At 52.2% G+C, this 45,745-nt stretch carries 43 protein-coding genes (1 of these 43 only partly in view); 16 read left to right on the forward strand and 27 right to left on the reverse strand.

Translation table 11 applies throughout. The features are described from left to right. Positions 1 to 147, reverse strand: partial view of an H-NS family nucleoid-associated regulatory protein gene (locus tag N1689_RS18725; protein ID WP_098049800.1) — the beginning only. Its footprint begins 255 nt before the window's first position; 147 of the gene's 402 nt are visible here — the first part of the coding sequence; the start codon lies at positions 145 to 147; its stop codon lies beyond the left edge, outside the window. 1,208 nt (positions 148 to 1,355) lie between these two features. Here N1689_RS18725 and N1689_RS18730 point away from each other — a divergent pair. Continuing rightward, positions 1,356 to 1,541 carry a DUF2256 domain-containing protein gene (locus N1689_RS18730; protein WP_135911148.1) on the forward strand — a complete coding sequence of 62 codons (186 nt, stop codon included), beginning with the start codon at positions 1,356 to 1,358 and terminating at the stop codon, positions 1,539 to 1,541. 44 nt (positions 1,542 to 1,585) lie between these two features. Here N1689_RS18730 and N1689_RS18735 read toward each other — a convergent pair whose 3' ends face one another. From N1689_RS18735 to N1689_RS18745, 3 genes are all read right to left on the reverse strand, one after another. Further along, a complete protein-coding gene (locus N1689_RS18735; RefSeq protein WP_371876259.1) occupies positions 1,586 to 1,891 on the reverse strand; it encodes a hypothetical protein in 306 nt (101 codons plus the stop codon). 109 nt (positions 1,892 to 2,000) lie between these two features. Beyond that, positions 2,001 to 2,543 carry a YfaZ family outer membrane protein gene (locus N1689_RS18740; RefSeq protein ID WP_222925698.1) on the reverse strand — a complete coding sequence of 181 codons (543 nt, stop codon included), beginning with the start codon at positions 2,541 to 2,543 and terminating at the stop codon, positions 2,001 to 2,003. A 62-nt stretch (positions 2,544 to 2,605) separates the two neighbouring features. Then, entirely contained in the window at positions 2,606 to 2,842 is a 237-nt protein-coding gene (locus N1689_RS18745; protein ID WP_161736740.1) for a YgdI/YgdR family lipoprotein, read from the reverse strand. A gap of 384 nt (positions 2,843 to 3,226) precedes the next feature. On the opposite strand from N1689_RS18745, the gene N1689_RS18750 reads away from it, so the two are divergent. Beyond that, positions 3,227 to 3,646: a DUF1090 family protein gene (locus tag N1689_RS18750; protein ID WP_253418486.1), complete on the forward strand. Its 420-nt coding sequence runs from the start codon at positions 3,227 to 3,229 to the stop codon at positions 3,644 to 3,646. 657 nt (positions 3,647 to 4,303) lie between these two features. Then, entirely contained in the window at positions 4,304 to 4,684 is a 381-nt protein-coding gene (locus N1689_RS18755; RefSeq protein WP_222925699.1) for a YgiW/YdeI family stress tolerance OB fold protein, read from the forward strand. Positions 4,685 to 5,393: 709 nt separating this feature from the next. Here the strand turns inward: N1689_RS18755 and N1689_RS18760 are convergent. Together N1689_RS18760 and N1689_RS18765 are read right to left on the reverse strand one after the other, a co-directional pair. Further along, positions 5,394 to 5,675 (reverse strand): hypothetical protein, encoded by a 282-nt coding sequence (locus N1689_RS18760; protein ID WP_161736743.1) that lies wholly within the window; start codon positions 5,673 to 5,675, stop codon positions 5,394 to 5,396. 670 nt (positions 5,676 to 6,345) lie between these two features. Continuing rightward, positions 6,346 to 6,819: a WbuC family cupin fold metalloprotein gene (locus N1689_RS18765; protein ID WP_222925700.1), complete on the reverse strand. Its 474-nt coding sequence runs from the start codon at positions 6,817 to 6,819 to the stop codon at positions 6,346 to 6,348. Positions 6,820 to 7,142: 323 nt separating this feature from the next. Between N1689_RS18765 and N1689_RS18770 the strand changes: the two genes are divergently transcribed. Both N1689_RS18770 and feoB read left to right on the forward strand, forming a co-directional pair. Continuing rightward, a complete protein-coding gene (locus tag N1689_RS18770; RefSeq protein WP_222925701.1) occupies positions 7,143 to 7,367 on the forward strand; it encodes a FeoA domain-containing protein in 225 nt (74 codons plus the stop codon). After that, positions 7,367 to 9,694 carry a Fe(2+) transporter permease subunit FeoB gene (feoB, locus tag N1689_RS18775; protein ID WP_260059761.1) on the forward strand — a complete coding sequence of 776 codons (2,328 nt, stop codon included), beginning with the start codon at positions 7,367 to 7,369 and terminating at the stop codon, positions 9,692 to 9,694. The genes N1689_RS18770 and feoB overlap by 1 nt, the downstream gene beginning before the upstream one ends. 114 nt (positions 9,695 to 9,808) lie before the next feature. Here feoB and N1689_RS18780 read toward each other — a convergent pair whose 3' ends face one another. Next, entirely contained in the window at positions 9,809 to 10,840 is a 1,032-nt protein-coding gene (locus N1689_RS18780; RefSeq protein ID WP_405038951.1) for an alpha/beta hydrolase fold domain-containing protein, read from the reverse strand. A gap of 321 nt (positions 10,841 to 11,161) precedes the next feature. Between N1689_RS18780 and N1689_RS18785 the strand changes: the two genes are divergently transcribed. After that, positions 11,162 to 11,542 (forward strand): hypothetical protein, encoded by a 381-nt coding sequence (locus N1689_RS18785; RefSeq protein WP_260059765.1) that lies wholly within the window; start codon positions 11,162 to 11,164, stop codon positions 11,540 to 11,542. A 464-nt stretch (positions 11,543 to 12,006) separates the two neighbouring features. Here the strand turns inward: N1689_RS18785 and N1689_RS18790 are convergent, their stop codons facing one another. After that, positions 12,007 to 13,047, reverse strand: a complete 1,041-nt coding sequence (locus tag N1689_RS18790; protein WP_260059767.1) for a tyrosine-type recombinase/integrase — start codon at positions 13,045 to 13,047, stop codon at positions 12,007 to 12,009. A 936-nt stretch (positions 13,048 to 13,983) separates the two neighbouring features. Between N1689_RS18790 and N1689_RS18795 the strand changes: the two genes are divergently transcribed. Beyond that, positions 13,984 to 14,454 (forward strand): SgcJ/EcaC family oxidoreductase, encoded by a 471-nt coding sequence (locus N1689_RS18795; protein WP_161736457.1) that lies wholly within the window; start codon positions 13,984 to 13,986, stop codon positions 14,452 to 14,454. A gap of 304 nt (positions 14,455 to 14,758) precedes the next feature. On the opposite strand, the gene N1689_RS18800 is transcribed toward N1689_RS18795, so the two are convergent. From N1689_RS18800 to ssuD, 5 genes are all read right to left on the reverse strand, one after another. Continuing rightward, the gene (locus N1689_RS18800; protein ID WP_253418475.1) at positions 14,759 to 15,970 is read right to left on the reverse strand and encodes a monooxygenase; all 1,212 of its coding nucleotides are present in this window, start codon (positions 15,968 to 15,970) and stop codon (positions 14,759 to 14,761) included. Beyond that, positions 15,963 to 17,423 carry an MFS transporter gene (locus N1689_RS18805; RefSeq protein ID WP_161736464.1) on the reverse strand — a complete coding sequence of 487 codons (1,461 nt, stop codon included), beginning with the start codon at positions 17,421 to 17,423 and terminating at the stop codon, positions 15,963 to 15,965. The genes N1689_RS18800 and N1689_RS18805 overlap by 8 nt, the downstream gene beginning before the upstream one ends. 262 nt (positions 17,424 to 17,685) lie before the next feature. Further along, on the reverse strand, positions 17,686 to 19,098 hold the full coding sequence (locus N1689_RS18810; protein ID WP_260059771.1) for an LLM class flavin-dependent oxidoreductase: 1,413 nt from the start codon (positions 19,096 to 19,098) through the stop codon (positions 17,686 to 17,688). A 68-nt stretch (positions 19,099 to 19,166) separates the two neighbouring features. Continuing rightward, complete coding sequence (locus N1689_RS18815) at positions 19,167 to 20,579, reverse strand: FAD/NAD(P)-binding protein (RefSeq protein ID WP_260059774.1); 1,413 nt, start codon at positions 20,577 to 20,579, stop codon at positions 19,167 to 19,169. 26 nt (positions 20,580 to 20,605) lie between these two features. Beyond that, positions 20,606 to 21,778: an FMNH2-dependent alkanesulfonate monooxygenase gene (gene ssuD / locus N1689_RS18820; RefSeq protein ID WP_222925708.1), complete on the reverse strand. Its 1,173-nt coding sequence runs from the start codon at positions 21,776 to 21,778 to the stop codon at positions 20,606 to 20,608. Positions 21,779 to 22,052: 274 nt separating this feature from the next. Here ssuD and N1689_RS18825 point away from each other — a divergent pair, with 274 nt between their 5' ends. The 4 genes from N1689_RS18825 to N1689_RS18840 all read left to right on the forward strand — a co-directional run bounded on the left by N1689_RS18825 (position 22,053) and on the right by N1689_RS18840 (position 27,020). After that, on the forward strand, positions 22,053 to 23,942 hold the full coding sequence (locus tag N1689_RS18825) for a sigma-54-dependent Fis family transcriptional regulator (protein WP_161736452.1): 1,890 nt from the start codon (positions 22,053 to 22,055) through the stop codon (positions 23,940 to 23,942). A 95-nt stretch (positions 23,943 to 24,037) separates the two neighbouring features. Further along, entirely contained in the window at positions 24,038 to 24,985 is a 948-nt protein-coding gene (locus N1689_RS18830) for a sulfonate ABC transporter substrate-binding protein (protein ID WP_161736451.1), read from the forward strand. A 357-nt stretch (positions 24,986 to 25,342) separates the two neighbouring features. Continuing rightward, a complete protein-coding gene (locus N1689_RS18835) occupies positions 25,343 to 26,476 on the forward strand; it encodes a glutathione-independent formaldehyde dehydrogenase (RefSeq protein ID WP_222925709.1) in 1,134 nt (377 codons plus the stop codon). A 337-nt stretch (positions 26,477 to 26,813) separates the two neighbouring features. Next, positions 26,814 to 27,020, forward strand: coding sequence for an antitoxin (locus N1689_RS18840; protein ID WP_260059785.1), 207 nt, complete (start codon positions 26,814 to 26,816; stop codon positions 27,018 to 27,020). Between the two features lie 144 nt (positions 27,021 to 27,164). Here the strand turns inward: N1689_RS18840 and N1689_RS18845 are convergent, their stop codons facing one another. Then, positions 27,165 to 27,359 (reverse strand): HigA family addiction module antitoxin, encoded by a 195-nt coding sequence (locus N1689_RS18845; protein WP_309568533.1) that lies wholly within the window; start codon positions 27,357 to 27,359, stop codon positions 27,165 to 27,167. A 270-nt stretch (positions 27,360 to 27,629) separates the two neighbouring features. Between N1689_RS18845 and N1689_RS18850 the strand changes: the two genes are divergently transcribed. Continuing rightward, a complete protein-coding gene (locus N1689_RS18850; protein WP_260059775.1) occupies positions 27,630 to 28,325 on the forward strand; it encodes a haloacid dehalogenase type II in 696 nt (231 codons plus the stop codon). Between the two features lie 37 nt (positions 28,326 to 28,362). Here N1689_RS18850 and N1689_RS18855 read toward each other — a convergent pair whose 3' ends face one another. The 8 genes from N1689_RS18855 to arnB all read right to left on the reverse strand — a co-directional run bounded on the left by N1689_RS18855 (position 28,363) and on the right by arnB (position 37,387). Next, positions 28,363 to 29,892: a Fic family protein gene (locus N1689_RS18855; protein ID WP_260059776.1), complete on the reverse strand. Its 1,530-nt coding sequence runs from the start codon at positions 29,890 to 29,892 to the stop codon at positions 28,363 to 28,365. A gap of 146 nt (positions 29,893 to 30,038) precedes the next feature. Further along, positions 30,039 to 30,404: a 4-amino-4-deoxy-L-arabinose-phosphoundecaprenol flippase subunit ArnF gene (arnF, locus tag N1689_RS18860; protein ID WP_161736624.1), complete on the reverse strand. Its 366-nt coding sequence runs from the start codon at positions 30,402 to 30,404 to the stop codon at positions 30,039 to 30,041. Beyond that, positions 30,401 to 30,721: a 4-amino-4-deoxy-L-arabinose-phosphoundecaprenol flippase subunit ArnE gene (gene arnE, locus N1689_RS18865; protein ID WP_222925711.1), complete on the reverse strand. Its 321-nt coding sequence runs from the start codon at positions 30,719 to 30,721 to the stop codon at positions 30,401 to 30,403. The genes arnF and arnE overlap by 4 nt, the downstream gene beginning before the upstream one ends. Then, positions 30,721 to 32,388, reverse strand: coding sequence for a lipid IV(A) 4-amino-4-deoxy-L-arabinosyltransferase (gene arnT / locus N1689_RS18870; RefSeq protein ID WP_260059777.1), 1,668 nt, complete (start codon positions 32,386 to 32,388; stop codon positions 30,721 to 30,723). The genes arnE and arnT overlap by 1 nt, the downstream gene beginning before the upstream one ends. Continuing rightward, positions 32,388 to 33,290 (reverse strand): 4-deoxy-4-formamido-L-arabinose-phosphoundecaprenol deformylase, encoded by a 903-nt coding sequence (gene arnD, locus N1689_RS18875; protein ID WP_161736621.1) that lies wholly within the window; start codon positions 33,288 to 33,290, stop codon positions 32,388 to 32,390. The genes arnT and arnD overlap by 1 nt, the downstream gene beginning before the upstream one ends. After that, positions 33,290 to 35,269 carry a bifunctional UDP-4-amino-4-deoxy-L-arabinose formyltransferase/UDP-glucuronic acid oxidase ArnA gene (gene arnA, locus N1689_RS18880; RefSeq protein WP_260059778.1) on the reverse strand — a complete coding sequence of 660 codons (1,980 nt, stop codon included), beginning with the start codon at positions 35,267 to 35,269 and terminating at the stop codon, positions 33,290 to 33,292. The genes arnD and arnA overlap by 1 nt, the downstream gene beginning before the upstream one ends. Beyond that, entirely contained in the window at positions 35,266 to 36,249 is a 984-nt protein-coding gene (gene arnC, locus N1689_RS18885) for an undecaprenyl-phosphate 4-deoxy-4-formamido-L-arabinose transferase (protein WP_253418440.1), read from the reverse strand. Before arnC ends, arnA begins: the two co-directional genes overlap by 4 nt. Position 36,250: 1 nt before the next feature. Continuing rightward, positions 36,251 to 37,387: a UDP-4-amino-4-deoxy-L-arabinose aminotransferase gene (gene arnB / locus N1689_RS18890; RefSeq protein WP_260059779.1), complete on the reverse strand. Its 1,137-nt coding sequence runs from the start codon at positions 37,385 to 37,387 to the stop codon at positions 36,251 to 36,253. A gap of 693 nt (positions 37,388 to 38,080) precedes the next feature. On the opposite strand from arnB, the gene N1689_RS18895 reads away from it, so the two are divergent. Next, a complete protein-coding gene (locus N1689_RS18895) occupies positions 38,081 to 38,659 on the forward strand; it encodes a YceI family protein (protein ID WP_260059786.1) in 579 nt (192 codons plus the stop codon). A gap of 26 nt (positions 38,660 to 38,685) precedes the next feature. On the opposite strand, the gene N1689_RS18900 is transcribed toward N1689_RS18895, so the two are convergent. From N1689_RS18900 to N1689_RS18915, 4 genes are all read right to left on the reverse strand, one after another. Beyond that, the gene (locus N1689_RS18900; protein ID WP_161736617.1) at positions 38,686 to 39,471 is read right to left on the reverse strand and encodes an anti-sigma factor; all 786 of its coding nucleotides are present in this window, start codon (positions 39,469 to 39,471) and stop codon (positions 38,686 to 38,688) included. Continuing rightward, positions 39,468 to 39,944 carry a sigma-70 family RNA polymerase sigma factor gene (locus tag N1689_RS18905; protein ID WP_202605095.1) on the reverse strand — a complete coding sequence of 159 codons (477 nt, stop codon included), beginning with the start codon at positions 39,942 to 39,944 and terminating at the stop codon, positions 39,468 to 39,470. Before N1689_RS18905 ends, N1689_RS18900 begins: the two co-directional genes overlap by 4 nt. 60 nt (positions 39,945 to 40,004) lie before the next feature. Continuing rightward, entirely contained in the window at positions 40,005 to 40,541 is a 537-nt protein-coding gene (locus N1689_RS18910) for a tetratricopeptide repeat protein (protein ID WP_161736616.1), read from the reverse strand. 142 nt (positions 40,542 to 40,683) lie between these two features. Further along, the gene (locus N1689_RS18915) at positions 40,684 to 41,697 is read right to left on the reverse strand and encodes a Gfo/Idh/MocA family oxidoreductase (RefSeq protein ID WP_260059780.1); all 1,014 of its coding nucleotides are present in this window, start codon (positions 41,695 to 41,697) and stop codon (positions 40,684 to 40,686) included. Positions 41,698 to 41,804: 107 nt separating this feature from the next. Between N1689_RS18915 and N1689_RS18920 the strand changes: the two genes are divergently transcribed. The 3 genes from N1689_RS18920 to N1689_RS18930 all read left to right on the forward strand — a co-directional run bounded on the left by N1689_RS18920 (position 41,805) and on the right by N1689_RS18930 (position 44,324). Then, the gene (locus N1689_RS18920; RefSeq protein ID WP_161736614.1) at positions 41,805 to 42,815 is read left to right on the forward strand and encodes a LacI family DNA-binding transcriptional regulator; all 1,011 of its coding nucleotides are present in this window, start codon (positions 41,805 to 41,807) and stop codon (positions 42,813 to 42,815) included. A 628-nt stretch (positions 42,816 to 43,443) separates the two neighbouring features. Continuing rightward, complete coding sequence (locus tag N1689_RS18925; protein ID WP_222925648.1) at positions 43,444 to 43,875, forward strand: PACE efflux transporter; 432 nt, start codon at positions 43,444 to 43,446, stop codon at positions 43,873 to 43,875. 245 nt (positions 43,876 to 44,120) lie between these two features. After that, a complete protein-coding gene (locus N1689_RS18930; RefSeq protein WP_150015823.1) occupies positions 44,121 to 44,324 on the forward strand; it encodes an Hha/YmoA family nucleoid-associated regulatory protein in 204 nt (67 codons plus the stop codon). A gap of 188 nt (positions 44,325 to 44,512) precedes the next feature. On the opposite strand, the gene N1689_RS18935 is transcribed toward N1689_RS18930, so the two are convergent. After that, the coding region (locus N1689_RS18935; RefSeq protein ID WP_260059781.1) for an autotransporter outer membrane beta-barrel domain-containing protein at positions 44,513 to 45,745 on the reverse strand (1,233 nt) is incomplete at its 5' end.

Below are 45,745 nucleotides of genomic sequence, written 5' to 3' on the forward strand. Positions count from 1 at the left end.
CGCTTCAGAAGCCTGAGCTTCTTCACGTCGCTCACTGACCACAACAGACAGTTTTTCCAGCATTTCTTCCAGGGCAGCAAGGTCAAGCTCGCGAGCATTTGCGCGGAGGGTACGGATATTATTCAAGCTGTTGAGAGTGTCACTCATCAAAGTCACCATAGTCATGTTCAGATAATAAAAATACAGAGCGGGTTCACGCTGATGCTTTTCGTCAGACCTGCTTTTTTAAAATGCTTGCCTTCGAAGAATCATAATACAGAACCAATAGTTCAACTTTAACATATTAATCTGTTTCTGAGAGAGTTGAAACTCTATTGAACGCATGCTCGTTAAACAAAAGTAAATTTACGCCATTTTTTTACTTACTTCACTCAAAATGGCTAAAACCCGTATCATCTGAGAAGCAGAGTAATTTAGCGGGGCTATGGATTAATCGTGCTGATTTTTCTGTAGTGGCAGCGGAGTCGCTTCGCTATTCGCATGCTCGTCCTGATAAAGAGGATAACGTTAGCTGCAAAGCTCACACGAAGTTACCGTACAGGGCAATGCTGCTGTGCATAATTTCGCTGTAAAGATCCCGCTATAAATTATTTCGCTCGTTTATTTACTGAAAAGCTGATTCAGCCTCACAGTGGTAAGTTCATGATAATAATTTAATTTTCCTATGAATTTCTCTGTTTTCAGAAACGTAACATAACGCATAACAGCGCTGCAAAATTGTCTGCCGGTTGGTTTAAATATGCGTGAAATGTGCTGTGCACTCAAACTGCTGGGTAGCGGTTGAGCAGAATCATTGCCTGTCCCTTACCATTAAACTGATTATTTACGGTAATAATTACCCTTTGTTCATTCAGAGTCTGCAACTAATAACCTCATGGCATACTGTGGATTCAGGCCTGTGTGCCATTTTATCCAGGATTATTGCTTAAGACGCATTAAACTCAGCGCCTGGTTGAACAACTTCGACCAGGATTGATAAGTGGTTTGACAACGTGTTCTCGTCTCAAGTCCACCACGTAACGTATAGCAGAACAGAGTAATAATCGGCCCGGTGAGTGCGTGTATGAACGACGCTGTACTGTTGCCTGGTGTAATTAACCCTGTGGATTCTCATTTAAGCAGGGTTCATTCTTAGGTTACAGAGAGTAACGCAAGTTTAAATAGTTGCTAATGATAAGTTCGCACTATCAATCCGTTCTGGGGCTGAGCGGGTAAGGTCAGGCATCAGCATCATCTGATCTGAACGCGGTATACATGTTGCTAATGCAAACATGGGGAGGAATAACCTCAGTAAGCTACACTGAACAACACATGCGTTAACGTCAGCGCGATGATTACTTCTGCAGAGGTCTGAAGTGTTTAAGGGCAATAAAAAATCATTACCGGTTCGTTACTGTAAAACGTGTAACAAACCGATGTCATGGCGTAAAAAGTGGGAGAAGTGCTGGAATGAGGTTTTGTATTGCTCAGAGCGTTGCCGGCGTCAGCGTTCTGCGCAGCATAAAGATGATGCAGAAATAAACGCTGAGCGGAACAAGTAAAACTCAAAGGAACAGGCCAGGTTTTGACCTGGCCTCACAGACCTCTATTGCTGAACCTCAATCTGTTGCCAGCCTTTTTTAAACATGCAATCTTTCACCAGTATCTCGCGCTGACTTTCATTGGCGTCACTGGTGGAGTAGTCGGTATCAGTCGTCTTATCTTTACTGTCTTTCGAGGTGTATTTACCACTGACGATATTATCAGGCGGTAAATCCCGCAGCGCCTGAGCCTGACAGGCTGTTTCTGCGATGGTTTCCTGCTGCTCAGATGCATCGGGTTTGACCCATTTATATTGCACACATCCGGTCAGACAAAGAGTGAACAACATCAGCATCAAAGGTTTCATCATCTGTTCCTCAGCGACACCCGCCAGCCTTGAGGCGAGTTATTCAGTAAGGAAGCCAGCCTGGTCAACTGAACGTGCTTCCTCACCTGCAAAAATAAATTTTCAGCCGACATTAAAATGTCAGACCGCCACCAATGTACGGTCCATCGATCAGCGTATGACCTGGACGTCCATCTTTGCCATCGACACCCGCGTAGCGGTAGCCCACTTTTAAGACCAGTGGGCCTAAAGGTGACCAGCTGACGCCAGCGTTTGCTTCCACAAAATTCTTAACGCTGTTGGTCAGCTGTTCCGGCGCGGAATACCCCTCACCATAAATCGCAAAATCGGCAGGCAGATTGATTTTCACACCGCCGCCGACAGGAAATGCGACGCCGTTATCCCCTTTTTTGCCACCGATGTAGGTAGCTTTAACGCCAGCGGTCAGCATCACCGGACCCATTTCCAGGTTATAGCCGGTACCCGCCTGACCAATCTGCACACCATCTGCCGTATTTTTGATCCACTGGCTGTCCAGATAGAGTCCGCCGGAAGAACGGCCAATTTCAGCATCCAGCGCAGAGGTGTTTTTACCTTGTTCAGCATTCAGGCCAATGGCCATTGCAGATGAAGAAACACACAGCAGCAAACCAAGGCTAATTAGGGAAATTTTCATTGCTCATTTTTTCCACATCAGGAGTTTTCAGGGAATCAATCAATATCGTTGTTTAAAGCGATTTACTTTTGCACCATTTCTTTAACGTCATGCTGCTGCAACTGATGCATGTTTCCGTCCGCATCTTTATAGGAGAGCATGCCCGTTTCTTTATCTCTGACGGGTTTACCATGGGTGGTTATCATGTGGCCGTCATTGGTGGAGATGACATAATTGCCTGAGCAGGCGGAAATGGACATAACTGAAACCATCATCACGAAAGCGAAGGCAAATTTTCTGCCATAATTGAAAGATGTCATTTTACTTTCCACTCGTTGTTCTTTAAGAAGATGCGGCATTATTAGCTGTGTTTGTTAAACGACATGATAACAATCAAAGAGTACCGACCCGAATGCTCAAAAAAATGATCTGGATCATTTCCATAGTTTGCTCAGAAGAGGATTAATTATTGCACATTGTTTAAAAACTAAGGTGTTTAAATAAACGCATTGCACTTTTCTGGTTCCCAAAAGTGATATGCATGAAGAATCCTATCAAGTGCTAACCAATAATTTAACAATAGCGACTTAATGACATGATAATTTAATGTTTCAAATTTTATGTTGTGGCTATTTTCCTTTTCGCTATATTGAACCGGCAATATCATTCTGATTAGTGTAATTTAACAAGGATTTAATATAGCTATGAAAAAAACAATTATCGCTTTTGTTCTGGTTGCTTCACCATTAACCGTGTTCGCTGCAACTGATTCCTGCAAAGATCAACTCGCAGATATTTCAGCTAAAAGCGAAATCGCTAAAATACATGGAAATAGTGCAGAAATTGCACGGCTCAATATTGCGCGTAACAAAATTGAAACCTATTGTACTGATGAGCGTCAGGCAACGCGTGCCTCTCATGATGTCAGTAAACGTGAGATGAAAGTCAAAAAAGCGGAACTTGAACTTCAGGAAGCACAGCAGGAACTGGCTGAGGCCAGAGTCGATGGACGTAGTGATAAAATCAGAAAAAAAATGACAAAGGTAGAAGAGAAGAAGCTGAAGCTTGAATCTGCAAAAATGGATTTAAAAGAAGCTGAGGCAGATGCTCAGAGACTGAACTGATATCCCACTATTTTCAGGCTCACTATGTGAGCCTGAAAACGTTTTGATGATCTCTGCCTCTTTCGTTATTAGTCACAACACCGTTTTTATAAGTGTCGCAATGCTATAAAAGACAGTTAGCTGCTTGTTCAGATGAGCAGTCAGTACCTGTCGCCACTCCCTATCTCCGTGGCACCAGAAAATCCCTCCCTGCAATCGGGGCGTGTATAATCAGCGTTACAGGTTTAAGTTAACTAGCTGAAATAAGACATAAAAAAAACCACTCAATCGAGTGGTTATAAACATTACAAAATACTTCATGAGCAAAGCTGCGATACAGAATAATTTAATACCGGGATATATCTATGCCAGAAAATGATAACTATCAACCTGCAGGCGAACTAAGTAATTTGTGCGGAAATAGGTAGATATTAATTATCAGTATTGCCATATTGAAAACAGTGTTAAAGAGGTTATTTCCAACAAGAGGGTTTTAATTTATTGTTATACTTTGTTGATTGTTAACATAGATTCAACTTTGATTATTTTTTTAATGGTTTTATGGTGCGAGCGCCTTACTGATGACATTTTCAAAACACGTGCAGACAATAAAACTTCTTAAGATCCCGTTAAGATCTGGGATGTAAATTACCCTGGAAATTTAACGGAGATAAAAATATGAAAAAGATTATGTTGGCGGTGTTATTAGCAGGAATGAGTCTGGGTGTTTCTGCGCAGGAAGGATTTATTAATCCGGCAGGGCAGGGGTCTTCACAGGGCGGCTTTAAAGGCCCGACTCCGGGTGTCGCTTCAGTGGCACAGGCTAAAACACTACGTGACGACGCATGGGTCGTTCTTGAAGGCAATATCATCCGACAGGTTGGTCATGAACTTTATGAATTTAAAGATGCCACTGGAACGATTTACGTCGATATCGACGACAAGCGCTGGATGGGACAATCATTGTCACCCGCTGACAAAGTCCGCATAGAAGGCGAAGTCGATAAAGACTGGAACAGCGTTGAAATTGATGTGAAAACGGTCCGTGTTCTGAAGTAACCTGTATTTACCACTGATATGGCAGTGACCTGAAGCCGGGCCACTGTCATTTTTATATGCACGTTCCCGGTTGGGTATTCCAGAGTAAGCAATAAATATTCACGAAGCCTGTCCGGCAGGATAGCGATGACAAAAACGTCAAGGTTTAACATCGGATGAGACGGTGCATTCACAACTTATAAAAATGGTACTGAATCCTGAAGCAGATATAGATTAGTTACAACACACTTGTTTGTGGATATGTGAACAGGCGATCTTCCTATGAAATGTGCATGTTTTTGGCCAAATCTAAGCGAGCCGTTCTGAAAGCCCGAGTGCTCATTGACAAGCCGTCGGGCACGGCCCGAAGGGCCGTAATTGTTCTTTATAGTAAACTTGTATGATGTAACTAAAATTTTTCGTTACCTTCTTTTCGGAATTTCAAAATGGAGGACCATAGCGCCTGGATGAAATGAGAGGCAGATACTTTACACCCGGATTCGCTCAGGCAGGTACTATTGTACACAATGTCGTTATGATATGTTTGTCATACCTGAACTCTGAAGCCGCTCTGTAAACTGAGACATGTTTTACATGACAACCAGCTGGTCTGATAGTCCCTCACAGGTGAGTATTAAAGATAAAAAAGGTTTCTGAATCAGGATAGTTTCAGAAACCTTTTATCGATCACCGCTACGTCCGGCGAAGTAACCGTGTTAGCTGCTTCACATCAGCCGATCTGGAAAGCCATAAAGAGACCGTTGTTGAACCATGTTACTTTTTCACCCGCGCCATTAAGCATCCATCCAGCCTCACCAATTGATGAGTTATTCCAGTCTTTATTCTCTGTTGCACTGGCAAACCCCAGAGCATTGATACTTTTAGCGGCACGGTCATAGTTAAAGTAGCCCTGCGAATTCAGACCCGCATCATTCCACAAGCCAAGAAGTTTCGAGTAACCGATGTCAGCGCCACTTACGGTGATCACTTCTGAGATATACAATTCACGCATTTTAACATCCTTTTATGTCTGTATAATTTAACTGGTAACGCAGGGGAATTTTAGCAAGAAAGTACTGAGATTGTAGCTGACCTGAATGTCAATTATCATTATCAAAAGAAATTTAAAATAAATCGTAAATGGATTTTTTTTGATTGATTTGATAAGAGAAAGCATGCCTTTATGCAAGACCCGTCAGAATTGACATGTAATAATTTTATTTTTTCATCTTATGAAAACAAGATTTTTTGCGTACACAATTGCTGATTTAGTAAAATAAACTATATTGCGCGTCGTGATTTTTCCATTATTGCTTTACCTAAGCAACGAAACCAGTGATTATTTTTCCATAAGAATCATAACGTTTAGCGATTCACGTGCCTCCAGACGAGCCTGGAGGCTAATCTTTTTATAATGAATCTATATTTCACTTATTTAATTCGGATGGTTTTGATGTAATAGCAGAATTTTTTCATGTCAGTATTAACAGAACCCCAAAAATATTAATCCTTTTTTACGACAGAAATTCTGCGTATTTAAAAAATTTTTACTGATTAAAACAGTGTATGCCGCCACACGAAAGTTTGAGCAAAAAGACATCATGAAAGATATTCAGTCAGGCCAGGATAAAGGGGCAGAACAGCATCGCTCGCGATACCGTCTACTCCGCGTAAAACAATAATTATCGGATAAAAGAATCCCCTACTTGTGCCTGAGCATACCATTCCATTAACTCCCCAGCACCCGGCTCATTTTCGGCGGGTGCCCATGGTGCTGAGTCTTGTTCAGTCACAGGCTGGTAACCTCCGTGTTTAACCTCAAAAATAACGCCACCTTTATCCATCGATAACACCGCATGCCAGGTGCCGGCTTCCGTTTCCATGACCTTGCCCCCCTCTCCTAACATCACCCGTTGGGTCACATACCCATTTTCATCAAAATGTAATACCTGAAACCGCCCACAGAGCGAGGTCAGCAATTCAAAAGTATGCGGATGTCGGTGAGGGCGGACATAAGTGCCCGGCTCCATCGCGATGGCCAGCCGCTGCACCGGATCGCTCAATTCAGGGTGTAAATTACGATTGGCTCGTAAGCGAGGGGATTTCGCAGCCTCTTCGCTGAGATGCCGGAGGTCAGTAACAGTAATTTGTTTCATATAAGCCTTCTGGATTTTGGACAACTTACGACAATCAGGTTGCCGTAAGGCTTTTGCCATTCTCAACGGATGAATAACCTCTGCATTCGCGGAGCAGATTGTTGTCGGGAGTATAGATGCTGCTCAAAGCTATAAAACTGACGATGAGAGTTCTCACAAACATCGCCTGTATCGCGTGATACCAGGTTACAGAAAGATGTTCTCTGTTTCCTAAACGAAAGCCATTCAGAGCACTTTTCCACTGTCTGCCTGAAGCCAGATCAAAAACCGAAACGCTTATCATTTATAGAATGAGTGTCTCTTACTCAGAGGCAGAGCGTGGTATGGCAATTAACATGGGCAGTACCTACCGAATTCTTGGTTATAAGCCATCAGTAAATTTCGCCTGGCGCCAGAAATTACTGACAATGGGCATGCTTCCAGGTGCTGTTATCGAAATCATTCGAGTAGCGCCAATGGGCGATCCGGTTCATATTCGTACCCGCCGTGTCAGCCTGGCGGTGCGACAGCGTGATCTGGCCGACATCATTCTGGAGGAAATCGCCTGATGGAAAAGATCACCATCGGATTGATAGGCAATCCCAACACCGGCAAAACCACACTGTTTAATCAGCTGACCGGTGCCCGCCAGCGGGTCGGTAACTGGGCGGGTGTCACGGTTGAACGTAAAGAGGGACAGTTCTTTACTGCACAGTCTGACGTCCGGCTCATCGATCTGCCCGGCACTCGCTCGCTGACTACGCTATCCGCTGAAAGCTCGATTGATGAGAGCATCGCCTGTCAGTATCTTTATCAGGATCATGCCGATGTAGTGATCAACGTCGTCGATGCTTCCAGTCTGGAAAGTAACCTGTTCCTGACCTTTCAACTGCTTGAGCTTGGCGTACCCTGTATTGTCGCTCTGAACATGCAGGATATTGCCGCAAGCCAGAACATCACTATTGATGCCGCAGCGTTGTCAGCCCGCCTGGGATGTCCGGTGGTTTCACTGACTTCAACCAAAGGCGACGGTATCGCTCAGCTAAAAACACTGATTGACCAGCCACATATTTATCGCGCTCCAGAGAAGGTGCCATATCCGGCCGCGATTGAAACCGCGATTGAGCAGCTCAGCCTGCAGATGTCCGGCTCTCTGACCCCGCAGAAAAGGTACTGGCTGGCATTGCAGTTGCTTGAAGGCGATATCAACAGCCAGAAACTTTGCCCGGAACTACTTCCAACCTTGCCTGAGATTATGGCGCGAGCGGGTGGCGATACGGGCGTGCAGATAGCCGATTATCGCTATCGTGCCATTAATGCGGTTTGTACGGCCGTCAGTAACATTCATCAGGCTATCCCGGCCAGTCTTACCCGCAGGATTGATAACATTGTGCTGGACCGCTGGCTGGGCATTCCGATATTCCTGGCCGTGATGTATGTGATGTTTGTTCTCTCGATTAATATCGGCGCGGCATTGCAGCCGCTGTTCGACGGCAGTTCGGTGGCGATATTCATTCATGGCGCACAATGGCTGGGATATGTCTGCCACTTCCCGGTTTGGCTGACGGTTTTTCTGGCGCAGGGGCTGGGTGCCGGTATCAATACCGTGCTGCCAATCATTCCACAGATTGGCCTGATGTTTCTGTTCCTCTCTTTCCTTGAGGATTCAGGCTATATGGCGCGCGCCGCCTTTGTGATGGATCGGCTGATGCAGTCACTGGGCCTGCCGGGAAAATCCTTTGTGCCACTGATTGTCGGCTTTGGTTGTAATGTGCCGGCGGTGATGGGTACAAGAACGCTCGACACGCCGCGTGAGCGTCTGCTTACGGTACTGATTGCGCCTTTTATGTCCTGCGGCGCGCGGCTGGCAATCTTTGCGGTGTTCGCCGCAGCATTCTTTGATGCTCACAGTTCCAGCCTGGTATTTTCACTCTATCTGCTGGGCATTGTAGTGGCGATTGCGACCGGACTGGTGCTCAAGCATACCCTGCTGGGTGGCGAAGCTTCACCGTTTATCATGGAATTGCCGGTCTATCACCGGCCTCATCTTAAAAGCCTGCTGCTGCAGACCTGGCAACGGCTGAAAATGTTTGTGGTGCGTGCCGGTCAGGTCATTATCCTGGTGAGTATGCTGATTGGTGTGCTGAGCAGCTTTGCATTCAACGGCCAGCTGGTTGATGACATAAACCACTCTGCGCTGGCGGCGACCAGCAAAGCAATCACGCCCGTGCTTTTGCCAATCGGGGTGACGCAGGATAACTGGCAGGCGACAGTGGGGCTGGTGAGCGGCATTATGGCAAAAGAGGTCGTGGTCGGTACGCTCAACAGTCTTTACACCACGGAGGCGATTCAGCGCAGCGTGTTTGACCCGCAGGCTTTTAACCTGGCAGATGAACTAAAAGCGGCGCTGACGGAAACCTGGGCGGGCCTGACCGCTGCATTCAGAATTGATGCACTGGCGCATCCCCTCGATGCCAGTAAAGGCGATGGTGAGATGGCATCCGGTTCTATGAGTGTGATGGCTACCAAATTTGGCAACGGCTTTGCCGCTTACAGCTACTTAATCTTTGTTCTGCTCTACGTTCCCTGCGTCTCAGTCATGGGCGCGATCGCCCGCGAGGCCGGGAAAAAATGGATGATGTTCTCATTCTGCTGGGGGCTTAACATCGCCTATACCATAGCGACATTCTTTTATCAGACCGTCACGTTTAACGAGCATCCTGTATTCAGTGCAGTCTGCCTGATAAGCGTTCTGTTGCTGAATGGAATCATCCTGCTGACACTGCGTAAAGCGGGAAACAGGGTGCTGGCAATACCGGTTATGCCTGATGAGGAAAAGATGGGGTGTCGCGGCTGCCATGGAAATTGTGATAAACAGAAAAGCTACGCGCAGTGATCGCAAAACCAGACTGGTACGCTGAGGGACCATCAAGACGATTACATACAGGCGCGTGAAAGGACTGTGCTCCTTGCCTGTGCAGGTTGACAGGCAAGGAGACATCACCCTGAGTCAGAGGCTGGCATCAGGATCTGCTGCTGACTGGCTCTTTGATTTGGCTGGCTCACCCAGCACCTGCCGGAACCAGTGAGTCACTCTGGTAATAACCTCAGGCTGATACCAGCGGTAATCACCATGTTCAGCCCCTTCGATCAACACGTAATCAGCACGATTACCCGCTTTTTTAAGGGTGTTATAAAGATTTGCACTTTGTTCAGGAGAGACCAGCGTATCGCTGCTGCCATGCATAATTAAAAATGGCGGTTTAACGCCTTTCAGGTGACCCACTGGACTCGCATAAAGCGCTTTCTCAGGCTCATCGGTCACTGATGCCCCGGCGAATTCGCGGAACGCCGCACCATTAATCAGCAGCGCTTCGGTGACGGCAGGGGATTGATGCACTTTTTGTATCGCATCCGGAAAGCCTTCTCCGATGCTACGCAAATCAGAAATGCCATACAGCGTGGCCACAGCCTGTACATCTGAAGACTGGTCAGTGAAATCGCCTTTATCAAACGATTTATCCCCATTGGTGCTTCCCATCATCTGGGCGAGCCATCCCCCCGCCGAATCACCCAGAACCCCTATACGCGCCGGATCGATACCATACTCAGAGGCATGCTGGCGCAGAAATCGGACTGCCGCCTTAGCATCAACAACCGGCGCCGGAAAAATATCAGGAATAGTGCGATATTCAGCTGCGGCGACCACAAAACCCGCCTCTGCCAAGGCCAGCCGCATTGCAATAAACTTGTCACGTTCCGCTGACAGGAACCCCCCGCCGGGAAAATAGATAATCGCTGGTTTCAGATCATTGGTTCGTGGCACCAGCAGTGACATGTGCAATTGCCTGACAGAACGCACGCTTTTCACCTGGTGGTAAACCAGATCTCCAATATTGTCGATCTGGTCCTGACGGGTGTTAACCTGGAGAATCTCAGCACCCTGAGCATGACCTGGAAGCTGATCCTGACCGGATGCGATGGCTGTAGTAGCGACTGAAAGCATAACGACTCCCGACATTAAGAGGTGCCAGTTTCTCATATTTTTTGTCCTGTAATCATTTAAATGTTAATGGGATGCTTTGTGTAAGTGTCAGAATAAAGATTCTGGCTTATCAGACATTAGAAACAATGTGAATAAATTATTATTAACAGACTAAACCTGCGTTAATTTAAACGTCAGGCATCATTGATGATAAGGATAAGACAACCACAAAACGGATTAATTTCAGTAATTAAGCAATATTTCCAGGTTAATAATGTCATCGCATTTTTAGTATCGGCCATCCTTATCATTTCACCTATCATTCCCGCGCTGAAAAGATAAGACGGATTTTATTAAAGATACTAAATGGAGGTGTAAATGAAACTTACGTTTATGGCATTGTTGTCTCTTTTCTCCTGTTGTGTAGCCGCGGAAACGGTTGGATACCGGGCTGAAATCGTCTATTTTAAAGCCGATCCAGCAAAAGAAAAAGAAGCTAACGTGCACTATGAAGATGGCTATCTTATTGTTAAAGATGGCTATATTTTAAAATCAGGTGATTATGCGACCATAAAGGACCAGCCTGTCGACCAGCTGATTAATTACAGCGGAAAAATTATCACACCCGGATTCGTGGATACGCATGTTCATTATCCTCAAATCACCATGATCAGTGAATATGGTAAACAGCTTATTGGCTGGCTCAATACCTATACCTTTCCAACCGAAATAAAATTCCGCAATCATCACTATGCGTAACAACAGGCATCTGAATTTCTTGATCAGCTTGTCAACAATGGCACCACCACGGCACTGGTGTTTGCAACCAGTTCGCCAGCCTCCGTTGATGCATTTTTTGAGCCGGCAATAAAATGAAGTGATTGATAGCGTGAAGTCACGTCTTCAGGTGCAGAAAAGGCCGAGGGGCAGCGGCCTTTTCAATAATAATCAGCAGAAGACATCATGGCCGGTATAAACCGCTAACCGCCAGTACAAGGGTCATCACTGACCGCAATAATCCACGCATTATTGACTAAAAGGTCTGATTTTTTGACAGAGTCGCAGCAAGTTGTAAGGGAGTAAAAAGAAATCAATCATATCAGCGGGATGAACGCGTCGAAGGACCGGCACCCTCTCATTCAGTACCGGCTTACACACAGGCTGTCCACTTTTTCTGTGGATAACTTGAGCCCTAATCATGGGCGTTCCGCTTTTTTATCGTTCTATGAGTCAGCAACATCCGGAGCCGCGTGCTGCTCCATAAATTCCACCATCGCACCTTTATGCGCATCCACATGACGGATATAACGCATCAGTGTCTCCGGTTTTTTCCAGGTGCCTTCCTGCATGATCCGGGCGATAGGATAGCCTTTATCAGCCATATCCTGAGCTGCGCCCACCCTGGCGCTGTGGCCACTCCATCCGGTATAACGATTTTTGTTAGCCTTCACTGCGCCGCCTTTTCCAGCAGTATGCCATGCACGGTCAAAGATCTGTTCCAGTGCCCGGGTGCTTATCGGCTTTGCTGAAATCATTGCCCGTCCAGATCGGTGTACAGCAGTAAACAGAAAGGCATCAGGCTGGCCGGATAGCCCGGCTGCATCGATCCACTCTTCCAGACGCTGAGTTGAACGGGCACTGAGCGCCTTGATCAATCCGCCGGTCTGCACAATCGTTTTTGTCCACGCCACATCCAGAATGATACGACCATCACCGGCACGCATCACATCACGCACCCGCAACCGTGACAGTTCACTGATACGCAGTAGCGTTGCATAGGCGACATGCAAAAAAGCCAAATCACGAAGTGCCTGAAGGTTATCAGAACCTGACCACTGTTTATCCAGTGCCATCAGGTCGGACAGCCTGAAAGGCACGGCCTGGCCAGCGCGCTCACCCTCCATCACGGCCACACGATTTATCTTCTTCATCGTACGATAAACCAGTGGCGAGAGATTGGGCACCGGCAACCCGGCGTTACGGTGTAACATCGAGATTAACGCAGCGTGTGAAGTGATCGTCGAGGAGGCCCGGCCGCTTTCAGCCAGAAAAGAGAGATAGTCGCGCAAATCCTCTGCACTCATTGGCAGGAAAGTACGCTGATTATCTTCTGACCACTGATTGCAGATTCGCATGACGCTAAGCAGCTGTCGCCAGGTATTGGGGGAAAATGCCTCTTTGTCCTGAACGAACTGCCTGAGCCGTTCGGTGATATCACTATTCCGGGTCACCGTCAGATGGGTTAACGGCACTATCTCGCTCATTTTTGCTCACTTATCAGTCAGAAAACGTGATGATCGCGCTACGTGAATTCTGAGAATTCATCAGGGGGATAACCGGTCAGAATTTACGTAGCGTTGCCATTTTGCAGGGTGATCTTTGCTGCTCTATATCATAACCCGACGACTTTCCTGTGTCATGACTTCGTATAAGAACAATTATACGAAGCCAGGTTAAGGTGCCGGATTCAGCCCGGTTTTGACCTGATTGACAGACGTTCAAATGGGTAGGGCAGAAAGACGTCCGGAACATCAGCCCACCCTGGGTTGATGAAGAAACGGTTATTTCTGGCAAGGCATAAAATGAATAATTGAAGGAAAGTCTGAATAATGATTCAGTGAAATGGTGAAATAGTGACCTGATAAATACAATTTGATTAAAGTCAGCACTTCCAGTGCGCGGAGTATGGCGAAAAGGAAAGAACGTGAAGTGAAATTAACAGACCATTGAAGGTTGAAAATTTTATTATGTAAGCAGCCAGTTTAATTTAAAGATAATTGAAGGACCCTAAATGAAAATACTGTCTACCAGATCCGTTTGAGAACGCTTTGCTTACTGAATTTCTGGAATGGAATCTCCACATGCTAACCCGGCTATCATCCTATGAACAGTTCTTATTCACGTTATCCGGGAGCATATCTGCATCCTGAATCAGAATAAAAAACTAAATACTGACTTCGCAAAGATTTAAATATCAACTATTGGCGATCATACGTTATCTTCCAGCCTGAATAAAAAGCAACGTTGATGCTTTATGTCAGATAATTTATCGAATGAGACTGATAATTAACTTATTATCGAAAATTAATTTCTGGCAAGGTAACGGGCATTTCTTCCTGATGCGTTATTAAATTTTTCATGACTGCGTCTGAGTTAAGTCACAGAACGCTGTCATCACCAGGGTAAAAAGAGGATATCTCATGAAAAAAACGTTATTGTCACTGTGCCTATTTGGCCTGTCCTGCGCACCGGCTATCACGCTGGCTCAACAGCCTGTGACCTGTGTTAAAGCATCTGAACAGGATGTTGCCAGCCTGTTTGATACCTGGAATAATACGCTGGCAACCGGCGATGCCACTAAAGTCTCTGAATTATATGTCAGCGATGCCGTGCTGCTGCCAACTATTTCAAACCATGTGCGCCTGACAGACCAGGAACGCATTGATTACTTTAAAGACTTCCTGAAAAAAGGCCCGAGCGGTAAAATTGATTCCCGCACCATCCGAATCGGCTGTAATAAAGCGATTGATGCCGGCGTTTATACTTTTACCTTCAAAGATAATTCGCACGTCACAGCACGTTATACTTTCACCTATGTCTGGGATGGCAAGGGCTGGAAGATCTCCACTCACCACTCTTCAGCTATGCCAGAGCCAGTAAGCCAGCCTTAACAACCGGTGTGGCAGGATGAAAACCAGCTTCACAATGCGAAGCTGGTTTTATTAATTCCGCCATTTCAGAATTTTAGATAACTGCCGATTTTTCCTGGCAAAAAATTATTTCATGGTGTAATCCCTTAAAAAAATTTCACACCTGAATTCTTGTGATTACCTTATAAGGCTCATTGGTACTAAAACACGTAACCCCATTATCATGGTTCGGTTAACATTAATAAATGTTATCGCCAGACGGCGCTCGACTGCATTATCAGCCTGAACACCGCCGCTGCGTCATATTCATCTATCATCAATATGCTTAATCACCGTTGCCGATCTGCCAGATAAATGTCGGATCGTTGCCATTTACCTCCCAGTCACCCACGTTGCGGATTTTGTAGATCACCGGGTTGTGTGATGACACTGTGCGGGCGTTGCGCCAGTGCCGATCCAGCGCCTTGCTGACGCGGGTATCGGACGCGCCCAGCGCATTGAAGAACTCCGTGGCAGCTCGCGTCACTAGCTCCACCGCGACTACCTGCGCCCGGGCGGACTCCACCTCTGCCTGAACGTTCGCCGCGTGAAGCTCCGCTTCATTCGCACCGCTCAGTTGCAGTTCAAATGCCCGTTGCAGTGAGTGGGTCGACCGATCAACGGCGGCTTCAACGGCCCAGATCCAGCTGCTGATCTGACCGACAACCTGCAGCACCTGCACATCCTGCTTAACCTGAGGCGCATTGCCGTGGCTGTACATCCGTTTACGCTGCGCGACCCCCTGTGACGCATCGCGTACTACGGCCCGGCCTATACCCGCCAGCGTGGCTAATAACACATGCTGATAAAATGCGGTCTGATAGCGAAAGCGCTCACTGAAATCATAAACATGCGGCTGCTCCACGCGGGCATGATGAAAGCGTGTGGTGCCACTGCCGGTCAGCCGCTGCCCGAAACCATCCCAGTCATCATCACGTTCCACCTCTTTCTGATGCGTGTTCACCAGCGCGATGACGTCGCGGCCGTTGTCAGTCCGCTGTGCATAGACATCAATCCAGTCCGCATAGAGCGTGCCGGTGCTGTAAAACTTCTCACCGCTGATCCGCCATTCTCCCTCTGCCGGTGAGACCTGGGTGTTGACCTCACCCAGCTTAACCGCTCCGATTTCACTCCAGCCACTGCCCACCAGCTCACCATCTACGAAACGGCGGAACCAGCGCCGCCGCTCTTCACTTTCTGGCTGGTTCAGGCGATCCTCAATAAAAGCGAAGTGCGCACGCAGCGCCTGTGGCAGATTCGAATCCGCTTCAGCCAGCGCGGTCAGCAGGGAAAAGAGCTGCGGCAGCGAGACGCCGAAACCGCCTTCTTCTTTAGGGATACGCAGGGTGCCAAACCGCGCCTCCTTCAGCCAGCGGATCGGCTCATGCAGCAGAGTACGGTTGATTTCACGCGCGGCGGCACCTTCAGCAATACGGTTGAAGAGGGGCCGGAAATGTTCGGTCAGCGCGGCAAATTCAGTATGGGTTAAGTCAGACATGTTCTTCTCCTGTTGCAGGTTGTTCATCAATGTCCTGTCGGGTCGGTTCAAACCGGATAATCAACAGGAAAATAATGGGGATAAGGGCGGCGAGAGAGACGATCCAGAACATGTTGGTGCCATAACGGGCCTGCAGAATGGGCAGGATAAATAGCGCCAGCGCACTGCCGATGCCGGAGAGCGAGCGACTAAAGCCCACGCCGGTTGCACGAATGTGGGTCGGATAGGATAGCGCCGGATAGATCATCAACTGCGCGCCGGGTCCAAATCCTTCGGCAAACAGCCAGAGTCCCAGCATCAGTACGGCAAATACCACGCCGATAGTCGCCTGCGGATGACCGATCAGCGCCAGCGAGATTAGCGCGATAAACTGCAGCGCAAAACCCGCAATCGCCACATGCCTGGAGGGAAATTTCCATGCCAGTCGCATCCCCAGCAGACCGCCGGTAAAGGCGAACAGCGCGTTCAGCCCCAGTGAGGCCGAGATGGTTTCAAACACGCCCGCGCCCAGAAATTGCGCCAGGATAGAGGGCAGGAAGAAAGCAATGGCGGTGTACTCAAAGGCGATACAGACGTTCATTACTGCGCTGACGATGGTGCGTTCAAGGTATGGCTTCTGAAACAGCACGCGGAAACTCACCTTCGGGGCCGCTTTCACGGTTTCGGTTTTTTCGGGCTGCTCTTCATGCGCAATAATGCCGTAGGAGTCGCGCAGGATACGAACTGCTCCGCTCAGGTCTCCCTGATTGGCTGCCCACAGCGGTGACTCATTCATAAACTTGCTGCGTACCGCGATAATGAGCAGGGCCGGTACCGCGCCAAACAACAGCGAGGCGCGCCACAACCAGTCGATGTGTTCTGCAGGTAGCAGGAAATAGAGCGCAAAAATAATAAAGAAGCAGGCAGATGACGCGGCATACCACATCGGGCACCAGGCGGCGAGGCGCGACGCTTTGTTCCCTTTGCCGGAGAATTTAGAGAACTCCGCCAGGTAGGCCATGGCAACCGGCAGATCGATTCCTACCCCGATTCCCATCAGAAAACGCGCGCCAATCAATACCCAGACGTTGGGCGCCAGACCCGCAGCTATCGCAGAGACCACAAAGAACAGCATGTCCGCCATAAACACCGAGTAGCGGCCATATTTATCGGTCAGCCAGCCGCCAACCAGGTTACCGACGATGGTGCCGATCATAATGGAAGAGGTCACCAGTCCGGTCAGCACCGGGGTTAAACCAAACTCTTTCACCACATCGTCAATACCATAAGAGAGCGTGGTGAGATCGTAGGCATCAAGAAATACACCGCCCAGCGCCAGGAACACAATCCAGCGGGCGTAGCTGTTTTTCTCGGTATTACTGTTGATCAGCCGGGCTACATCACTCACCGAACGAACCGGCGTGGAGTGGGGCGGCGGGGCGGTCAGGGTGTTGTCAATCTCTAATGTACTCATCATATCCTCGTTATTATATTCAGCAGGTAACGAGGGATTTATAGGCATTCCCGGCTCAGTAAACAACCAACAAATAACGATAACTATTTCAGTATATTCAATAAGTTAATCATTAAAACACGACCACGACAGACGCCGGATGAATAGCAGGATTCATCCGGTACGAATTAAAGCATTACTCTTTTCCTGACCTGAAATCGGCGCTTTTCTCAGCCGTTAATAAATCTGTTAAGCGATGACTGAGACTATTAACCGGCAGATTTCATCCTGATATTTCAGCGCTATTTACCCGAGTTTCTGCGTCAGCGTTACGACGATAACCGGCACCCGGATGTGGCGACGCCAGCCGCGGCCCCTGTCCGAACAACTTCTCACGCAGCGTACCGGGCTGATACTCCTGCTTGTAGACGCCGCGCTTTTGCAGTTCGGGCACCAGCAGTTCCACCACGTCAGTGAAGGTTTCATGCGTCACGGCGTAGGCGAGGTTAAACCCGTCAACGTCGGTCTCTTCAACCCAGCTCTGCAGTTCATCCGCTACGGTTTCGGCGCTGCCCACCAGCAACGGGCCAAAACCGCCAATGCCCACCCAGTCAGCCAGTCCCTGCACCGTCCACTGACGATTGGGATCGGCGGTGGAGAAGGTCTCAACCGCCGACTGAATGGCGTTGGTATGCAGATGCTTTAATACCTGTTCCGGCTGATACTGCCCGAAGTCGATACCGGTCCAGCCCGAAATCAGCGCCAGCGCGCCTTCGTAACTGACATAGCGTTTGTACTCCTGCCATTTCGCCTGCGCCGCCAGGTCAGTTTCACCCACAATCACCGTCTGCAGATTGAAGATCAGGATGGAACGCGGGTCGCGTCCCGCCTCAGCGGCCCTGCGGCGAATATCTGCCACAGTTTTCTTCAGCAGTACTTTTGAGGGTGCTGCCACGAACACGCATTCAGCATGTTCCGCCGCAAAGGCTTTACCCCGGCTGGAGGCACCGGCCTGGTATAGCACCGGCGTGCGCTGCGGTGACGGCTCGCAAAGATGAATGCCCGGCACCTGGAAAAACGTTCCCTGATGGTTAATCGGATGGATTTTATTGGGGTCGCTGAAAATATGACGTTCACGATCGCGCAGGACAGCGTCGTCTTCCCAGCTTCCTTCCAGCAGCTTATAGATAACCTGCAGATACTCATCGGCGTAGTCGTAGCGCGCATCGTGGTCGGTCTGAGCCTGATGCCCGATATTGCGCGCACCACTTTCCAGATATGAGGTGACAATATTCCAGCCAATACGGCCTTTGGTCAGATGATCCAGGGTCGATATTCGCCGCGCAAACGGGTAGGGGTGTTCAAACGACAGCGAGGCGGTCAGGCCAAAGCCCAGGTGTTCCGTCACCATGGCCATCGGCGTGATTAACGCCAGCGGATCGTTTACCGGTACCTGTGTAGCCTGACGGATGGCGGCATGGTTATTACCGTTGAGCACGTCATAGACACCCAGCACGTCAGCAATAAACAGCCCATCAAATTTACCGCGTTCCAGCAGGCGGGCTAAATCGGTCCAGTACGCCAGGTCTTTGTACTGCCATGAGCGGTCGCGGGGATGCGCCCATAAGCCGGGTGACTGATGACCGACACAGTTCATATCGAAAGCATTCAGGCGAATTTCACGTTGCGATGACATAGCGACTCCTGAGCGGATACGGCAATCGCTTGCCGCCCACCTTTTAATGTGTGTTTTATAAGGAAGATTCAGTAGGTGAGTGAGTCGGGACATCGCTCGCTGAAGGGTAGCGGCGGGGTGGCGAGGAGCTGTCGTGCAACGGACTCGGCATGTTCCGCCACCTGCGGTAATCCCATCAGCTCGCCAAAACGACCCCGTGCGGCAGGCCCGGCAACATACAGTCCGGGATTAGCTTCACCGTTCACATTCAGCGTCTGAGACAGCGCATTGACCTGGATCCCCAGCGCCAGCGAGTCAGGCTGGATCACGCCATCGCCATGGAGCTGACGCAGCAGCGCATTGCTGTTAAGCAGCGCATTGTGTGCAGGGCCGGTGGTGACAATGACTTTCTCCACCTCCAGCATGTGTGATTGCGCACCACGCAGGCGCAGCGTCAGCCGGAGCGTTGCGCCACCCGATTCAGCGGCGATAAGGCGCGCCGCCAGCAGATTCAGCTGACCGCTGGCCTGCTGCTGGCTGAGAACCTGGCTCACCTGTGGCGCAATACGATAGCGATGAACATCCCACCAGGGACGGAGATGATGCAGAAAGCGCTGCTGCTCGTGCAGCGACAGACTCTGCCAGATGCGCTGACCGTTACGGCGAATATCATCCAGCACCAGCTGCCAGGGCAGATTCAGCGCCGCCGCCTGTTTAACTTCCTGTCGCACACGATGCAACCAGCCGCGCGCGGTAGCAGGTTGCGGCTGACTGTAATCCAGGGCGTAAGTCTCATTGTTGCCACTCAGATTGGCACGCGGCAGCTGGCCACGACGGGAGAAGACGGTAATCTTTCCACGGTGCTGCTGGCGATGCAGCGAGGCCACCACGTCAGACATCGTCAATCCTGAACCGATAATCGCGACCCTGTCGTCAGGAGCCACCTGAGCCAGCGCATCGCGCTGCCAGGGATTAGCAATCAAAGCCGGATGGCCCTGTAGCGGCTTCAGCAGAGCAGGCAGATCCGGTGGGGGATGGCTGATCGCCAGCACTACCTGATCGGCATGAATCTGCTGCCCGAAGGCCGTGGTCACCACGCCATTCTTAAAGGCAACCGCACTGTCACGCAGATGACTCAGTTTCACCGGTGAGTGCTGCTGCTGATGCACAAACTGCGCATTGACCCAGCGCCCGAACTCACCACGCTGCGGGTAGACGTTGTCGTCATGCCACAGTGCCTCCGGGTCGTTGTTAAAAGCAGGAGAGGCGCGATAGTCGCAATCAAATGCCCCTTCTTCATCACCGGCAAGCTGCATTCTGGTGGCCGGCACATTAATGCGGTGAGCTGGATCGGTGGTGCCGTATGCCACGCCCTGCGCCAGCTGCGCGCGGGGTTCAATTACCGTCACCTGCAACCCCGCCTGGCCAGCCCGGGCCAGATGGATCGCCAGCGCGGTGCCGGTGAACCCGCCGCCGATAATGACAATCTGCTGTTGTGACATAAGCGAGCCTTTTTCCTGTTAACTGACTAGCTGGCGCTGGTCTGTTTAGCCGGGCGACGGTCGCCGCCGATGGTTTCACCAAACGGACCGGTGTTGACGCTGCGCTGTTTCTTTTCGGCGTTGGCGGCCAGCGGCAACAACGGCATTACCAGCTCAGCAAAGCGGTGTGCCTCTTCAAGATGCGGATAGCCGGAGAAGATAAAGTTCTCAATGCCCAGTGCCTGATACTCCCGGATGCGATCGGCAACCTGCTGCGGATTGCCGACCAGCGCAGTTCCTGCACCGCCGCGCACCAGGCCAACGCCAGCCCAGAGATTGGGACCGATGCGCAGGCTCTCACGCGACCCCTGATGCAGGGCACTCATCCGCGCCTGACCGGTGGAGTCCATGCGGGCAAAGATTTTCTGCGCGGCGGCGATAGTTTCTTCATCCAGGTGAGAAATCAGCCGATCGGCCGCCGCCCAGGCTTCCTCTTCCGTTTCACGTACTATGACATGCAAGCGGATGCCATAAGAGAGCGTACGGCCCTTCTCCTGCGCCCGCTGACGAACCACCGCCAGCTTCTCCGCGACCTGTTCAACCGGCTCGCCCCACGTCAGATAGGTGTCGATCTGATTTGCCGCAATGTCGATAGCTGCCTCCGACGAACCACCGAAATAGAGTGGCGGACCGTCTTCCTGCACTGGCGGGAAGAGGATCTCAGCGCCTTCCACGCGAATATGCTCACCTTCAAAGTCTACCTTCTCGCCTTTCAGCAGGCGGGAGTAAACCTCAAGAAACTCTTTGGTCACCTGATAGCGCTCTTCATGACTCAGGAAGATGCCGTCACCTTTGTTCTCCACCGGATCGCCACCCGTGACCACGTTGATCAGCAACCGGCCGCCGGAAAGACGGTCCAGCGTTGCCGCCATGCGCGCCGCCAGGCTGGGCGGTTGCAGGCCGGGACGCACGGCCACTAAATAGCGCAGCTTTTTGGTGATCGGTGCCAGTGCCGAGGCGACCAGCCATGAATCCTCGCAGCTTTTACCGGTCGGGATTAACACACCGTAGTAGCCCAGATTATCTGCCGCCAGCGCAACCTGCTGTAAATAGGGTAAATCGACTGCTCTGCCGCCTTCGGTGGTACCCAGATAGCGCCCGTCGCCGTGAGTAGGCAGAAACCAGAAGAGGTTGGGATTTTCCTGTGTCGCATGGCTCATTAGCAGATTCCTTTATAACGATATTCAAATTTATCACATAGGGTTAATCCCTTTGGTTATATAGCCCTAAGCAGGATGCGTGCCAGTGCGGTTAAATAATTTTATTATTAAAATTCAATGATTTATCATTTTGATGGCAGATGTTAATCTGCTGCATTCGCAACAGAAGGAGTTGTACTCTGCTGCATCGGCAACAACCTGGTGTGTTTCAGCTCTCGTTTCAGCGTCAGCGGCGCGGTATGGTCATGACTTTCCTGCTCACCCGGTAAAAAAGATGCAGATAGCCAGCCCTGAGTTAATTGACCCCGCATCACGCGCCTTTAAAAGCGTGCTGGATCAGCTCGCGCCCACCGATGCAACCGTATTAATTATTGGCGAAACCGGCACCGGCAAAGAGGTGATGGCGCGCTACCTGCATCATCACAGTGCGCGCAGCCGACAGCCTTTTCTGGCCGTTAACTGCGGCGCACTTACCGAGAGCCTGGCGGAGTCGGAGCTGTTTGGTCATGAGAAAGGCGCCTTTACCGGCGCACAGGATAAACATCGTGGCTGGTTTGAGGCGGCAGAGGGCGGCACGCTGCTGCTGGATGAGATTGGTGAGCTAAGCCCGTCGCTGCAGGTGAAGCTGCTACGCGTGCTGCAGGAGCGTGAGATCACCCGCGTGGGATCCTCCAGGCCAGTAAAAGTCAATGTGCGGGTCATTGCCGCGACCAACCGGGATCTGGTGATGGCAATTCGTGAGCGGCGATTCCGGGAAGACCTTTACTATCGGCTGAATGTGGCCAGCGTCACACTGCCGCCGCTGCGTCAGCGCTGCGAAGATATTCCGGTGCTGGCCAGTCACTTCCTGCAGCTCTATGCGCGCCGTCTTGGTCGTCCTCAGCTTCGCCTCAGCGATGAAGCCATGACGGTGTTGATGAACTACAGCTGGCCGGGCAACATCCGTGAACTGGAGAACACGCTGCACAACGCCGTGCTGCTCAGCAAAACCTCACTGGTCACGCCCCAGCAGCTGCGGCTAAGCCCTCTTGCGGGGAGCGATCTGCCGCAGGGAGAGGAGGCACTGGATCAGTTTTTACGCCAGCAGATGCAGCAGAGTGACACGCCGCTCTATCCGCGGGTAATTGCTGCGCTGGTAAAAAATGCGCTGGAACTCACCCAGGGTAATCAGTTACAGGCGGCCGCGCTGCTGGGTATCAGCCGACATACATTGCGCACGCAGCTGGGGCATCTGGGGGTGATTAAACCGCGCCGCGGTTCAGTGCGTCAGCGCGATGCTGCTCCTGGTCAGCAGCCTGAGCGGGAGCGGGAACTGCGTATTGGTTATCAGAAATTTGGCAACCTTGGCATCCTGAAAGCCCGCCAGTCGCTGGAACAGCAGCTGGCCGGGCAGGGCGTCAGCGTCATGTGGAGTGAGTTTCCTGCGGGTCCCCAGCTTCTGCATGCGCTGAGCAATAAGGAGATCGATTTCGGAACTACTGGTGAAGTCCCCCCCTTGTTTGCACAGGCCAGCAATAGTCCGATGGTCTATGTCGCCTGGGAACCTGCCGCCCCGCAGAGCGTGGCGCTGCTGGTTCCGAAGAGCAGCCCGGTTCAGCAGATTGGCGATCTCCGGGGCAAACGTATCGCCGTGAATCGCGGTTCCAACGTTCACTATCTGTTATTGCAGATTCTGGATGAGGCGGGTTTAGCGCTGGATGATGTGCGCATTGTCTATGCCCCACCTAAATATCCGCTGACGCCCAGCGATCTCAACGCGGTGGATGCCTGGATGATGTGGGACCCGTTACTCAGCGATGCGGAGAACAGCGGAGAGTTCAGGGTAATTGCGGATGGCACTGGCCGGGTCAATAACCATCAGTTTTACCTGGCTGAGCGCGGATTTGCGACGCACTCTGGCGATCTGTTACAGGTTCTGCTTAACGCGCTCGAGCAGACCGGCCGCTACATTGATGCGCATCGTGCTGAAGCTGCCGGGCTGCTCTCCACGGAACTCGGCATCTCTGCCACCTCACTGATGCACGCCTTAGCCCGGCGCAGCCATCAGACCCAGAGAATGAACCTGGCCATTATCCGGGAACAGCAGACCATCGCGGACCGCTTCTATGCGCTGGGGTTATTCAGTCGCGCCATTCGCGTACGCGAGTCGGTCTGGCATCCATAGCGTTTTTTTAGCTAAGCATCGAACATTTCATCGCTAAGCGCTTCAACCCGCGTTTGTTATGTTGCGCAGACAACAACCAGACTCAGGAATGAGAGATGAAACAAGTTTTACTCAGCGCTTTGATTATTGCCGCCCAGGCGGGTTTCGCGTTCAACACCCAGGCAGCAGAGAAACCCGAGACAGTGAACATCGGTTTTCAGAAAGCCAATATCTTTGCGCTGCTGAAGTATCGCGGCACGCTGGATCAGGAATTAAAAAAGCAGGGTATTGCGGTGCACTGGATTGAGTTCCCGGCCGGACCGCAGATGCTGGAAGGCTTAAACATCGGCAGTATCGATCTGGCCGCTACCGGCGACGCGCCACCGACATTCGCTCAGGCAGCGCAGGCCGATCTGGTTTATCTGGGACACTCGCCTGCTAACCCTAAAACCGAAGCGATTGTGGTGCCCGCAGACTCGCCAATTAAAAGCGTGGCGGATCTCAAAGGCAAGCGTGTGGCGCTGAATAAAGGTTCTGACGTTAACTATCTGCTGGTCACCGCGCTGGAGCAGGCAGGGCTGACTTATAAAGACATTACGCCAGTCTATCTGCCACCTGCGGATGCGCGCGCCGCTTTCCAGCGCGGCGCGGTAGATGCCTGGGTCATCTGGGATCCCTACTACGCCGAAGTGGAAACCAACGCCCATGCGCGGCTGCTTAAAAATGCCGAAGGGCTGGTGCCGCACTACACCTTCTACCTTGCCAGCCGCAAGTTCGCAGAAACTTATCCTCAAATCGCCACTGAGGTGGTGGATGAGCTGGGTTCGCTGAGTCAGTGGGCTAATCAAAATCAGGAAGAGGCAGCAAAAATCATGTCCACCTCAACCGGTCTGCCGCAGCCGATCTGGCAGCGCGCCCTGGCAAGGATGCCGTTTGGCGCAGAGCGGATGACGCCAGACGTCTTCACCCAGCAGCAGGCGCTGGCAGATACCTTTACCCGGATTGGTCTGTTGCCGGTGAAAGTCGATATCCGCAGCGCGACGTGGTCGCAGGATAAGAAGTAGGCAAGCATCAGGCGAATATTTATCCGGATAAGCTTCGTCTGACATCTGATAATCAGTCTCTCTAAATAGCAACAGGCGGCCTTGCTAATCTCTTTCCGGTAATAGGTCCGTAGCATTACAGCAGGGTGAGGATAAGCAGAAAGGCGGGGAAGACAAAAGGGAATTTAGCGAAGCGGTGTTTATATTTCATAGAGTTACACGATGTTAATGTTAGCAGCCTGCTTCATAATCTGTTCTACACTTACGCATTCAATTACGCCCGTTGATTGAAAAGCAGCATCACGAAGAGGGTACGCGTCAGCAATGCATCATGCAGTCGCCACCCTCAAAACTGATCATGCCCGTGAGGTAAACATTATGAAAGCAGTTGTCTATAACGGACCTTTTGACGTTTCAGTCAAAGACGTTCCGGATCCGAAAATCGTTCGTCCCACCGATGTGATTGTCCGTATTACCACCACCAATATCTGCGGTTCTGACTTACATATGTACGAAGGGCGAACCAGCTTCGAGCAGGGTCGCATCTTCGGCCATGAGAATCTGGGCCAGGTTGTTGAAATCGGTAGCGGTGTAGAGCGGATTAAAGTCGGTGATTATGTCTGCCTGCCCTTTAATATCGGCTGCGGCTTCTGTGAAAACTGCGAGAAAGGGTTAACCGGTTACTGTCTCACGGCAAATCCGGGTACGGCCGGTGCCGCCTATGGCTTTGCGGAGATGGGCGAATGGGAGGGTGGTCAGGCGGAGTTACTTCGTGTTCCCTTTGCTGACTTTAACTGCCTGGTACTGCCGCCGGATGCGGCAGAAAAGGAGGAAGACTACGTTATGCTGTCCGACATCTTCCCTACCGGCTGGCATGCCACGGAGCTGGCAGGATTACGCCCTGGCGAGAGTGTTGCCATTTACGGTGCTGGCCCGGTCGGCTTAATGGCGGCACATTCGGCCATGATTAAAGGCGCATCACAGGTCTTTGTGGTCGATACCCATCCTGACAGACTGGCGTTAGCCGAACAGATTGGTGCAGTGGCGATCAATGGCGTGGGCGATGAGGCGGTCAATAAAATCCTCGAACTCACCGATGGGCGCGGCACGGATTGCGGTTGCGAGTGCGTGGGTTATCAGTGCTGCAATAAACATGGCCATGAGGACAACTCCGCCACGCTGAACAGCCTTGTTGCATCAACTAAGGCCACGGGCGGGATTGGTACGGTAGGCGTTTTTGTTCCTCAGGATCCCGGCGGTGCAACTGAGCTGGCTAAAGAGGGTAAAGTGCCGTTCGATTTTGGTACGTTCTGGTTTAAAGGTCAGTCAATGAAAACCGGCCAGTGTAACGTGAAAGCCTACAACCGCCAGCTCGCCAGGCTTATCCATCAGGGCAGAGCTAATCCGGCGCAGATCATCTCACATCGTCTTGCACTGGCAGATGCTCCCGAAGGCTATAAGCATTTTGACGATCGTGATAATGGCTGGACAAAAGTTATTCTGAAACCCTGAATCGTGAGCCATAGCCGCATAAGCCACATTCAGGCGGAAATGAGAAGGAGAACTAAAAGCCTGTCTGTGGTTTGATGCTTTCAGCGTGTGTTATGACTCTTATGAGAAAGAGGCGAGGTGAAAGCGCCGGGGCGTTTTGCAAATCAAATCGAACGGCTCTTTGCAGAATGATTTTGCGTTTAGCTTTTTTGATAAAGAACACATCAGTTTCAACGGGTTCTGAACATGCCGTGGCTGATTAACAGTGCCTCATGCTGATACGATAAAACGCTGTCAGGTAGCCCTGGAGGGGTTATGTCATACATAGTTTTGCGATACCCGTGCCCGCACAGAGGCGCTGAAAAGCGATCCCATTGCCATTGTTAAAGCAGGGAAGGGTTATCCGGTCGCAATACTCCACCAAAATCAGCCTGCATTTTATTGCGTCCCGGCAGAGCTTTACGAACTGATACCTGATGCCCTTGACGATAATGAACTGGTTAAACTGGTCCACGAACGCAGCAACCCGCCTCTGCTTGATGTCGTTCTGGATCAGCTTTTGTGAGTTATATCTTCGATACTCAATCGCATCAGTAAGATACGGCTGGTTCGTGTTTTGCAATGGTTCGGGCTTGTAACTGCTATTCAATACCGACAAATCCACTGTTTTAGCCGTCCGATCAAGGTCATAGGCAACCTGAATTCGAAGCTACATCTCAGGTGTACTGCCGATAACAGCAGCCAGTTTGATAGCCATCTCAGGCGTTGCAGCGGTGATACCAGAAACCATTCCTGATGCTGTAGAGGGTGCAATAGCCAAAGCACGAGCCAACTCCCTGATTCCATTGTCGAGATCTTCCATGATGTCGGAAATAACTTCACCTGCGTGTGGGGGATTAGGCATTGTCTTTAGCGATAGTCCTCATAATTTAGAATCCAGGCGTCACCGTTTTTAAACTAAAAGTAATGCGCCCGTTTCCCGTAACAATTATGTATTATTTAACATAATTAGTATTATGCGCTCTGTTTTCAGGCTTGAATTACATCTGGCTTTGCTAATCTACCTTCAACCCTATCGCTGCCTCCACACCTTGAGCAATCTTCCTCAATGTCCTACCTTCAATCAGCGCCCAAACGCCTCACAATCACACTCGTCCGATCTACCGGAGGCCCAATGAGCAACATTAGCAACCCCAAACCCTATAGCGGCACCCTGTTTTTCGATGTGAATGAAACCCTTTTGTCCACTACCGAACTGAACCATGCTGTCGCGCAGCGGCTTGGCAACAGGCCGGAGCGCGCCGAGGCCTGGTTTACCTCACTGTTGCATCATTCACTGGTCGAGTCAGTGACCGGCAGCTGGCACAGCTTTGGTGATATTGCCGAAGCAGTACTGAAGATGACCGCTGCGCGTTACGGCGTCACTCTGCCAGCTGACGCGACGCCGCTGGCTGACATTATCGCCGCCATGCCCGCCCATCCTGACGTTGCCGCAGGACTGACGGCCCTGAAGCAGCAGAGTTTTACGCTGGTTGCGCTGACCAACTCCTCTGCCGCGCTGGCTGAAAAACAACTCAGCTCAGCCGGACTGGGACCGCTGTTCACTCGCATTCTCAGCGTGGAGGAGGTTCAGATTTATAAGCCCGACCTGAGAGTTTATCAGTGGGCAATGGAGGAGATGGGCAAACCCGTGTCTGAGTGCATGATGGTGGCGGCGCATGGCTGGGATGTGGGCGGCGCAAAACGGGCAGGCATGAAAACTGCCTTTGTCAGCCGTCACGGACAGGTACCTTATCCGCTGGCACCTGCACCTGATTTGATCGTCAGCGATATCCAGGCGCTGGCCGCACAGCTTAAACTGCCCGGCTAAGCATAGTGCTCAGTGATTCCCGGTAAAACCCAGGCAGTCAGTCTGCCTGGGTCTCAAACGCCGCTCTGACCGCTTCCACGATGCGCCCGGACAGCGTCGTATCGTCCAGCACCGGAAACGCTTTTTTAAGCTTGCCAGAGATCTGCCAGCCATTTTCCTTCAGCGAACGAATAATGCGACTCGCGTCCTGATCGGGCATTTCAACGACGTCCTTCAGACGCTGCTGTGCACGCTGAAATATCACCAATACGCGCGCTTCATCAGCCATCTCTTTTCTGACGGTATGCTCTATAACTTTGCAGGTATAAAGCACATGCTCGGTTAAGTCGGGATAGCGCCAGGCGAACCGGGCATCCTCATACTCGCTGAAACTGAAGTTGCTCAGCGTGTCATCTTCATAGGTTTTCAGTTCGCCAAACCGATAGCAGCCCGCATAGCGCCGCATCAGCCGTTTCGAGAACACGTCCAGCGTGCGATCGTAGCCGACCCGAAAATCCATCGAACTGGTGATGGTGGCTGAGACCGGCAGGATGACCCCATCCGGTATCGCTCCGTCACGAATCAGCGTGTCATTGATTAAAAATCGGTGGATGCGGCCATTGCCATCACGCATCGGGTGGATATAGACGAAGCCAAACGCAATAACCGCGGCACGGGCCAGTGGCGCGGCACCCCGCGTCGCCAGGTCAAAGGCTTTCAGGCCCTGCATGAAGCGAGGAACATCATCATAGTGCGGCGCAATATAATGGACGATATCCTCACGCATTGTCGACTGCCCGACAAACACGGGTGAGCGGCGCAGGCCCAGTCCCAGTGCGTCCTGGCCAAGAATGCCCTGCTGTATGGTATGCAGGCTGCTATCACTGAGCGAATCGTCAAGCTGTCCGCAATACTGCGCAATAACGTGAGCAAACCGCTGAATGCGGTCGCCCTGATCCGACTCTTTCTCAATGAGAAAACTGGCGCGCGACTCTTTAAATGTCAGCCAGCTGGCAGTGCGCATCAGAATGTCTGCGCCAAAGGCGTTATCCAGATCGTTTAAGGCATCATTGAGATCGAACGTAAGCGCCTGCTCAACGGCCGCGGTCCTGCGTACCAGCGGGCAGAAATCCACCGATCCTGGCAGGTTATCATTGATGCGCCAGCGTCTGACGCGCTTTACTGTCGTTCGGGTCAGATAGGCTTTGGATGAAATGGCCTCAATATAACCTCCATTGGTGACATCCGGTACCTGCAGCGTGTTGCCGGTCAGCCATTCATAGAGAAAGCCAGCCCGTCGCGCATACTGTCCGAACGGCTCCTGACGGCACCACGCCTCCAGCGGTTCCGGGCCGACAGCGGTAAACAGGCGGGCAAAAAACTCCAGGTGAATCTCTTCGTACTTGAGACCAAAGGCAAAGTGACCGGCAAAATCATCTTCCGGTTGATAGCCAAGTGGATAATGATTTTCAACCTGGCCCTGGCTGTCATGATGAGAGCGTACCGTTCCAATAGCTGACTTAACGCGTAATGGCTGCGCCAGTTGGATAGCATAACGTTCGCGCAGTGCGCTAAAGCCGACCAGCATAGTGAATCCTTTATCCGTTGCCCGAAAACGATAACAAAAAGGATTTTTAACACTAAAACGCTAATATGCCTATCATGGCGACATTAATTTTTGCCCGAAAACGATAATAACAATGATTTATGATGCGGAAACGCTAACTTATCTGTTCAGGGCTTAACCACAATGCACAGCAGTCCGATAACAATAATCGCTACGCCCGCCAGGCTATGCCAGCTGAACGCCTCATGGAATACCGGCACGCAGACCGCCACCAGCCAGACCAGCACGTAACTCAGGCTGAGCAGCGGATAGACCCGATTCAGCGGAAAATAGTGCAGCGCGCGAATCCAGCAAAGCATCGAGACACCATACGCGCCCAGCCCGGCCAGCAGCAGCAAGGCGGGCAGTATGGCAACAGCAGGCAGAGACACAATGCTGCTGGCATCGGGCAGCCGCGGCATCGCCCAGCGCATCATCAGCTGTGCCGCTGAGACCAGCAGCACGCTGCAGGCGACCCATCCATACCCTTTCATAGCTGACTCGCCATCAGCGCCACACCCGTCACCACCAGCAGCGTGCCGGCAATCTGGCGCAGCGTTAACCGTTCGCGCCAGAGGATGCGTCCGGCCAGCGCAACGAAAATGAAGTTCAGGCTCAGCATGGGATAGGCCTGACTCACCGGCACCCGCTGCAGTACCAGCAGCCAGAGGAGCATCGCAACGCCTAACAGCAGCACGCTCATGCCAATCCAGCTTAAGCGAATTCGGCGCGAAGTCGCGTGGGTCGCCTGTTTCTGGCACAGCTGCGCGCTGCAGCTGAGCAGACTCACCAGCACAATCAGCAGCAGCATTACTTCATCTGACCGTAATAGAGGCAGACCAGCCTGCCCTGACGATAGACCGCATCGGGCACCGGCACATCCTCAACGATATCGCTGTGCACCGAGTCGACCAGCAACATCAGCGACACGCTTCCGATACGGCGATGGTCAGCAAGCCAGCCGCCAAAGTCATCCTGAGAGACAAAGCGGGACTGCGCATCCGGGTAGCTCAGCCCATATTCCAGCTCGCCTTTAGTGTCATAGAAACCGATATCGCTGCGTTGCAAATGCCAGGCTGCCGCAGAGGCTACGCCAGGATTGTCCGCCAGGATAAAGCGGCTGGAGGCCAGACGCGCGCTAATCGTGGCAACAAAGTGCTGCGGCTGTTTAGCATCGCGGATTTTATCCGGGATCGCAGCGCCAATAAGCAGTGCGACCCCCAGCGGGCAAAGTGCGGCCGCCAGCCAGCGGCGTTGTGAAGATCGACAACTGTATGCGCCCACCAGCCCCCAGATGAGAAATGCCATCGCGCCCAGTACCAGCTTCAGCATCTCATGCGTAGCGAACAGCGGATGATGCGTCACGCTCCAGGGCGCGAGCACCAGCAGGACCGTTGCCAGAGTAAGGATGCCGAAAATCAGGTTAAGCCAGCCATTGACCGTTAAAGCGCGCCCTGCACGCTGGGCGGCGTTCAGCCCATAGTGCGCCATCAGCAGCGACAGCGGCACAAAACAGGGCAGTATATAAGTCGGCAGCTTGCCTTTAGCCAGGCTGAAAAAAAGCAGCGGCATGACCGTCCAGCTCAGCAGATAGAGCGCGCCCGGATGGTGCTGACGTTCGCGCCAGCCGGTCATTAATGCACCCGGTAACAGCGCCAGCCACGGCAGCGTGCCCAGCAGCAGAACCGGCAGGTAATACCAGAACGGCGCCTTGTGTTGTGCATTGTCCTCAGCAAAGCGCTGAATATGCTCAACCCAGAAGAAGTAGTGCCAGAAATCCGGTGCCTGATGATAGATCGCCAGCGCCCAGGGTGCGCTGATCGCCGCGGCTGAGAGCAGCGCCAGCGGACCGAAGCAGAGCAGTTCGCGCAGTCGCTGCCGCCAGATCGTCCAAGGCAGAATCGCCAGCACAGGCACTGCCAGCGCCAGAAAGCCTTTGGTCATAAATCCCATGCCGCAGGCGAGACCCAGTAGCAGATAGCCGCCCGCGCGCCCGGCGCGTCCGCTGGCCTCCGTCGCCAGCCAGAAGCTGCACATCCCGGCCGCCAGCCAGAGCATCAGCATGGGATCGAGCACTGCATAGGTGCCGACGCCATAGACCAGCAGCGAACTGAGGAAAATCAGGCTACTGACAGCGGCGGTGCGCGCCGAACCAAATATCCCCCTGCCGAGCCAGAAGATCAGCGCGGCAGTAATCGCCGTTGAGAATATCGCTCCTGCCCGCACGCCAAAGTTGTTATGACCGAACAGCCACTGACCCAGCGAATTGACCCAGTAGCCAGCAATCGGTTTTTCAAAATAACGCAGGCCGAAGAAGTGCGGCGTGACCCAGTTACCCGTGGCCAGCATCTCCCGACTGATCTCCGCATAACGGGTTTCATCCGGTTGCCAGAGGTCGCGGAACATCGGTGGGATCAGGTAATAGAGAACAAAAAAGCCGAAAAAAAGTAGCCACTTCGTGTTGTTATGTATCCGCACTAGTTCGCCTCTTCAGTCAGTTTCTGGCAGCCCAGCCACCCTTCCCGTCCGGGAATTTCGCCTCTGACGACCCTGCCCACCGGTAACGTGCTGAGATCATCGGGCAGCAGCTCGCCTAACGGACAGAACTGAATACCGTTACGTTCTGCAGCATCCAGCAGCTGGTCAAAGTCCGGGTAGCCGATGATCCCCTCGACTTCGGCATGTATGGTGTAAACCGCGCCCTCATCAGACGCGAGCATCTTCGCCAGAATGTAGTCGTTATAGCCTGCTGCGCTGACCTCGCGGCCAACCACTTCATCCCATGTGGGCAGCGTCACCGGAATCTGTACCGTGCCGATCTGCCCATCCGGCAGCAGAGGCCGGAACGGGCCGCTGCCCCGACAGTCGCTGTTGTAGTGAAAGCCAAAGTCCTGTTTGGCAGCGATGACCCGGCCATCAGCGCGCCAGCCTGCAACGGCCGAGCAGCTGACCGGGTGACCGAGGATTTCACTCAGCGTTTCGGTGCCGCGCGCTATCTGCTCAACCAGCTTGTCCTGCGGCCAGACGCCGGCCCAGGTCTGCCAGGCAAAGTGGTCCCAGGCATGCAGGCCGACCTCATGCTGACGGGTGGCGTCCTGCATGATTTGCCGCAGGCCGCGTCCCATCTGCTTTCCCGGCCAGGCCGTGCCGGCGAGCAGAATGTCCCAGCCATAGAGCGATGCAGCACGGGAACGCAGCATCTTCATGAGAAACGCCGGTTTCACCAGCCGCCAGAGATGACGGCCCATGTTGTCTGGTCCCACGCTGAAGAAAAAGCTGCCCCGCACCGCATGACGCCGGAACAGCTCAAGCAGCGCCGGCACACCCTGCTTCGTGCCGCGCCAGGTATCTACGTCAATCCGCAGACCAATCTTCTTCATCACTTATCAACCTGTTGCTCGACGGTGCGCAGGAAGAAGTCGAGGGTGTTGTCGATAGTGACATCCATCGTGACGGTCGGTGTCCAGCCGAGCAGGCGACGCGCATTACGGATAGCCGGTTTACGGTGCTCCACATCCTGATAGCCTTTGCCGTAGTAGCTGCTGCTCTCCACTTCCCGGAAACCGGCAAACGGCGGAAACTGGCTGCGCAGCGGATGACGCTCGAAACTTTCCAGCAGTTGCTCGGCCAGCTCTTTGATGCTGGCTTCGTTGTCCGGGTTACCGATATTGATGATCTGACCATCACAATTCTGCTGCCTGTTTTCGATGATGCGGAACAGTGCTTCCACGCCATCCTGAATATCGGTAAAGCAGCGCTTCTGTTTGCCGCCATCGATCAGCTTAATCGGCGAGCCTTCTACCAGATTGAGGATGAGCTGGGTAATTGCGCGTGAACTGCCGATGCGTGCCGCATTGAGGTTATCCAGACGCGGTCCCATCCAGTTGAAGGGACGGAACAGGGTAAAACGCAGCCCCTCTTTTTCACCATATGCCCAGATCACGCGGTCCAGCAGCTGTTTAGATACGGAGTAGATCCAGCGCTGTTTGTTGATCGGCCCGACCACCAGATTTGAGCAATCCTCATCGAAGCTGGCATCGGTACACATGCCGTAGACCTCAGAGGTGGACGGGAAAATGATGCGCTTCTGATACTTCACACAGTCGCGAATGATTTTCAGGTTCTCTTCGAAATCGAGTTCAAACACGCGCAGTGGGTTACGGGTGTACTCAATCGGCGTCGCGATCGCCACCAGTGGCAGGATGACGTCACATTTTTTGATGTGATACTCGATCCATTCGGAGTGAATAGCGATATCGCCCTCAACGAAATGAAAACGCGGATGTTCTAGGAAACGGCTGATAGCGTCTGAACTGATATCCAGGCCGTAGACTTCAAAATGTTCATCCTGTAACAAACGCTCGGTGAGATGGTTACCGATAAAGCCGTTAACACCGAGGATCAGCACGCGGGTACGGCGTTGCAGCGCCGACTGCGGCTGTGAATAGAGCAGCGCACCTGGCACCATGCCCAGGCTCTGCGCCAGCTGGCTGCCGTTCATATAGACGCCATGCTCAGACTGTCCGGTCTGGATTTCCAGTGCGCCTTCGCCACAGGCGATCAGGAATGGCTGTTTAGAGATGACAGTGCCCGGTTTTGCCTGCTTCTGCTGCGGATGAACCCTGCTCTTCCAGACGATAAATTTAACCGAACCGGCAAAGGCGAATGCCCCAGGCCAGGGATCGGTGACCGCTCTGACCAGGTTGTGAATTGTCTCAGCAGGCTGATTCCAGTCAATGCGGCCATCTTCGGCCGTGCGACCGCCCACGCGGGTTGCCTGGCTCTCATCCTGTGGCCACTCACAGACTTCACCCTGACGCAGGCGAGGCAAGACGTCGCTTAGCAACTGCTCTGCGGCCTGGGTCAGCTTGCGATGCAGCACCAGCGCGTTGTCCTGAGCGTCAATGGCCACTTTCTGCTGCGCCAGAATATTACCGGCATCTGCGCGCTTCACCATGCGATGCAGCGTGACGCCCGTTTCGCGCTCGCCATTGACCAGCGCCCAGTTCAGCGGTGCCCGGCCACGGTATTTTGGCAGCAGGGAGCCATGCAGGTTAAAGGCTCCCTTCTGAGCGCATTGCAGGATCTCATCGCTCAGCAGATGGCGATAGTAGAAGGAGAAGATCATCTCTGGTGCCATGGTACGGATGCGGTCAAGCCAGATCGGATGATTCGCCTCATCCGGCGCATAGACCGGAATGCCGTGTTCTGCCGCCAGGCGGGCTACCGAGCCGAAAAAGTTATTTTCGGTCGCCACGTCGTTGTGCGTAAAAATGGCGGTGATCTCATAGCCTGCATTCAGCAGGGCATTGATGCCGACACAGCCCATGTCGTGATAGGCGAAAACAACGGTCTTCATGATTGAGTATCCTGTACTGAAGGCTCTTCAGGAGCCTGAACAATGCGTTGAACGAAATAGCGCGGACGCGCGCGAACGTCGTTATAAATGCGCCCGATGTACTCCCCGAGCAGTCCCATACCCACAAACTGGGCGCCGATAAACATGAACAGCACGGCAAACAACACGAAGACACCGTCACCCGCCCAGGCCGCACCAAAAAAGAGTCGCAGTACGATGAGCACCAGCGAGAAGGCAAAGCCGGAGAGCGCAATCAGGCTGCCGACCACGCTGAGCAGTCGCAGCGGCGTGGTGGTCAGGCAGGTCACCAGGTCGTACATCAGATTGATCAGCCGCATAAAGCTGTATTTCGAATCGCCAAAAGCCCGTTCGGCATGGATCACCGGCAGCTCGATGGTGTGACGGGCAAAGGTGTTGGCCAGAATCGGAATAAAGGTGCTGCGTTCGTGGCAGTTGAGCATCGCTTCGACGATATGGCGGCGATAGGCGCGCAGCATGCAGCCGTAGTCTCCCATCGCTTTGCCGGTAACCCGCTGAATCAGGCGGTTAAGCGTGCGCGAGGCCTTGCGACGGAACCAGGTGTCCTGGCGCTGTTGCCGGACGGTGCCCACCACGTCATACCCCTGACGCGCAGCCTCGACCAGCCGCGGGATCTCTTCCGGCGGGTTCTGCAGATCGGCATCAAGGGTAACAATCAGATCGCCACGGACCTGGCTGAATCCGGCCATGATGGCGGAGTGCTGCCCGTAGTTGCGGTTGAGCAGCACGCCGGTTATCCGGCTGCCGGGAACGGTGGCGGCCTGTTCAATCAGTTCGGCAGAGCGGTCACTGCTGCCGTCATCCACCAGCAGAATTTCATATTCAAGGTTGAGGGCGTCGCAGGCGGCGCAAGTGCGCTGCAGCAGCTCAGGCAAACTCTCCTGCTCGTTATAGACCGGGATCACCACGGACAGCACATTGATCGGTTTGATATCGCGCATCTCAGGCCTCGGCAATGTCATGTAAAGCCTTAATCACGCGTTCTGCATCCTGATCCGTCATGGACGGAAACAGGGGAAGTGAACACATCTGCTGGCTGTTACGTTCACTGGCGGGCAGACGCAGATCGGGATAGCGCTCGCGGTAATATTTGTGGGTATGTGCTGCACGGAAATGCAGGCCGCTGCCGATATCTCGCGTCTTCAGCGCCTGCATAAAGGCATCACGGGACAGCCCGCAGCGTTGTTCATCAATGCGGATAATAAACAGGTGCCATGCATGCTGATGTGGCCACTCTGGCCGTGAAAGCGGTGTAAAAGGTAGCGAACGCAGCGCCTCAAGATAGCGTTCGGCAATCTCACGGCGGCGTGCAATAAAGCCCGGCAGTTTCTGTAACTGCACCAGCGCAATCGCTGCGCTGATATCGGGCAGATTGTATTTGAAGCCCGGCATCATCACTTCTGCCTGCGGCAGACGCCCCTGGGTCTGGCGATCAAACGCATCCACGGCAAGGCCATGAAACTTCAGACTGCGGATACGATCGGCGAGAGCAGCGTCATCGGTCACCACCAGACCGCCCTCCGCGCAGGTAATATTTTTGATGGCGTGAAACGAGAAAATTACCGTGCCGCGATGCCCGACCGGTCTGTCTTGATAAGTCGTGCCCACCGCGTGAGCCGCATCTTCAATAATGGCAATGCCATGCTGCTCAGCCAGCTGATAGATCGGTGCGATATCGGCAGGCGCACCGGCGTAATGCACCGGAATAATGGCGCGGGTGCGTGGCGTAATGGCCTGAGCTATCTCTTCCGGCGTCACCATCAGGTTATCCGGGTCGACATCAATCATGACTGGCGTGGCACCCAGCAGCGTAATCAGGTTAAGGGTTGAAACCCAGGTCATGGACGGCGTGATCACCTCATCGCCAGGCCCGATGCCCATCGCCATCAGCGTGACATGCATCCCGGCAGTGGCAGAGCTGACTGCAATGGCGTGCGGGTTGCCGGTCAGCTGAACAAAGGCCTGCTCCAGTTCGGCGCATTGCGCCCCGGTTGTTATCCATCCGGAGTCGAATACCGCTTTAACAGCAGCCAGCTCCTCATTGCCGAATGAAGGGCGGGAAAATGGCAAAAAATCCATGCTAAAACTCCTGCAAATCAAACCCATAAACTGTCGCGCGTTGTTAATCGGATACAACGCCGGAAAGAACTGAAATAGTGATTTATCAACACCCGGCAGGCAGATAAGACATAACAGGTTTCCCGTTATGGAATTAAGGTTACCGGACTGCTAATACAAGCTAACGTATGAAAGTTAACTGAACATTAAATAAAGAGGTTTAATTACAATAAAAACAACGAGGATTGAGTTAATGGATTTCTGAAAAGTTCACTATCATTTCAATAATACCGCCCCGGAACTCAACTCTTTTTGAGTTATTGATATTGTGTTTAAAAAACAGGAAGCCCAGCCTGTTATCAGCTCCGATGAAGCTCGCCTGACATAAATTTCCTTTAACGAGAAAACCTTAAGCCACTGATTACGATAAGCTAATTTCATATCGCAAATTGCCCCCTTAAGGGTGTCAAATACCTCCACTCAGGATTTCAGTAAAACGAAAGATTAATAAAGTCGACTTAATGTATTCTTAATATTTCCTGGGGTTGATGTTCTGCCCGCGGAATAATCATTACATTTTGGTGAATTTAAGGTGGCAGTCAGTTAATATCTTTAAGATTATCTGTGCCTCTGTGGTAAAAGCAGTGCTAATAAAAGCGAATAAGATCGCGGTTTCAGGCGTTAACGTTTGGTCTGTCTAAAAGAGAAAAAGTGATGATACGTGCCGCCTGTTTATGCACTCTGTTTGCCCTGATCAGCCCGGTGATCTGTGCCGCGCCGGTAACCTATGCCATTACCTCCGATAAAACGTCGATTGGCCTTTCGTGGCGTGCCTTTGGACATGACTTTTCGCAGGCCAGACTGCAGGGCGTGACCGGCACGGTTACGCTTAATCCGGATCAGGATCGTGACGATCGTATTGAAGTGAATATTCCGGTGGGAACGCTGGTGGCCTCGAACAGCCTGTTAACCTGGCAACTGAAAAGTGATCTGTTTTTTGACGCAGAGCGTTACCCGCAGATTTATTTCGTCAGCAGTCGCGTGGCTGCGTTGGGTGACGGTAATTACCGGATTTTTGGCACGCTGACGGTTAAAGCTGTCAGCCGGCCTGTCGTGATGCTGGCCTCGCTGGACAGTGGGAACACCCTCGATCCTGCCTCACGCTTGCTGGCGCTGCATGCCTCCACCGCCATCTCCCGCTCCGCCTTCGGTATGGACCGGCTGGTCGGGGTGGTGGACGACCGGGTAAATATTGCGCTAAAGATTGCAGCGCAGGTCAGAGAGCCGCGCTGACCGTCACCGCTGCGCGTGCTGCCGGATTACGTGAGCGCTGCCTGTAATGTTTCAGCGGTGGACGCCAGCTGCGCTGAGGGGTTGCGGCCAATCAGCACATATTGATAACCGTCGCGCGTCCACCAGGCCAGCTGCATGCCGTGGCGCTGTTCGCGGGCAATCGGGTTCGTGTTGTGCGGTGCGGGCGAGATACAAAGCGCCATCGGGCCATAATCTGCGTGCAGCCAGGCGATCTGCGCAATTGACGTCCGTTCGTAGCGCAGGATACGCACCATTTTCAGTTCAGCCCCCGCTACGTGCAGTTGCTGGGGGTGCAGCTGCAATCCTAAATCGAGTCGGGTGCGGTCCAGCCCCTTTTTCAGCGAAAGAGCATCACCGGGCATGTCGGCAAGCGTTTCAGCACTGTAGAGCGACATATAACGTGCTTCAAGATCGCGGATGGCCTGGCTTTCATCCTGCTCATCATCTGACGGTCTTGCCAGGAAACCGATACTGCTGCCCACCAGCAAAAAGCTGACAGACGCGGCAATCAGTGCCCGACGGCTGTATCCTTTGGCTGGCGGGGACTCGGGTGCGGTGATGGCCGCCAGCTGCTGTGCCATTCTGGCCTGTGGAGCCTGTTCCAGCAGCGGTGCAAAAGCCTGTTCAAAATCGAGACTGCTTTGCCGGAAATTCGCGGCCCTTGCGGCCAGTTCGGGATCTTCAGCCATCGCCTGCTCAAACTCTGCAGCTTCCTGTGGCATCATCTCACCATCCAGCCAGGCAACAATCGCCTCATCGCGCCACGGTGGCGTAAAAGTTTCCCTGTTCATTTCCGATTCTCCTGCGGTACGGGTGAGGCCGCTGTCTGCCTGGCCAGCGTGGCACGCGCTGCGGCCAGACGGCTCATAATGGTGCCAATCGGAACAGCCAGCGTTTCTGCCGCTTCCTGATAGGTCAGTCCTTCGACATAAACCAGAAACAGCGCATTACGCTGCGCTTCGGGCAAGGCGTTAACCTGTTGCATGATGCGCTGGTAGTGCCGGTTGTCGTCGCTGAAAGCATGGTTATCCACGGCCAGCAGTGCATCGGGATCAACGAATCCCTGGCCCTGTCTCACCTTTCGCGCCCGTAAGTCGCTGATCCAGATAGAGTGGAGGATCGAGAAAAGCCATCGGTCAATGCGTGTGCCCGGCGTGAACTGTGCGCTGCGCTCCAGCGCGCGCACGCAGGTCGACTGTACCAGCTCTTCTGCCATGTCACGGTTGTGCGACAGCACATAGCCGTAACGCCAGAGTCGCGTCAGGTGTTCTGCAAGGTGCTGACGGATGTCGCTGTGAGTGATTTTTCGATCCTCCGTGCCGAGTCACACCTCGGGATGGCCATTAATTGCGGCCTGCAGATCGCGGTACTCCTCGCAATCGGTGCCACAAATCCCGGCAATGGTTTTTAACTGTTCGCGCGCCAGGTCGGGTCGCCCTTTGATCATCCAGGCTTCACCAAGATATTCACGCACTTTAGCGTAACGGGGATCGAGCGCAATGGCGCGCTGATAATAGCCAATGCCCTCATCTGTGCGGCCCAGCTTGCGGGTAGCATAACCACGATAATTCCAGGCTTCGCGGGTATCCGGGTTTTTCAGCGTATCCAGCAGGTTCAGCGCTGACTGATATTCACCTTTTTTCGCCAGATGATAGGCGTAGCGCGTTTTGTCTTCGTCACTCAGCCTGCTGGTCTTCTCCGGTACACAGCTTTTGGTCTGACTGTCATAGACCTGACCTTTGGGGCAGTCAGGCGTCTTTTTCTCACTGTCATTGTCACCCATCGCCATACTTAGCGGCGAGTGCAGCAACAGTAACAGGGCCGGAACGGCAAGCAGAGGAATACCAGAACGTGTTGTCATCATTTTCCTTATCGGGTCAGGGAGGCAGTTGATGAAACCTGCCAGAGGCACTCCGCCAGCGCGGCGCTATACGGTAAACAGCTCAGCACCGGTTTCTATTCGATAAAAATAAACTTATTTTCTGGCCGCCAGCCATGCCTGATCAGATCAGCTCGTTTTCCACCTGACAGAAGTGTCTTTCCGCCAGAGAGATCACCGCAGCTTCCGCAATCGCCTGTGCCCTGAGACCATCCTCCAGGCCAGGCAGATCGCCAACCTGCTCCCCGTTCAGCGATCGGATAAATGCATCAAGATGAGCATAATAGGTTGGCTGCACCCGGCTGAACCAATCGGGCAGCAGACCTGGCTGCTGAATCTGCGCGCCCTGATAACAGCTGACGCCGCGCTGCGGCTGAGAGGCCGATTCCAGCATGCCGTCTGACCCCATTACACTGATACGCTCGTCATAGCCATAGCCGGTACGGCGGGTATTATCGAGCTGTGCCAGCGCCCCGTTCTGCAGCCGCAACAGCAATATGCTGGTGTCCACATCACCAAATTCACTGATAGAAGGCAAAGCCAGTGCTGCTCCCATCGCTGCGACTTCTGTTACCTCCTCTTCTGTCAGCCAGCGCAGCAGGTCAAAGAAATGGATAGCCTGATCGCGCATCTGTCCCCCTGACGCCTGAAGATAGGCCAGCGGTGGCATAGCCGAGGAGCGGCAGACCATCTGAATCAGTTCCACCGGGCCAATCCGCCCCTGACGGAGTTGCTGCTTCAGCTGCTGATGGCTGACATCGAAACGGCGATTAAACCCCACCGTGACCGGCACGTTGTAAGGGAGAACGTTAGTCACGGCCTTACGGGCACGCTCAAGAGAAAGATCGACCGGCTTTTCACAGTAGATAGCTTTACCGGCGCGCGCAGCGGCTTCCAGCAAATCCGCATGTGTCGGCGTCGCGCTGGCGATAAGCACTATGTCAATTTGCGGATCGTTTATCGCGTCTGTGACAGACGCGACCCGGGCACCATAGCGGGTCGCAAAGTCGGCAGCGCGGGCGGGTTCCGCATCCGCCACCCACACCAGCTCTACCCCGGGATGCGCCTGAAGATTCGCGGCATGAACTTCACCAATAAAGCCACACCCCAGAAGGGCAACACGTTGCTTTTTATTCATTATTTGAACTCCATCATAGTCCGGCAGAAAGCTGCATCAGCAGAATAGCGCTGCGTTTTACACTCACAGCATGATGTTTTGAGGTGTTTACCTCAGAGGAGAGCGGCATGTCGCTGAAAGAGGTCGCCCTGCGGGCAGGTGTAGGGCTGGCAACCGTGGATCGGGTGCTTAATGAACGGGGTGGCGTTGCACCGGAAACGGTTCACAGGGTGCTGCAGGCGGCACGGGAAGTCGGACTCAGGCGAATTTTACCTGAGGAGCATCGTCATCCGTGGCAGATAGAACTGTTGCTCAGCAGCAACGATTCGTTTTTCTTTAAGCAACTGGCGCAGGATTTTACGGAGGTCGCATCCCATCTGGGCTATCGCCGGTTGACGCTGCATCGCACTTTTGTCCCGGAGGCGCAGCCTGAACGACTGGCAAAGCTTATCAGGCAAGGCAGTGAATTGCGGGATGGATTAATCGTTTTTGCCCATGAACATCCGGCGATTTATGAGGCGCTGGAAGATTGCCGGGTGCGTGGTGTACCGGTGATCTCGCTGGTCACCGATTTGCCCGGTGCCGCCCGGCTCTGTCATGTCGGGATCAACCAGTTGCAGGCAGGACGCACCGCCGCTCAGCTTATGGGTAAAATGCTGCATCAGCCCGGTGAGGTATTGATGGTCAGTGGTCACAGGGACTACAGCGCGCATCGTCAGCGCATTGAAGGATTTTGCACGCTGATGACTGAACGCTATCCCCATCTTCAGCTATGTGAAGTTCTGGCGGCTCAGGAAAATAGGGACACCCTCAGTAAGTTGCTGGAGAAGCAGTTGGTTCAGAGCAGAAATCTGCAGGGAATTTATAATACCGGCCTGGGGAACACTGAAATAGGCCAGACGCTGGCACGTCATCGTCGGCTGAATCAGTGCGTCTGGATCACCCATGAGCTTTACGCCACGACACGCACGCTGATGGCGCAGCAGAGCGTTGCGCTGACGCTGGATCAGAATACCCGGCAGCATGCTCAGCTTGCGGTACAGCTTATGCTGAATTATCTGGAGCAGAAAGTGAAACCCGATGAGTATGCCAGTGGAAAAGTAGACTTTATGATTTATACAGCCGAGAACGCGATATGAAGTAACCATCACGTCATACTCTCCACCGAGGACTGCATTTTCGTTATAAATGCCAGACGTTGAATCTGTTTAGGCTATTGATAATGGCACAGTGGGCAAACCACTTTTCACCTCCTGCAGCCTCACCTTTACGCTGTACTTCTGTATCGCAATCGCTTCAGAACGGTAAATGACGCCGACATACAGTTTTTAAACCTACTTATCATCTAAATATTAAAATATAAATCTATATACGCTCAATTTTCTATTTTAATATTTCACTCCATTTCAGAGTTGCTATCATCGCCTCGAATCCGACAGGCCATCACCGCATGCAGTGAAAAACTTACCAGATTAACCATTCTGGACCCGGGTCGTTGAACAGAAAGAGTAATTCAGGAGCAGGTATGCTGAGGCGCATCGCTGATAAAGCACGTTTTGTGTAAGATTTGATAAATATCAAGCCTGCCTGGATTTTTATTGGTAGTTACCCGTTACGCTTTCACTTTATGACGGTGCGATGCTAAATTCTCATCCGTTTAAGGCAGGTGAATGCCCAGCGCTTTGAATATAATCGGACTGAGCAGAAGATTATCCTGAATTTTATCTTCACCGGTAACGGTGCCTGACGGATTAATGAGAGTGTGATTTGGAACAGTGTTTATCTCCGGTACGCACCACCACAGAAAGAGTGCTGCACGCAGTTATTTTCGAAGTCGTTGCTAATGTCCTGGTTTTCATCATTCTGATTATTTTTGCCTCGGCAGCACCTTCGCAGTCGGCACTGTTGACTATAGTTTCATCAACGCTGGCGATGGGATGGAACTATCTGTTCAACCTGATGTTTGACAGCGTTCAGCTGCGAACCGGATTTAAAAAAGACTGGCGAATAAGATGTCTCCATGCCGTTTTATTTGAGGCAGGTCTGTTATTCGTATTGATACCTTTTGCAGCATGGTGGCTGGATATTACGCTATTCGCAGCGCTGAAACTGGAATGTGGGTTAGTGCTGTTTTTTCTGGTTTATGCTTATCTTTTCAATCTGATATGGGATTACGGCAGGGCTGCACTTAAAAAATAACTTTAGAAACAACAAATTAAAAATACATTAAGATAAAAGCTGATTTTTAATCTTCCGTTTAGCCAGGCCAGTGAAGCGTCAGAGGCGACGCGGCGCATCTGAACGTATCCAGTGCGTAAGGACACACGTATATCTGTTGTCAGGTTTTTATCTTCCTGGCAGCATCGATAGCACAGCGAGTCAGCTTAGATAAAGTTAAGACCGCGCATAAGCTCATTTTTACAGGTTAACTTCAGCAAAAAATTATGAACAAAGTCTACTATCTGAATAAGTTAAGAAACTGCCCGTCAACCGATATCCTGGATATCGTGACAAGCTATATGCGGAAAAAACTTCCTTCTGACGATCTCTCTTCTTTTGAGGGCGCATACGATCATCGTAAAGCTGAACTAATAATGAATGAGACTTACAACGAAGTGCCTGCGGAAGTCTGGCGATTAGTTTGCTGACGCTGAAATAAGGAGAAAATATCAACATTAATACATTATCCTCTGAAGATTTACTGCTCTGCATATTATCCTTTTTCGTCTTACGGCTACGTCCGCAGGCTGATATTTTCCAGCAGGAATAATGTATCGATAAGTCAGAGCATCACCCCTTCATGAAGTGATGCTCTGATATTATTCCGACACGGATATCAGAAGTGATATGACAGGCCGATTAAACCACTGTAATCCGTTTTAAATTCACCACCAAAACTGCTCTCTACTTTCGCATTTAGTGAAAGGCCGGGCGCGATAATGCCTTCCAGCCCTACACTGCCACGATAACGGTTATCTGACCAGGCGCTGTATTGCCGGTTTGACTGACGATCGGAGAGCGCGGTTGTGGAGCCATTTTTACCAGGTGAATACTGATAGGCCAGACTGGCGCTGACGTTAATATTCGGCATTAATGCGCCCAGACCGCGTTTCTGCACCATGAACCCGCTGCTGGTGAAGTAAGGTGTGGATGAACTTAACGAAACTGACGCATCCTCCCCTTTCAGGGTATAGCCGGACATGACACCTGCGGTCACACCAACAAACGGTGAGATAAACAGAGTATCGTCAGCGAGCGCAAACTGATAGCCAGTGCGCAGGCTGCCTGCCAGCATATGGCTGTCCTTTTTCATGCCATTTATATTTAAAGCAGGATCCAGCGTTATCTCCTGATTCAGATACATATAACGACTGGCCGCATCAAAGAACCATCCGGCATCAGCCTGCCAGGAATAAAATGCACCGACAGTAGCTAGTCGATGTTTTTCATGACCTTCCCCTTTTACCTCACCCTGCGTATAACTGGCGCTAATACCGGCTGTTTGCTTGTCGCTGCGGCTATCCCAGCCCACGTTCAGTGTTTGCTGGTTGACGTCGAGTCCAAGAAAATGCCCTTTTTTCTGCTCTATTGTTGCCCATGATCCGCTGCTTTCTGGCGAAGCGCGCAGACTGTCAGTGCGGTTATGCAACTGGCTGACCGCTTCACTGAAAATGTACTGCCGCGAGGCGATTAAGGCACGCGTGCGCTGGATCAGTGGCAGGTTGTCGTAAACAGAGAACCAGTCATCCGGATTGAACGCCGGTTTTTTGGCTTCCTCTTCTGCTTTCGCGGCTTCCTCTTTCGCTTTTTCTTCAGCTTCGGCTTTCGCTTGTGCCTCGGCCTCTGCTTTGGATTTGGCGTCTTCCTCTGCTTTCTCCACAGCAGCTTGCTCAGCAGTGGCATTATCCGCTGACGAAGCGTCTGGAACAGGCGCTGGCTCAGGGGTAACTTCCGGCGCTGGTGTCGGTTCCGGCTCAGGGGTAACTTCCGGCGCTGGCGTCGGTTCCGGCTCAGGGGTAACTTCCGGCGCTGGTGTCGGTACCGGCTCAGGCGTGACTTCCGGCGCTGG

The organism is Pantoea sp. XY16, from assembly GCF_025153065.1.
Classification (GTDB): Bacteria; Pseudomonadota; Gammaproteobacteria; order Enterobacterales; family Enterobacteriaceae; genus Pantoea; species Pantoea alfalfae.

Excerpts from the sequence above, each read along its gene's own strand:
- N1689_RS18790 (WP_260059767.1), bottom strand. The coding sequence starts at position 13,047 with ATGAGCGAGATAGTGCCGTTAACCCATCTGACGGTGACCCGGAATAGT.
- feoB (WP_260059761.1), top strand. The coding sequence starts at position 7,367 with ATGGAAAAGATCACCATCGGATTGATAGGCAATCCCAACACCGGCAAA.
- N1689_RS18735 (WP_371876259.1), bottom strand. The coding sequence starts at position 1,891 with ATGATGAAACCTTTGATGCTGATGTTGTTCACTCTTTGTCTGACCGGA.
- N1689_RS18815 (WP_260059774.1), bottom strand. The coding sequence starts at position 20,579 with ATGTCACAACAGCAGATTGTCATTATCGGCGGCGGGTTCACCGGCACC.
- arnF (WP_161736624.1), bottom strand. The coding sequence starts at position 30,404 with ATGAAAGGGTATGGATGGGTCGCCTGCAGCGTGCTGCTGGTCTCAGCG.
- N1689_RS18800 (WP_253418475.1), bottom strand. The coding sequence starts at position 15,970 with ATGTCTGACTTAACCCATACTGAATTTGCCGCGCTGACCGAACATTTC.
- N1689_RS18900 (WP_161736617.1), bottom strand. The coding sequence starts at position 39,471 with ATGAACAGGGAAACTTTTACGCCACCGTGGCGCGATGAGGCGATTGTT.
- arnC (WP_253418440.1), bottom strand. The coding sequence starts at position 36,249 with ATGCGCGATATCAAACCGATCAATGTGCTGTCCGTGGTGATCCCGGTC.
- N1689_RS18850 (WP_260059775.1), top strand. The coding sequence starts at position 27,630 with ATGAGCAACATTAGCAACCCCAAACCCTATAGCGGCACCCTGTTTTTC.
- N1689_RS18765 (WP_222925700.1), bottom strand. The coding sequence starts at position 6,819 with ATGAAACAAATTACTGTTACTGACCTCCGGCATCTCAGCGAAGAGGCT.
- N1689_RS18835 (WP_222925709.1), top strand. The coding sequence starts at position 25,343 with ATGAAAGCAGTTGTCTATAACGGACCTTTTGACGTTTCAGTCAAAGAC.
- N1689_RS18855 (WP_260059776.1), bottom strand. The coding sequence starts at position 29,892 with ATGCTGGTCGGCTTTAGCGCACTGCGCGAACGTTATGCTATCCAACTG.
- N1689_RS18780 (WP_405038951.1), bottom strand. The coding sequence starts at position 10,840 with ATGAGAAACTGGCACCTCTTAATGTCGGGAGTCGTTATGCTTTCAGTC.
- N1689_RS18760 (WP_161736743.1), bottom strand. The coding sequence starts at position 5,675 with ATGCGTGAATTGTATATCTCAGAAGTGATCACCGTAAGTGGCGCTGAC.
- arnE (WP_222925711.1), bottom strand. The coding sequence starts at position 30,721 with ATGCTGCTGCTGATTGTGCTGGTGAGTCTGCTCAGCTGCAGCGCGCAG.
- N1689_RS18830 (WP_161736451.1), top strand. The coding sequence starts at position 24,038 with ATGAAACAAGTTTTACTCAGCGCTTTGATTATTGCCGCCCAGGCGGGT.
- N1689_RS18745 (WP_161736740.1), bottom strand. The coding sequence starts at position 2,842 with ATGACATCTTTCAATTATGGCAGAAAATTTGCCTTCGCTTTCGTGATG.
- N1689_RS18825 (WP_161736452.1), top strand. The coding sequence starts at position 22,053 with ATGCAGATAGCCAGCCCTGAGTTAATTGACCCCGCATCACGCGCCTTT.
- N1689_RS18920 (WP_161736614.1), top strand. The coding sequence starts at position 41,805 with ATGTCGCTGAAAGAGGTCGCCCTGCGGGCAGGTGTAGGGCTGGCAACC.
- N1689_RS18915 (WP_260059780.1), bottom strand. The coding sequence starts at position 41,697 with ATGAATAAAAAGCAACGTGTTGCCCTTCTGGGGTGTGGCTTTATTGGT.
- N1689_RS18750 (WP_253418486.1), top strand. The coding sequence starts at position 3,227 with ATGAAAAAAACAATTATCGCTTTTGTTCTGGTTGCTTCACCATTAACC.
- N1689_RS18795 (WP_161736457.1), top strand. The coding sequence starts at position 13,984 with ATGAAAAAAACGTTATTGTCACTGTGCCTATTTGGCCTGTCCTGCGCA.
- N1689_RS18810 (WP_260059771.1), bottom strand. The coding sequence starts at position 19,098 with ATGTCATCGCAACGTGAAATTCGCCTGAATGCTTTCGATATGAACTGT.
- N1689_RS18805 (WP_161736464.1), bottom strand. The coding sequence starts at position 17,423 with ATGAGTACATTAGAGATTGACAACACCCTGACCGCCCCGCCGCCCCAC.
- arnA (WP_260059778.1), bottom strand. The coding sequence starts at position 35,269 with ATGAAGACCGTTGTTTTCGCCTATCACGACATGGGCTGTGTCGGCATC.
- N1689_RS18770 (WP_222925701.1), top strand. The coding sequence starts at position 7,143 with ATGGCAATTAACATGGGCAGTACCTACCGAATTCTTGGTTATAAGCCA.
- N1689_RS18785 (WP_260059765.1), top strand. The coding sequence starts at position 11,162 with ATGAAACTTACGTTTATGGCATTGTTGTCTCTTTTCTCCTGTTGTGTA.
- N1689_RS18755 (WP_222925699.1), top strand. The coding sequence starts at position 4,304 with ATGAAAAAGATTATGTTGGCGGTGTTATTAGCAGGAATGAGTCTGGGT.
- arnB (WP_260059779.1), bottom strand. The coding sequence starts at position 37,387 with ATGGATTTTTTGCCATTTTCCCGCCCTTCATTCGGCAATGAGGAGCTG.
- N1689_RS18910 (WP_161736616.1), bottom strand. The coding sequence starts at position 40,541 with ATGACAACACGTTCTGGTATTCCTCTGCTTGCCGTTCCGGCCCTGTTA.
- N1689_RS18895 (WP_260059786.1), top strand. The coding sequence starts at position 38,081 with ATGATACGTGCCGCCTGTTTATGCACTCTGTTTGCCCTGATCAGCCCG.
- arnD (WP_161736621.1), bottom strand. The coding sequence starts at position 33,290 with ATGAAGAAGATTGGTCTGCGGATTGACGTAGATACCTGGCGCGGCACG.
- N1689_RS18740 (WP_222925698.1), bottom strand. The coding sequence starts at position 2,543 with ATGAAAATTTCCCTAATTAGCCTTGGTTTGCTGCTGTGTGTTTCTTCA.
- ssuD (WP_222925708.1), bottom strand. The coding sequence starts at position 21,778 with ATGAGCCATGCGACACAGGAAAATCCCAACCTCTTCTGGTTTCTGCCT.
- N1689_RS18845 (WP_309568533.1), bottom strand. The coding sequence starts at position 27,359 with ATGCCTAATCCCCCACACGCAGGTGAAGTTATTTCCGACATCATGGAA.
- N1689_RS18930 (WP_150015823.1), top strand. The coding sequence starts at position 44,121 with ATGAACAAAGTCTACTATCTGAATAAGTTAAGAAACTGCCCGTCAACC.